Genomic DNA, 56790 nt, shown 5'->3' with positions numbered 1-56790 from the left:
GGGACGTCACCGCCGAACTGGCCTTCCTCAGCCGTGCGTTGAAGGCACCGGCTCTGCTGGACGCCGCCGACCGGCTCGCTGAACGCGCCACCGCCGAATCCTGGACACATCAGGAGTACCTGGCCGCCTGCCTGCAGCGCGAGGTCGCCGCCCGCGAGGCGCACGGCGGCGAGGGCCGCATCCGCGCGGCCCGTTTCCCCGCCCGCAAGACCCTGGAGGAGTTCGACTTCCATCACCTGCGCGGGCTGAAACGGGAGGCGGTGGCCCACCTGGGCGCCCTGGACTTCATCACCGGCAAGGAGAACGTGGTCTTCCTCGGCCCGCCCGGCACCGGCAAGACCCACCTGGCCATCGCTCTGGGCATCCGTGCCTGCCAGGCCGGACACCGCGTCGCGTTCGCCACCGCCTCGCAGTGGGTCGACCGCCTGGCCGCCGCCCACAGCACCGGCAAGCTCCAGGACGAACTGCTCCGTCTCGCACGGGTCCCGGTGCTGGTGATCGATGAGGTCGGCTACATCCCGTTCGAATCGGAAGCGGCGAACCTGTTCTTCCAGCTGATCTCGGGCCGCTACGAACGCGCGTCCGTGATCGTGACCAGCAACAAGCCGTTCGGACGCTGGGGCGAGGTCTTCGGTGACGACACCGTCGCCGCCGCCATGATCGACCGTCTCGTCCATCACGCCGATGTGCTCTCCTTGAAGGGAGACTCCTACCGGCTCAAAGACCGCGACATCGGCCGCACACCGAGCGCGGCAACCGGGTGAACAACTGCACACACGGGGTCAAAAGTCACCGACCCCAAAGGGGTCCAGGTTCAGAGACCGCCGACACCGGTCGCTGCGGTGAGCCGGTCGATGCTGCGTAGTAGGTAGTCCGCTGGTGTGGAGGGGGCCACGGCCCGTCGTGCCCGTGTGCGAACAGCTTCGCCGCTTCGTCCGGCGTCGGCTGTGAAGTACTCGTGGAGGGAGGTGTGGCTGGCCGCCCCGAAGCGGACAGCGACGTCTTGCGTTCGTGTGGCTTGAGCCCAGTACGCACTGCGCACTGCGCTAGGCCGGAGCTCTGCCTGTTCAGCCGCGGAGATGGGGGGCGATGCCGCCGTCGCGAGCCCTTCGCGCATGAGTGACCGTACGAACTGGTCGTTTGCGCGGATCTGATGCCGCGGAGGGCTTCGAAACCACAGCTCCGATGACATTTTCGTCGTTTGGATCTGTTCGTTGACCGACTGCAGGTAGACGTCGAGGCTGTGGCGATCCGGTGTCATGGATGCGTGTCCGCGGTGTCGTTCACCAGGGCCGCGTAGCCTTGAAGTAGCCGTTCGGTGATGTGGTGGCCTTCGTCTCCCAGGCTGAACCGCCTTGAGCTCAGAGCGGAGGCAAGGAGAGCGAACGCCATCGCTGTGGTCAGCGAGTCCTTGTCTCCTTCCTCTAGCCAACTCGCTGTGACCGTGAGGTCCCGGATGAACGGTGACAAGGAACGAACAGCCCACGCGTCTGCCGGTCCTGGCACGGCACTGGCTTCGGCTGCCGGTGGTGATTGGGCCAGCAGCCGGCCGAGGTCCAGCAGGAGGTTGCGGAGGGCGGCGGTGGATCCGTTGGTGGCTTCCTGTTCGGTCTGGTTGATGGCGTGGGGGGATGCCATGCACTCTGCTTCGATGACCTCGTGGATGTCTTCAGGGGACATTTCCCGAAGCCAGATCCGCGCGCGCTTGCGCCGCGTCTCCCTCATGTCGGCGAAGAAGGGCATATTGAGAGGGCCTTGCAGGTCGTACTGGAGTCTTTGCACGAGCCAGCCGACGGGAGACGCGCGAATAGCGGCGTTCTGGGACATTTGCCGTGTGCGTAGATTATTGAGTGTGACGCCTGCGCATTGACGTGAGTACCACTGGGTGAAGGATTTTCCGGTGAGCGTGTGCCGCCGGGGGTCTACCAGAAGGTCTGGTTTTGCAGAAAGTTGGTCCAAGGCTGCTTCGATGGTGGGTTTTTCGTGGTGCACGGCGGAAAGGAATTGCTCTCGTGATCCGCCGGCGACGAGGAACTGCTTGAGAGGCGTGTGGCCGGGCTCTTTGGAGCCCAGTTGTTCCTCGCTGTCATCAGTGCGGTGGAAGGCCGCCATGACAGCGCTTCGGGCCGCTCCAGTCGACGTGCGGTATCGATGGTGGACCAGTCTGCTTGCTGCGAAGATCGTATGGCATGGTGCCTCGAGATCGGTCAAGTGGACCACGAGGGGGTCAGGCGTTTCGAGGAAGTCCGCCTGGGCCATAAGTACTTCATCAACTCGGCTCTCGAACGGAAAGATGCAGGCATCTTCGTCGCTCCAGACGCTCCCGTCCGCTTCCACGAAGCACTGTCTGAAGAGCCGGTTCGTGCGGGGCAGGTAGGTCAGTCCCTGGCCTGAGGGTCCCTTCGTGCTGCCCAGGCTCCAGGTGACAACTACTTTGTACTCGTCGATGAAGGGGCTGTTGTCCAGGTGCAGGGTGTTGTCCCGGGCGACGACATCGACGGGGTAGGTGTCCTTGGCCCGCATGTCGATGATCTTTATCGGGCCGCCCAGTGCATAGGCGATGAGGACGGCGAAAAGCGGGTGTGCGACGGTGTCCCACAAGCCAGGGTTTCTCAGCAACGGTGTCGACGAGGCGATGTTCAGGTAACTGTGTAGCGTGCCGCGGCTGCCGCCTGCGCGCATCTCTGCGTCGTAGGTCTTCCGGAAGTCATCGAACTGATCTGCCGGGAGTAGTCCGGTCGTGCTGACGGCTCCCTCGCGGGCGAGCGCTCGGCTTAAGGAGCTAAGGGCTTGTGTCCCGAGGAGATTGTCCAGCGTGGCGCGGAAGCGGGTGTCCTCTGTCCGGCGCGAGAGCTGACGGTAGGAGGACGGGCTGGCCAGTCGATCGGAGGGGACGAGGGGTGTGTGACGCAGAGCCATGTGGTTGCCGTTTCACCTGGGCTCGTCTGCGCTGACGAAGCGATCGAGATCTGTGAGGACGCGATGGACCTCGGCCACCGCGCTGTCGTTCCCGACTTGGGTGTACGCATCTTCGAGCTGCTGCAGAATCGCACGAACGGAACGGGAGTTGCCGAGTGCTTCTTCGGCTCGCCATGCACGCTCTAACCAGGTGCAGCCTTTCTCGAGGTCTCCGGACTTGACCCCAGCTGTCCCCAGGACTCGCAGGGCGAGCGCGCGCCCGTACGCGTTCGCCCTTTCCTCGCACATCGCCAGGCTGCGCAGGCCCAGGTCTTCGGCCCAGGTGTAGCGTCCCAGCTCGATGAGGGCGCGTGCGGCGTCGTACAAGCCTCGTGCTTCGCGCACGGCGTTGTTGTTGCGCCGGGATTCCCTGGCGGCACGCAGCCCCCAGCGCAGGGCCTGGTGATAGGCGCCGGAGCGGAGTGAGAGTTCCGCCATGGCATGTTGGGTGGAGGCTGTCTGGCTGCTGTCTCCGCGGGCACTTTCAATGCTGAGGGCCGCCAAGAGTTGGTCCTTTGCAGAGTCGAGTCGTCCGGCGTCGGCGAGCGCCCTTCCCAGGCCGCGCCGGCAGTGAGCCTCCATCGGGTGGTCGCCAGCCATGGCTGCTTGGAGGGCGCGTTCTTGGACGTCGAGGGTTTTGGGAACGTCTTGTCGCCAGTAAAGGTAGGTATTGACGCACCAGGCAAAGCGGGTGACGAACTCGTAGTCGTGGGTGTCTGACGCTTCGTCCATCAGGCGGACCATGGACGGCGTGATGGTGCTGAACCAGGTGAGTGCCTCAGGAACGGTGAATCGGACCTCGCTGGCGATCCGTTCTGCGGTGTCTCCCAGCGCGATCGGGGACCGGTTGGGGTCGATCGCTTGGTCGGCTGCGAAGCTGAGCGCAAGGTAGGTGGTGCGAATCCGGCGGGCGATGTCGATCTGTTGTTCAGCGTTCAGTACTTGGGCGCGCGTTTCTGACAGGTACGCCCGGATGATGTCGTGCATGCGGTAGAGCCCTCGGCTGATCTCGTCGATCAGGGAGGCGAGACTCAGTGCGCGCAGGGTCCGGTCGCATCTGGATTCGTCCTGGTCGAGGACGAGGCGCAGCACGGCGCTGGAGAGCTCGGTATTGGGCAACATTGATGCTGCGTACAGGACGTACTTGGTTTCAGGGTCGAGGTCTTCGACGGACCAGGAGACGACTCTTCCGACCTCTATGCCGAGATCAGCGTCGTCGAGGAACCGTAGTGGTGTGTCTCCGGACTGGATTCCTGCGAGTGCGTCCTGGAGGTCCCATGTGGTGTGGACGGCGAGTTTGGCGGCGACGATGGCAAGCGCAAGCGGGTGTCCTTCCAGCAGTTCGACGATGCGGGTCGCGCTGTGGTTGTCCCTGCCGACGCGGATGAAGCCCACGCGTTCCGCAAGTAGTTCGATGCCTTCTTCGATGCTGAGCAGCGGCAATTTGAGGACCTGAGCCTGGTGTCGAATGATCATTTCGGGGATGGCGCGTCGACTTGTGACAATCAGACTTGAGCCCACACCGGGAACGAGTTCTCTGACATCATCGTAGGTCGACACGTTGTCAATGATCACCAGGCATTTTTTTCCTGCTGTCGCTGCGAGAAATGCATTGCCCCACCCTGTGTCGTCAGTCAAATCGGTACGGTTTACGCCAAGCGCGGCCAGGAAGGTGCGCAGTGCGTCACGGGGTTCCACCCTCGGGGCATTCGAATATGCCTGCATGTCGACGAAGAACTGCCCGTCGGGGTAATTTTCCAGCCGCGACCCCGACCAGGCGAGTGCCAGGGTGGTCTTCCCTGATCCAGCCAGACCCCACAGCACACAGCACCGGGATCCTGCAGATCCCATGGCGTCGTCCATGGCTTTCAGAAGGTGCGACCGGCCGATGACCCGGCCTACGCCACCGGGCAGCATGTGGGGCACGTCCGCGCGGTTCACCGAAGGTGACCGCTGGACATATATCGGTCCTGACGACCCAACCTGCAGCAGCTGATTCGCCGACAGGCGTTCCGCAATGTTATGCGGAACGCCTTCGTGCTCAGGGTTCACTGAGCCTTTCCTCCAGTCCTTGTCCACCGGCACGGTCCAGAGTCGCCCCTGGCAGTTCGTATCCCTGTTGCGTTATGCGTCACATCGAGACGTTACCGATATTCTGAGCCTGAATGAGTTTCTGCACATTGCTGGATGTTACGGAATTGTTGGCGCCAGCGGACATCGAAAGCCTGTGCAGATGGTCCTGGAACGTCGGGTCCTGACTCGCGTACGTGAACAGCAGGGCCTGAAGTTCACGCCTGTCATCCGCGGAGAGGGCTCCGCGTTCCGCCCGGGTCAGGACTTCCAGTTCCTGTGAAGGCTCCTGATCTTTGGAAAGGTAGCGGCGGATGAGGTCGATGAGCGCAGCGCCGGATCCTTCGGAAATCCTGGCGAGTGCAGCAGTCACAATGGCCTCTGTCACACGTCACGCTCCCTAATTGAGTTGGCAGGACCGGACAAGCCAGGGGGGCTGGCATGCTGGACGAATGTCAGTTGGGGTGTGCAGGCGTAACGACGGAAGAGGATCTTTAGGTGGCGCTTGAGACAAAGAATGCAGGTAGAGGTAACGGTACCCTCCGCCTTGGCTGTCAGAAGCACAACTCATGAGAAGAAACGATTCTTCTGGCGGCTGCCCTATCGGGGAGCCAGGGCGCTTCCAGGTTCCGGGGTCGTGCCCGAGCGCCAGTCCCCAGGCGACCTGGCTCCAGGTTCTTCACCGGCCGCGACGCGTTCGAGAAGAGCGCGCTGCCGTTCGTTAAGGGCAGACCACCTGTGCACGGGGTCCAGCCCGCACCGCGCTCCCATGCGCTGCATAGAGCCGAACGAGTGGCCCTCGGCCCGGGGCAACCGAGTATGGCAGAGTCGGCCACTACAGAGTGCCCCAGCCCCTCGGCAGTCACTCAGCGTGCCTACGACAGGGAGGGTTTCGTCTCGTCGCCGCTGATGACCTCGGCTTTTCCTGGGGAGAATCTGGGGAGTATCCGCGCCGCTGGGGAGCGCGTGGGGAGGATCGGCTACATAAAGCAGCACGAACCTGAAACACTCCGAAAGGAGCATCTGTGCAGGTCAGCGACAGGGATTGCTGCATCACCGCAGGTCAGCGCCACCCTGTGGACAACTTCACGACGTACGTCCCCAGGTCGTCGGCCTCGACGACTCCGGGGACGGAGCCGCCCGCCCGCAGCGGTGTCACATATCGGTCGGCGGTCACTTGGCGCAGCACACCGGCCACTGTAATTCAGCCGGTCGTACGACTGATCGGCATTTTCGACCGGTCCCCGCCTGGGTACCATCGCGGACACGCCGCCCGCCGCCCCCCGCATACCCGGACTGAACTGCGCAAACGGTGTCCGCGACTTCGACCACTCCGTCTCGTCTGAGGGCATCGAGGTCGACGTACAGAACCGCCGTGTCGGGTGCTCGGCCTCCAGTCGGCGGGCGAGCCGGAAGCCGAGGGTGGTCTTGCCCATCCCGCTCAGCCCGCTGAGGGCGACGACGAGGGGGCGGTCCGCCGTGCGGCCCGGAAGACGCGGGCCTGTTCGTCCTCGCGGTCGACGAAGTGCGCTATTGCCGGGGGGAGTTCGCGGGACGGGGATGGCCGTGCGCTGTTCCCCGTGGATGTGCAGGTTCTCGATGGATTCTGCCTGGACGAGGCTGCCGATGTGCACCTGTCCACCCGCGCTGTTGTGACGTGCCCCCGCCCGAGTGCGTCGCGGTGTCCGTAACGCGCGCCACTCTAGGTGGCGCCCGGTAAAGTCCCCGTGACCGCCAGCGGGTTGGGCAGGGGCAGGTACCGCGCATCCGCCCCGTCCGCCCCCGTCCACCGCAGCAGCAGATTCGTCTTGCCGGGCAGGGTCGGCGAATCGAGCAGCGCGGAGACCTCGGGGATCTCTCCGTGGCGGCTCAACTCCCGTCGTACGGCGGGCCACAGCGCGGGATCGGCCTGTGGGTACCGTTCGGCGAGGGCGCTCGCTATCTCGGTGAGGTTGTTGACGACGAGGCAGTACACGAGCCGTTCCCAGCCGGCGGCGCGCTCCACGTCGGTCAGCAGTTTCACGCCCTCGGCGTCGCGGAACAGTGCCTGGACGGGGGTGGCGGCCGGGTCGACGGCGACGACCGTGTTCTGCAGGTGGGCCTCCAGGACGACCCCGCGCCGTGCGAAGAGCTCCAGGGCGGGTGGGACCACACACCGCAGGTACGCCTCCCACCAGGCCACCGGGTCGGTGAGGTCGCCCGGCAGGCCGCCTTCGTGGGACTCGGTGAACCAGGCGGCCAGCAGCGGGGTCGTACCGGGCGCGAGGTGCTGCCGGAGGCCGTCGCGGACGAGTACGGCCAGTTCCTCGAAGGCGAAGGAGGCGGTGCGGTAGCCGCGGTCGCTGAGCCAGGCGCTCTGCGGCAGGGTGGCGGCGGCCGCGGTGACGGCCGAGTCCGTGCGGCGCAGCCCTCGCAGGTCGTGCCGCCAGAGCCGCCGGATGTCGTTGGTGATGCGCACGTCGAGGCTGAACTTCACAAACAGGTCGTCCTCCAGGTCGTCCGCGGGGACGTACAGCGTGCGGATGGCGGCCGTCGGCCAGGCGAGCCGCGCACCGCGCCCCAGGCGGAGCAGGCGGCCGTCGGCGAAGGCGTCGCGTACCTCGGGCCGGGCGCCGACGAGGTCGAGTTGCCAGGGGTGGGCGGGCAGCAGCCGGTAACCGGGCGGCGCCTCGCCGAGGGCGTCCAACACGCCGGTGTCGCCCTCCTCGACGACCGTGTCCTCGCGCACCGCGAGCAACTCCAGCGGGAAGCGGGCGTACGCCTCGGGCGCGTACGGCAGCCAGGCGGCGACCGGGCCGCCGCCGCGGGCCTTGGGCGCCGGATGGTACGGATGGCCGGTGACGAGGGACTGCTCGGAACGCAGGTAGGGGTCGTCGGGCGGGGTGGCGGCGGCGCGGGCGGTGAGCAGCGCGGCGAGGACGTCGCGGCTGTCGAGGATCTCGCCGGGGAGTTCGTCGTTGGGCACCGAAGTGAACCGCAGCAGCTCGTCCGCGGCCAGTTCGACCAGGCCGGTGTGGTCCAGGCGGCGCCAGCGGCCGTCCGCGGTGCGCAGTTCGGGCCGTACGGGACGGCGGCCGCCGCTCGTGCGCAGCAGTCGTCCGCTGGCGCGCAGCCGGAAGGCACCGGGGCCCGCGGGTTCGGCGATCTCCCTGAGGAGGCAGTTCAGGAGCGGGGCACCGGCGAGTTCGTCGGCGGTGCTGCCGATGTCGATGCCGTTGTACTGGGCGGCTGCGGAGGTTGCGGAGGTTGCGGAGGTTGCGTCCACGGAATCCATTCGTTGCGCGCTGCGGGGCACCGGCGGTACGGGGGCGGGGAACGATCAGTATGTCCACATGTCCGCCGAGTGGTCGCGCACCGCTGCGCGACGCCGTCGAAGCCCCAGCCTAGGAGCCCTTTCGTGCCACACGAGCCCGGGAGCCCCACCGCCCAGCGGCCCTCCCCCGTCCCGGCCGCCGGAGCGGAGCTGTCCGCCGCCGCCGAGCTGGAGACCGTACGTCCCGGACTGTCGGCGCCGTACGCCGCTGCGCTGCCGGGGGCCCGTGCGGCGGTGCTGACGCGGCTGTGGCGGGGCCTCGCCGTCGAGCCCCTGCCGTGGGTGGCGCGGCGCGAGCCCGGCCGGGACGGGCTGACGCTCCACCTGGCGGACGGCCGCGCGCTGCACGGGCCGCACCCCGACCCGTACGCCACCGGCGCGTACGTCACCGAGGTGGAGCTCGACGGGGTGCCGTACGACCAAGCGGCCCGGCTGATGGCGGCGCTGGACGTACCGCACGGTGCCGGTTTCGCCGCCGAACTCGACCACAGCACCGCGTCCCTGGCACTGGCGCGGGCCGCGCGGCCGGTGGGCGAGCGGGGGCGGCCCCGGGCCCTGTGGGAGTGGGAGCAGACGGTGGTGGACGGTCACCCGTATCACCCCAACTGCCGTTCCCGGCCCGGCTTCTCGGTGGCCGAGCAGCTAGCGTACGGGCCGGAGCACGGACCGGTGGTGGAGCTCGGCCTGGTGCCGGTGCGGGCGGAGGAGGCGCGGATGACGGGCGGGTGGCCCGAACATCTGCGGGACGGGGACCGGCTGCTGCTCCCGGTCCACCCGTGGCAGGTGGCCCACGTACTGAAGTCCACGGACCCCGAGCCCGGTCCGGGCATCCCGGCGCACCCCTTGATGGCCCTGCGTACCCTGGCCCCCGCCGACGGCGGCCCGCACATCAAGACCGCCCTGACCGCCCGCCTCACGTCCTCCGTGCGGGACATCTCGACGTACTCCATCACCACCGCCGCCACGGTGTCGGCCTTCCTGGAGAGCCTCGTGCCCCGGCTCGACGGGCTGCTGCACATCACGCGCACGCTGGGCGCGGCAACGGCGGACGGGCCCGACCTGGCGGCGGTGCTGCGCGAGGCGCCGGAGGCGTACGCGGGGGCGGGCGAGAGCGTGGTGCCGGTGGCGGCCCTGGCCACGACAGACCTCGCCCGGTCATCATCCTGGATGCGCGACTTCACCACCCTCACGGCAACGGTCTGCCTACGCCTGCTCGACCTGGGCGTGGCCTTGGAGGCGCACGGCCAGAACCTCCTCGTCGTCCTCTCCCCCACGGGCACCCCGCTCAGGCTGGTCTACCGCGACCTCGCCGACATCCGCATCAGCCCCCGGCGCCTCACCCGCCACGGCCTCGCCGTCCCCGCCCTGACGGGCCGCCTGATCACGGACGACCCGACCGCCCTGCGCCGCAAGCTCTTCGGCTCCCTCGTCACCGGCACCCTGGGCGCGACCTCCGGCTCATCGGCACCCCTGCGCCAGGCCCTGTCCACCGCCGCCCCCGACCTGCCGCGCACACCGGACCTGACCGCCCTGCTCGAAGAGCCCCTGCCCATCAAGGCGTTGACGACGATGCGGCTGACGCCTCAGCGGTCGGGGGACATCTGGACGACGGTGGGCAATCCGCTGCGGGACGGGCACCCGGTGTAACGGCGGTCTGGCACAGTCGGCAGCTCCGCACTCCGCCGATCCCGGGCGTGCGGTGCGGCACGAACGAACATCACCCCGATCGGCTGTCGTACACCGCCCGCGTTCACTCGGTCGTCAACTTCACCGGCCGGCAAGTCCCTTCAAGGGGCCACACCCATTGCGGAAGGCAACGCACTCCTTGTACGACGGCAGCAGCCCCTGGCGCTCCGCCTCGGCCAGAGAAGGGGCCGTCGCGTCCTTGGAGGACAGCAGTGGCTCGATGCCTGTGGGCCAGGCGATGCCCAGTTCAGGGTCGAGCGGGCTGATGCCGTGTTCGCGGTCCGGGGCGTAGCCCGAAGAGCACAGGTAGACCACGGTGGTGTCGTCTGTGAGGGCGAAGAAGGCGTGTCCGAGGCCCTCGGAAAGGTAGACGGCATGGTGGGCCTCGTCGTCCAGGCGGACGGTCTCCAGCTGTCGGTAGGTCGGGGAACCCATCCGGATATCGACGATGACGTCGAGGGCCCCCGCCCCGAGAACCCGCCCCTCCACCGTGACCGCCCCCGCCGGGATCCACCACGGCACCAGCGGCGGCGAGACGACCTGGTTCGGCCTCACCCGGGAAGTCTTCCGGCTGCTCGGAGCCGCCCCAGAGCGGATTCGGCCGACGACCAGCGCCGCCTTCGCGCGGCCCGCCCCCCGCCCCGCGTACAGCGTCCTCGGGCACGATCGCTGGCGCCAGGGGCGGATCGAACCGATCCGCCCCTGGCGCGAAGCGCTCCAAGAGGCGTTTCCGGCTCTGCTCAACGCCGAACGGCCCGGGGACAGCCGGTCTCAGCATCGGGACTCGGTTGGTGACAACAACCCGGCGAACCTGGACCCGTCCGGGACATGGCGGAGGACGTGATCCGCTCCGGGGCCCTCACCGACGGCTTCACGGTCGCGGTGCTCTACCGGGCGCGTCTGGCGGGACTGTTCGGCGGACGGCGCCCGGGGGCGTGAGCGGGAGCCGGGGGGACCTGCCGTTTTGGAGTGTGCCCCTCCGGGTCAATAGGATCCGCCGATGATCACAAGAAAACGGCTGGCGGCAGGAGTCTGCGTCCTGCTCGCCGCCCTGACGGCCGGGATCGTCGTCCCGACCGCAGCCGTCGCCGACGAGACATCGGCTCTCGCCCCCAAGGTCGACCTCGTGCTCGACGTCAGCGGCTCGATGCGAGCCCGGGACATCGACGGCCAGTCCCGGATGGCCGCGGCGAAACAGGCGTTCAACGAGGTGCTGGACGCGACGCCGGAGGAGGTCCAGCTCGGCATCCGTACGCTCGGCGCCAACTACCCCGGGGACGACCGGCAGACGGGCTGCAAGGACACCGAACAGCTCTACCCGGTCGGCCCGTTGGACCGGACGGAGGCCAAGACGGCGGTCGCGACGCTCACGCCCACCGGCTGGACCCCGATCGGTCCCGCGCTGCTGAAGGCGGCCGACGACCTGGAGGGCGGCGAGGGCTCCCGCCGCATCGTGCTGATCACCGACGGCGAGGACACCTGCGCCCCGCTGGACCCCTGCGAGGTGGCCCGCGAGATCGCGGCCAAGGGCGTCGGCCTCACCATCGACACCCTCGGACTGGTGCCGAGCACCAAGCTGCGGCAGCAGCTGAGCTGCATCGCCGAGGCGACCGGCGGCACGTACACCTCGATCGAGCACCGGGACGAACTCACCGACCGCGTCAACCAGTTGGTCGACCGGGCCGCCGACCCGGTGGTGGTCCCGCGGGCGGTGGAGGGCGCCGACGCATGCGCGCAGGCCCCGACGCTGGAGTCCGGTCTCTACACCGACCGCGAGGAGTTCGGCCAGCAGCGCTGGTACCGCGTGGACGTCCTCCCCGGCCAGGAGCTGCGCGCCTCCGTGAGCGTCGCGGCGGACCGTGCGGTCAGCCCGGACTACGGGGTGCTGCTGCGCGCGGTCACCCTGCGCGGCCGTGAGATCGTCCGCGGCGAGGCGGCGGGCACCGGCCGGACCGACGTGATCTCGACGGGTCTGCGGTATCCGAAGGCCGAGGCCGACGACGAGGAGGACGAGAACACAGCCGAGACCGTGTGCCTCCAGGTCACCAACTCCTTCTCCCCGGCCAGTGGCGTGAAGACGACCCCCGGCCTGCCTCTCGAAGTGACCGTCGACGTCGTCGACGGCGTAGACCAGGCGAGTGACGTGGCCTCGTTCGGCCTCGGCCGCGGCTGGTGGCTGGTGGGCCTCCTGGTGCTCGTCGGCTTCGTGGCCGGCGTGCTGTGGGGCTGGGTGTCCCGGTGGCGGGTAGCGGTCTGGAGGACCACCTGATGCGGAACCAACTGATGCGGATCAGAAGCGTGTCGCGCACGAAGGCCGCCCTGGCCCCGGCGCTGACGGCGGGGCTCCTGCTGTTCGGCACCGCGGCCGCGCCCGCCGTGGCCGACACCTCGCCCTCGGCGAGCCCGTCGGACGACGACGCCCCCACCGAGGCGGGTACGTCCTTCCGTACGGCGACGGAGATCGAACAGGAGCAGACGGCCACGGCCACCGCCTCCACAGGCGACTACCTGTACTGGTCGTTCCCGGCGGACGCCGGTCAGCGGCCCACCATGAAGGCGACGGTCAGACTGCCCGAGGCGGCCCAGTCCTCGTCCACCTGGCGGATCGACGTGTACGACGGACTGCGGCGCCGCCAGGCCTGCCAGTACGGGGCGCAGACGAGGACCGCCGCCCAGGGCGCGGACTCCGTGGACCTGTCCTGCACGCTGCGCACGGTGCGCGCCTGGTCGGAGCAGTGGGCCAATGACCCGCTGCCGGGTACGTACTACGTCCGGCTGACGGCCACCGGCGTCCGGGCGGCCGACCTGGGTCTGTCGGTCGGGGCCGCGGTGCGGGTCCAGTCGAAGGACATCGGCGGTTCGGCGGCGGTGGACGGCTCGCTGGCCGAGCCACTGGTGCCGGGTATCGCGATGGCCTCCGAGGACTCCGACGAAACGGAGACCTCCACCGCCGTACTGTCCTCGCTCGAACCCGACGACGGCTGGACCTCCGGCTGGTGGTCCGACCGCTGGGTGTGGACCGGCATCGGGGGCGTGCTGGCGGCCCTCGCGGGGATCGGCGGGTACGCGCTGACGCGGGGATCGGGGCGGCCCTCCCGGATGACCCCGCCGCCCGGAGTCTGACGGCGCATCAGGGGCCCGCTTGGACCGAGCCGGTTCAGCGGGCCCCTCGCCGTATGGTGAGGGGCCGTTCACGCCTCCCGCAGCTCCTTGGCGAGCGTGCCCTCCCCGAGCACCTCGACCCGCCCCTCGCGCACCGCGTCGAGCAGGGTCAGCTCCCCCCGGCTCACGGCCACACAGGTCTCCACCCCGAACGACAGCCGGGCGTCCGGCTCTTCAGGCGCGGGACCGTCCCCGTACACCGGCCCCTCCTCGGCGCCGAGCCACAGGTGGAACTCCCCTTCGTCCAGCCGCACTTCGACGAGCCCGACCCCGTCGAGCCCCCGCAGCAACGGCAGGGCGAACCAGTGCGCCCGTACGGCATCGGTGGCCCTGCGCTCGCCCAGCGCGGGCGCGCCCCACTCCCCCAGGGCCTGCAGCACGGGGAGCAGTTCCCGTCCGCGACCGGTGAGTTCGTACACGTAGGCCGCGCCGGGCGGCGGCAGCCGGCGTCGCGTGGTCAGCCCGTCCCTCTCCATGTCCTTGAGCCGCGAGGCGAGCACGTCGGTGCTGACGCCCGGCAGGTCCGCGTGCAGGTCGGTGTAGCGGCGCGGGCCGGCGAGGAGTTCGCGGACGATCAGCAGAGTCCAGCGGTCACCGACGACGTCGAGCGCCCGTGCGGCGGAACAGTACTGGTCGTAACTTCGGCGAGGTGACATGCGACGCAGTCTAGACATGTCATTGGACTTTCCAAGCAGGAACTTGGTAAAACCAAGCAACACCACGAACCGGAGGGGCGGCGCAACGCATGGAGTTCCGGCAGTCGAGCAAGCTCAGCGAGGTCTGTTACGAGATCCGCGGCCCGGTGATAGAGCACGCCAACGCGCTGGAGGAGGCGGGCCACAGTGTGCTGCGCCTCAACACCGGCAACCCCGCCCTCTTCGGCTTCGAGGCGCCCGAGGAGATCCTCCAGGACATGATCCGGATGCTCCCGCAGGCGCACGGCTATACGGACTCGCGCGGCATCCTCTCCGCCCGCCGCGCGGTCGCCCAGCGCTACCAGACCCTCGGCCTGGAGGTCGACGTCGACGACGTGTTCCTCGGCAACGGTGTCTCCGAACTCGTGTCGATGGCCGTACAGACGCTGGTGGAGGATGGCGACGAGATCCTCATCCCGGCGCCGGACTTCCCGCTCTGGACGGCGGTGACGACGCTCGCGGGCGGCAAGGCGGTCCACTACCTGTGCGACGAACAGGCCGACTGGTACCCGGACCTGGACGACATGGCGGCGAAGATCACCGACCGGACGAAGGCCGTCGTGATCATCAACCCCAACAACCCCACCGGGGCGGTGTATACGAAGGAGATCATCGAGGGCATCCTCGACCTCGCCCGCCGCCACGGCCTGATGGTCTTCGCCGACGAGATCTACGACCAGATCCTGTACGACGACGCCGTCCACCACTCGGTCGCCGCCCTCGCCCCCGACCTGGTGGTCCTCACCTTCTGCGGCCTGTCCAAGACGTACAGGGTCGCGGGCTTCCGCTCCGGCTGGCTCGTCGTCACGGGCCCGCGCCAGCACGCCAAGGACTACCTGGAGGGCCTGACCATGCTGGCCTCCATGCGGCTGTGCGCCAACGCCCCGGCCCAGTACGCCATCCAGGCCGCGCTGGGCGGCCGCCAGTCCATCCGCGAGCTCACGGCCCCCGGCGGCCGCCTCCGCGAACAGCGCGACCGCGCCTGGGAGAAGCTCAATGAGATCCCCGGGGTGTCGTGCGTGAAGCCCAAGGGCGCGCTGTACGCCTTCCCGCGCCTCGACCCCAGGGTCCACAAGATCCACGACGACGAGAAGTTCGTCCTCGACCTGTTGCTGAGGGAGAAGATCCAGGTGGTGCAGGGGACCGGGTTCAACTGGCCCACCCCCGACCACTTCCGCATCCTCACCCTCCCGCACACGGACGACCTGGACGCGGCGATCAGCCGGATCGGGCGGTTCCTGAGCGGATACCGCCAGTAGGAGCGCGGGCGGACACCGCCGGCAGGGGCAGGGGGCGGCCGGTGCGGGGAATGCCGACGCCCGTCCTCCTGTTGGCGATCATGGGTCGATCGTCGATCCTCGATCACCGACCCGAGGGCGAAAGGAAGAGTGCGGCCATGGGTGACCTCCTCCTCGTACGGCACGGAGAGACCGAGTGGTCGTCGTCCGGGCAGCACACCAGCTGGACGGACCTCCCGCTCACCGACAAGGGCCGCGGGCAGGCGCGTCAGGTCGCGCCGCTCATCGTCTCGCACCGGATCGGGGCCGCGTTCGTGAGCCCGATGAAGCGGGCGCGGGAGACCGCCGAGCTCATCGGCCTCGACGAGTTGCGGATCGACCCCGACCTGCGCGAATGGGACTACGGCGGCTACGAGGGGATCACGACCGCCGAGATCCACCGGAGCCGGCCCGACTGGTTCCTGTTCACGGACGGGGTCACGCCCGGGCCGCCCGAGCACCCCGGGGAGAGCCCGGAGGAGGTCGGGGCGCGGGCCGACCGGATGCTGGCAAAGGTGCACGCGGCGCCGGCCGACGCCGAGGGCTGTGTCGTACTGGTGGCCCACGGGCACTTCCTGCGGGTGCTGACCGCACGGTGGCTCGGGCTGCCGCCGTCGGGCGGGGCGCTCTTCCAGCTGGGGACGGGGACGGTCGGCCGGCTCAGTACGGAGCACGGGCGTCCGGTGATCGCGAGCTGGAACGTCCGGCCCTGACGGCAGGAGTCCGCGGACAGGGTCCGACGGCAAGGCCTGAGGGCACGATCCTGAGGGCATGAGCGTGCGAGCCAAGCGGGTCCGGGGAAGTGCCGGTGCGCTCCCGCACCCGCCGCGGTAGCGGCTCGGGGTGCCGCCGGTGCGTGCTCTCGGCGTACCGGACGAAGATCCTCGATGGGGTCCCGCCCGAGCGGTGCGAAGCCCGTTCGGGGGCAGGACGCGTGCCGGGCGGCTCGGGAGCGTGCCTGGACCTTCCCGGACCCGCTCAGGCCTCGGCGCAGGTCCCGATCGCTGAGCCCGACGTCAGAGCCGGTTGTCAGACCCTCCTCGTAGTCTTCGAGTGGGCTGATCGACGCCGGTCCCCGCCCGGCCGGTGCTCGTCGGCGCATGCCCGCCGGGCGACCGCTCCAGGGGAAGGGAGAGTGCCGTGACACGACCGCCGACCGCCGCGCAGCGACGGGTCATCGATGCCGCCGACCCCGTTACCGGCCGCCTGCGGGGCACGGAGGCTCAGCTCGCGGCGCTGGTGAAGCGCGGGCTCGCCTTCCGGCATCCGCGCCCGCCGCACGACCACTTCCTGACCCCGGCCGGGCATCGCATACGGGAGGCTTCCCCGGAGCCCGAGGCCGCCCCGCCACCCAGGCCCGCCCCTGCCGCCACCGGAGTGTTCACCGCACGGGTCGGCGGCGAGGAGGTCACCGAGGCCGGGCCCGCGCGCATACGTGAGGTGCACAGCGCCTGGCAGGGGCTCCTGGAGCTCCGCCGGATGACCAACCCGAACGGCGCCACGGACCGCCCGTGCGGCTGGGAGCGCACGCATCTGGTGCAGGCCGCCGCCCTCGCCCTGGAGGCGGCCGGGCACCGGCCCGCGGGCGCCGAGGGCGGTGGCTACCGGGTGCGGGCGACCCCGCAGCCGGAGGCCGTCGCCGTGCACGAACCGGACACCGAGGCCCTGCGGGCCTGCGCGGCCACGCTGGAGAAGGCGGGCTGGCAGGTCAGCGAGCACGGGGAACCGCGGACGGGGGACCGGTATCTGCTGGCCTCGCCGCGGCGGGTGTGAGGATCCGAAGGAGGGGCGGTCGAGCACCGGCCCGAAAGGGCTTACCGTACGAGGGGTTGACACGGGCCACGATCTCGTCCAGCGGATCGCACGGCCCTGACCGCCGAAGGCCGAAGAAGGGAACTTCGTGACCGAGCCGTACTCCGTCAAAGTGACCGTCCGCGGATACGAGACCGACGTCCTGGGGCACCTCAACCAGAGCGTCTATCTGCAGTACGCGGAGCACGCCCGCTGGTCGCTGCTGCAGCACACCGGCGTCAGTCCGGACGTGCTGCTGGCCAAGGGCGTGGGCCCGGTGGTGCTGGAGCAGACCATCCGGTACCGGCGGGAGCTGCGCGCGGGCGACGAGACCGAGGTGACGTGCTCCTTCGCGTGGGGCGAGGGCAAGACGTTCCGGATGGAGCAGTCGATACGCAAGTCCGACGGCACGGTGGCCGCCGAGATCACGGTGGTCGGCGGGCTCATGGACCTCAAGGCGCGCAAGCTGGTCGCGGACCCCCGCGAGTACTTCCGCGCACTCGCCTCGGATCCGGCGCTGTTCGGCCTCTGACAACCGCGGCGGCGCTCGGCGGGTACGCGGGCGGCCCCATATCTCGGCCCCGTCCAGGAGCCGTTACGCCGCCCGGGAGCCGTCAGGCGTCCACCAGCTCGGGCCGGTGTACGGCGTCGTACGCGGCGCGCGACTCGGCGATCGTCACACGGTGCCGTTCCGCCCAGCCCGTGAGCTTCAGCAGGGTCTCGTGCAACTCCTGGGCCACAGGCGTGAGTTCGTACTCGACCTTCGGCGGCACCGTCGGGTGCACGGTGCGTGTGACGAGTCCGTCGCGCTCCAGGTTGCGCAGGGTCAGCGTGAGCATGCGGCGACTGATGCCCTCGATGCTGCGCTCCAACTCGGTGAAGCGGATGGGGCCGTGGGCGGCGGCCACGATGATCAGCACGCTCCACTTGCCCGCGACCCTGTCAAGAACTTCACGGACCGGGCACGCCTGCGCGTTCACGACCTGCGAGGTAACACCGGTGTTTCCCTGGGACATTGAAGTGCCTCCTTATGCCGACCTCCATGGTCACCCACGATGTACCCCGTTACAAGTCGTGCACCTATGGAGATTGTGGAGGCCGTGGAGCCATGTCCGTGCCGGTCCGGGTCAAGTCCCGTTCGTTGTCATCCGCGTTGTCGTCCCGCCGAACGTACTCCCGCTGGGCGGCCCTCGTCGTCCTGTGCGCCGGTACGTTGATGACGATCCTGGACGGCAACATCGTCACCGTGGCCATGCCCGCGATCCAGAACGACCTCGGCTTCTCGGCGCCGGGCCTGGCGTGGGTGGTGAACGCGTACCTGATCCCCTTCGGCGGGCTGCTCCTGCTGGCCGGGCGCCTCGGTGACCTGGTGGGGCGGAAGCGGATGTTCACCGCCGGGCTGGCGGTGTTCACCGTGGCATCGGTGCTCTGCGGTGTCGCCACCGGCCAGGGGACGCTGATCGCGGCCCGGGCCCTGCAGGGGGTGGGCGGGGCGATGACCTCGGCCGTGGTGCTCGGCATGCTGGTCGCCCTCTTCCCCGAGCCGCGTGAACAGGCCCGCGCCATCGCGGTGTTCAGCGCGGTGGGCGCGGCGGGCGGGGCCCTCGGCACATTCCTCGGCGGGGCGCTGACCGAAGCCCTGAACTGGCACTGGATCTTCCTGATCAACCTGCCGATCGGACTGGTGGCCTGGCTGGCCGCGCTGAAGATCCTCACCCCGGACCAGGGCGCCGGGCTCGGCAAGGGTGCCGACTACCCGGGCGCCGCCCTGGTGACCGGCGCGCTGATGCTCACCGTGTACGCCATCGTCGGCGCCGGCGAGCGCGGGATCGGCGGAACGCTCGCCCTGGCCGTCGTGGCGCTCGCGCTCTTCGTGGCGTTCACCCTGCGCCAGGCCCGCACCGCGCGCCCCCTGCTGCGCCTCCGCCTCTTCCACTCCCGGACGCTGACCGGCGCGAACGGCGTCCAGATCCTGATGGTCGCGGGCATGTTCGGCTTCCAGTACATCGGGGCGCTCTACCTCCAACGTGTCCTGGGGTACGGCGAGTTGCTCACGGGCACGGCGTTCCTGCCCGCCCCGATCGCCATCGGTGTGCTGATGCTGGGCCTGTCCGCCCGGACCATCGCCCGCTTCGGCCCGTACCGGGTGCTGCTCGCCGGGCTCGTGCTCATCACGGTCGGCATGGCGCTGCTGAGCCGCCTGCCGGTCGAGGGTTCGTACGTCGGGGACGTCCTGCCCCCGATGCTTCTCCTCGCCGCCGGTTTCGCCGCCGCGATGCCCGCCGTGACGGGGCTGGCCATGTCGGGGGCACGGGAAGAGGACGCGGGGCTGGCGTCCGGCCTGTTCAACACCACCCAGGTGGTCGGCGGTTCGCTGGGCCTCGCCGTCCTGACCACCCTGGCGGCGAGCCGCACGGACGGCCTGCTCGACTCGGGCTCCGCCCTCGTCCCCGCCACCGCCGACGGCTACCGGCTCGCGTTCACCGTCGCCACGGGGATCGCGGCGGCGGGCCTGGGGCTGGCGGCGACGGTGCTCCGGCCGGGGCGCCGCGGAGCCTCCGCCGCAGCCCCCGCGCCGGAGCAGGCCTCGGAGAAAGCCCCGGAACAGGCTCCGGAGAAGGACCCCGCACACGCGGCGCCGAGCGCCTCCGTGTGATCCCGGTGATCCCGCGCCCACCGCGCGCGGGTCCGCACCGCACGCCCCGGGCACCCGGCACGCCCCGGGCACCCGGCACACGTCGGGCCCGGGGCCGCCGTGCAACCTCGATCGTGGCTGGTGCGTCATCCATACGGCGGCTCACGGGCCGACGGGGCGAGGGCCGGTGTGATGTCCGGCGAAAAGGAACACGGTTTCGCCGAAGGCCTGCGCAGGTTCTTCCGGCTTCCGCGAGACACACCGCGAAGCCCCGCGCCGACGGGACCCTTGCTGCCGTTCTGGCCGGCCTTCCTGATCGTGGGGGCCGGGGGTCCGGCGCTCGGCTGGGAAGCGGGTCCGCTGATGATGCTGGTCGCCGCGCAGATCGGCGTGCTCGACGGCGTGATCGAAGGCGTCCGACACCGCTGGCCGGCCGCCGTGCTCGGTCTCGCGGCCGGGTGGGCCACGATCCGGCTCACTCCTGACGGGCTGACCGGCTCCGAGGACTCCCTCCGGAGCGAGTTCGCCACCTACACCGTAGGAAGTCTGGTGGCTCTCGCGGTCTTCGCGACGGTCACCCGCCTGCCGGGGCACCGATACCCCGCCGAGAGCAGCGACCAGGCAGTACGCACCCTCACGTTCATGGCGGGTTCTCCCCCTCGTGGCTCCGAGTCCGTGCGGAGGTGACGTTTCGGCGGGTATTTCTCCCCACGGCGTTCCCCCACCCGCAGACGGAGACACCATGCCGCTCGCCCGCCGCGTCCTCCTGACCGCCCTCGCCGCCGGTTCGGCCGGAGCCGCCGTCGCCTGCACATCGGCGGGGGCGACCCCGGCGGACGCCGCGCCCGGCGGGAAGTCCGCAGCGACGGCGGCGGCCCGGCGGCTGCTCCCGCGCCACTGGCGGCAGATCACGTTCCGCACGGACGGCGGGCGCGACACGTTCCGGGTCTCGGGCCGCCCCGGCCGCGTCACCGTCACCGGCGGCACGCCGGCCACCCAACTCACCGGCCTCAACTGGTACTTGAGGCACATCGCGCACGCCGACATCAACTGGGCCGGCGAGCAGACCGCCCTCCCCCGCGACCTCCCGGGCCTCGGCGGCACCGTCACCCGCCGCGCCAACGTCCCGCACCGCTTCGCCCTCAACGACACCAACGACGGCTACACGGGCGCGTACCTGGACTGGACGTACTGGGAGCGCGAGCTCGACGTCCTGGCGCTGCACGGCTACAACGAGATCCTCGTCTACACCGGCGCCGACGCGCTCTACCACCGCGTCTTCCAGGAGTTCGGGTACGGCGACGAGGAGCTCAGGGCGTGGATTCCGGGGCCCGCGCACCAGCCGTGGTGGCTGCTGCAGAACCTGTCGGCCTTCCCCCACCCCGTCTCCCGTCAGCTCCTCGACGCGCGCGCCGCCCTCGGCCGCCGTATCACCGACCGCGTGCGCGAGCTGGGCATGACCCCTGTCCTGCCCGGCTACTTCGGGACGGTCCCGCCCGGTTTCGCCGAGCGCCGTCCGGGCGCCCGTACGATCCCGCAGGGCACATGGATGGGCTTCCCGCGCCCCGACTGGCTGGACCCGCGCACGGACCACTTCGCGCAGGTCGCCGCCGCTTTCTACCGCGTGCAGGACGAGATGTTCGGCGGCGCGTCGACCCGCTACAAGATGGACCTCCTGCACGAGGGCGGCGACCCCGGTGACGTACCGGTCGGTGACGCGGCGAAGGGCGTCGAGAGAGCGTTGCGGGAGGCGCACCCCGGTGCCGTCTGGGTGATCCTCGGCTGGCAGCGCAATCCGCCGCGGGCGATCGTCGACGCCGTCGACCAGCGGCACATGCTCGTCGTCGACGGCCTGTCCGACCGTTTCCCGACGGTGACCGACCGCGAGGCCGACTGGGGTGACACCCCGTACGCCTTCGGCTCCATCTGGAACTTCGGCGGCCACACCGCGCTCGGCGCCAACACCCCCGACTGGGCCGAGCTGTACGAGAAGTGGCGCACCAAGCCGGGCAGCACCCTGCGCGGCATCGCCCTCATGCCGGAGGCCGCGGACAACAATCCGGCCGCCTTCGCACTGTTCTCCGAACTTGCCTGGCGGGAAGGCGAGTTGGACCTGAAGCAGTGGTTCACCGAGTGGGCGCACGCCCGGTACGGTGCCCGCGACCCGCATGCCGAGGCCGCCTGGGACATCCTGCGCCGCACCGCGTACGGCACCACCCGCGCCGACCGGTGGAGCGAGGGCGCGGACGGTCTGTTCGGGGCACGCCCCGCCCTGGACGCCGTACGAGCGGGTCGCTGGTCTCCGCCGCAACTCCGGTACGACGCCGCCGCCTTCGAGCCGGCGCTCGGCGAACTGCTCCGGGTCCGGCGGGAGTTGCGCACCTCCTCCGCCTACCGCCGCGACCTCCTCGACGTGGCCCGCCAGACGCTCTCCAACCGGAGCCGCGTCCTGCTCCCCCGGATCAAGGAGGCGTACGACGACGGGGATGCCGCCCGCTTCGACGAGCTGACCGGGACCTGGCTGTCCCTGATGGACCTCCTGGACCGGCTCCTGGCCACCGACTCCCGCCATCTGCTGGGCCGTTGGGTCGCCGATGCCCGGGCGTGGGGCGCGACCGAGGCCGAGCGGGAGCGGCTCGCGTACGACAGCCTCTCCCTGCTCACCGTGTGGGGCACCCGCGAGGGCGCGGACGCCGGGCTGCGGGACTACGCCAACCGCGAGTGGGCGGGGCTGGTGGGCGGGCTGTACCGGCTGCGCTGGTCGGCGTACTTCACGGAGCTGCGGGCCGCGATGCGGGAGGGACGGCAGCCGGAGGAGATCGACTGGTTCGCCGTGGAGGACCACTGGATCCGTGATCCGGGCAGGCTCGCGACCCGGCCGGCCGGGGACACGTACACCGTCGCGGTCCAGGTGAGAGACCGGCTCCTCGCGTAAGAGCACGTGAGCAGACCGTTCCGGGACGCGCATCAGAGTGCGCGCCCCGGACCCGGCCGCCGTGGGCGCCGCTCGGGTCCACGGACACCGGCCGGGAGCCGTCCCTCCCGGCCGGAGTTCTCGGGCCGCTCAGAGCCTGTGTCATCTCCCCGGCCGGATCAGCGCACGTCTTCATGGGGGTCCCCCCGCTCGAGCGCAGCCGAGAGTGGGGGAGCGTGCGATCGCAAGGCGCCGGAAGGTCCTCGATGGGGGTGCCCCCGCGCGAGCCGAGCGAAGCCGGTTCGAGCGTGGGGGAGGAGCCACCAGGACCTTTCGGCAACGCGGCTGGGGGTCCCCCCACGCCCTTAAGGCAGTGGGGGAGTGCGTGCCAGACGGCGGGCGCCCGGCCGGGGACATGACACAGGCTCTCAGCCCCGCGCGGCGATCTCCGCCAGCCGCCGGGCCTCCTCGCGGGTGGAGCGGGCGACGGCGTCCTCGTCCACGTGCAGGAGGCAGCCGTTCTCGACGACGGGCCGGCCGCCCACGAGCGAGAGGGTGACCGGGGCGGCGGCGCCGAAGACCAGGGCGGTCACCGGGTCGGCGATGGACGCGTGGGCCAGGGTGTCCATCCTCCACAGGACCAGGTCGGCCAGCTTGCCCGGCTCCAGGGAACCGATCTGCGTGGCGCGGCCCAGGACCCGGGCGCCGCCGTAGGTGCCCAGGCGCAGCGCCTGGCGGGCGTTCAGGGCGGCCTCGCGGTGTGCCCCGAGCCGGTTGATCAGCAGCGCGTTGCGCAACTCGGTGTGGAGTTCGCCCGACTCGTTCGACGCCGTGCCGTCGACGCCGAGGCCGACCGGGACGCCGGCCGCGAGCATGTCGGGGACGCGGGCGATGCCGGCCGCGAGGCGGGCGTTGGAGGACGGGCAGTGGGCGACCCCCGTCTTCGTACGGGCGAAGGCGTCGATGTCGGAGTCGTTCATGTGGACGCAGTGCGCCATCCACACGTCCTCGCCGAGCCAGCCCGTCGACTCGAAGTAGTCGGTCGGGCCCATGCCGAACAGCTCGTGGCAGAACTTCTCCTCCTCGACCGTCTCCGAGCCGTGGGTGTGCAGCCGTACACCGAGGCGGCGGGCCAGTTCGGCGCCCTCCCGGAGCAGTTCGGTGGAGACGGAGAAGGGCGAGCAGGGGGCGACGGCGACCTGGGTCATCGCGTCGAAGGAGGTGTCGTGGTGCCGCTTGACGGTCTCCTCGGTCGCGGCGAGCGCGCCTTCGAGGGTCTCGACGGCGAAGTCCGGCGGCAGACCGCCGTCCTTCTCGCTGCGGTCCATCGAACCGCGGGCGAGGGTGAAGCGGACGCCCGTCTCGCGGGCGGCCCGGATGATGGAGCCCGACAGGTCGCCGGAGCCGTGCGGGAAGACGTAGTGGTGGTCCATCGCGGTGGTGACACCGCCGCGGGCCAGCATCGCGAGGGACCCCTGCGCGGCCGCGTACGTCATCCGCTCGTCGATGCGCGCCCAGGTCGGGTAGAGCGCGACGAGCCAGTTGAAGAGGTTGTGGTCGGTGGCGAGGCCCCGGGTGATCCACTGGTAGAAGTGGTGGTGGGTGTTGACCAGGCCGGGGGTCACGAGGTGGCCGGTGGCGTCGATGCGGCGGACCACGTTCTCCAGGCCCTCGGGGGCCCTGCCCGCGCCGAGCGACTCGATCCGGTTGTCCGCCACGATCACGTGTCCCGAGGCGTACTCGGTGTCGTCCGCGTCCACGGTCGCGATCGCGCAGTTCTCGATGACGATGCGCTGAGTCATCGTTCGTCCCCTACTTTCCGTGTACTCATCCGGGTCCGCGTCACAGGTTGGTGAGGTCCACCGGGATCTTCGCCTCGCAGCCTTCCCGCAGGACGGTGGCCTCGATCAGGCCGTACGGCCGGTCGGCGGCGAGATACACCTCGTTGTTGTTCTTCAGCTCGAACGGCCCCAGGTCCACGAGGAAGTGATGCTTGTTCGGGAGCGAGAAGCGGACCTCGTCGATCTCACCGCGGTTGTCGATGATCCGCGCGCCCATCTGGTAGAGCGTCTGCTGCAACGACAGCGAGTACGTCTCGGCGAAGGCCTGGAGCAGGTGCTTCTTCGTCTGTTCGTAGGACTCCTCCCAGTCGGGCGTCTCCCGCTGGTCGTCGGACCAGTTGAAGCGCCAGCGGGCGGAGACCTCGGTGGCCAGGACGCGGTCGTACGCCTCGGGAAGGGTCGTGTACTTGTCCTTGACGTAGCCCCCGAACTCCGAGTCGGTGGAGTTCATGACGGTGAGGTCCTTGAGGCCGGAGACCACCTCCCACGAGGAACCGTCGTAGGTGATCTGCGCGAGCCGGGTCTCCTGGCCCTTGCGGGCAAAGGAGTGCGCGCCCTCCTTGGTGTGCTCGATCCGCTCCCAGGCGTACTCCTCGACGCTGATGCGGGCCCGGTGGATCGCGGGCTGCGAGGTGACGAAGTGGCGGGCGAGGTGGATGCCGAACTGCTCGGCGGACTCGATGCCGTGCTCCTTGGCGAAGGCGTACACGGTGTTCTTGGTGGTGTCCGTCGGCAGGACGTTCGCGTTCGAGCCGGAGTAGTGGACCTCCTCCATGTCGCCGCTCAGCGACACGGAGACGTTGAGGTCCTTGATGTGGTGGGTGGCGCCGTCCCGCGTGACGCGTACGACTCGGTTCTCGGCCTTGCCGTACTGGTTCTGTCCCAGGATGGGCATGTGCTAGCTCCCTCGGTATACGGAGTAGCCGAACGGGTTGAGCAGCAGCGGTACGTGGTAATGCTCGCCCGGCACGACGGCGAACGTGATCGCCACCTCCGGGAAGAACACCCCAGGGCCGCTGTCCCGATTCGCGGGGGCGTCCTGCTGTGCATCGGCTTGCTTCTTCTCGAAGTACGCCTCGACCGCGAAGTCGAGCCGTACGTGGGTCGTCCCTTCCGGCAGGGCCGGGAGGCCCTTGCACCGGCCGTCGGCGTCGGTCGCGGAGCCGCCGAGCGCCTGCCAGTCCGCGTCGCGGCCACTGCGGGCGGCGAGGTGGACGGCGACGCCCTGGGCAGGGCGGCCGATGCTGGTGTCCAGGATGTGCGTGGACACCGAGGCCGTGGTGCTGGTGCTCATACTGGTGCGTCCTCTTCGACGAGTCGGGTCAGCCGGATGCGGTTGATCTTGCCCAGTTCGATGCGGACGATCTCCCGCTCCCGCTCCGGCGCGTTACCGATCCGTTCCCTGACCGCGTCGCGCATCTGCGCGCCGGTGCGGCCGGTGGCGCAGATCAGGAAGACGTGACCGAACCTCTCCTGGTACGCCAGGTTCAGTTCGAGCATCTCCGCCCTGAGTTCCTCGGAGGCGCCGGCCATACCGCGCTGCTCGCGGGCCGAGGCCGGGTCCCCGGGCTTCGGGCGGCCGATCGGCGGGTGCCCGGCCATCGCCTCCGCCAGGTCCGCGGCGGTCAGCTCCGCCATGGCGGCGTCACTCGCGGCGAGGAGGTCGTCGATGGTGGCGTACGGCCGCTCCGCGAGCAGCCTGCGTCCCCATTCCGCCGAGGCGCACGCCTCATGGAGCGCCGCGGCGGCCGCCCGCTCCTCCAGGACGTTGAACCGGGCGAGGCCGCCAGGGGTCGTACTCGAAGTCACGGGAGCCTCCGTGGCCGTGTCGGCCGTAGTGGCCTTGTTGCTGGACGGACTTCGGACAGCTAACGCCTTCCGACGACGACCCGTCAACAGTTTGTTGAAAATTCCGGGTGACACGGCAGGCCGGAGAACAACGAAGGCCGCCTCCCGAGGGTCGGGCGGCGGCCGGGCGATCGTAAGGGAACGGCCCTGGTCAGGACCCCTTCTCACGGTTCAGATAGTTGTAGACCGTGAAGCGGCTCACCCCGAGCGCACTCGCGACGGTCTCCACGCCATGGCGCACGGAGAAGGCGCCGCGCGCTTCGAGTACCCGTACGACCTCCTGCTTGGCCCTGCGGTCGAGGTCGGCCAGCGGTTTGCCCTTCTTGCGCTCCATGGCGACCAGGATGCGGTCCAGCGAGTCGGCGAGCTGTGGCAGGCGTACGGCGACGACGTCGGCGCCCTCCCAGGAGAGCACCACATCGTCGGGGCCGGCCTCGTCCGGCGGGAGTATGACCGCGCCCATGGCGTCGACCAGGGGCTTGACGGCCGCGACGAAGGGCTCATCCCCCGCGCCGGTCACCGGTCCGCCTCCCCGATCACGTTGACCTGGAGCGAGATCCGGGTGGCACCCGCCTCCAGAGCCTTGCGCAGCAGGGCGTCGACCGCGGTGAGCACCGCGTCGGAGCGCCCCTCGGCGGTGTTGCCGAACGGGCCGACGTCCACGGCGTCCAGATCGGCGGCCTCGACGACCTCACGGGCGACCAGCGCGTGCGGGGGCGCCTCGTCGAGGTCGAAGGGTTCGGTGGTGAACTCCACCCGCAATCGCATTATGCCCCCAACAACGGCCTGACCTGCACCCTTACCCGGCGACGGAGCCGGTTCCTCCGCCCGGCAGCGACTCTAACGGACGGAGGGCCGCTCCCGCTTCGCGCCGGGAGCCGTCACCCGGACGGCCACATGGGGTCGATATTGTGATTTACACCACAATGGGTCTAGGGTTGAAGCGCTTGGAGGTCTCCCCGGGGGTGAGCCGAGCGGCGGAACGCAACGGGGCCCCTCCAAGTGAGGGAAGTGATCCGGTTGTCCGTCGCGTGGGACGACATCGGCGGGCTTGTCGATGCCCATGAGCGTTTTCTCTCCGGTGCGCGGGTCGACTCGGACGTCCGGGACTCGGTGCTCGAGTCCTGGAGGCGTTGCCGGTCCGCGGGCGTCGAGCCGCACCGGTTGCTGGTCCCCTATGAGCCGGACCCCGCCATCGGGGACCCGCTCCTCCGCGCGGCCGAACCGGTGCTGGAGCAGCTGACCACGTCGCTCGCGAACGTGAGCATGAGCGTCGTGCTCTGCGACGGACGGGCCCGCATGGTCCAGCGGCACGGCGGCGACCGGCAGCTGCGCGCACACCTCGACGAGGTGAACTTCGCCCCCGGCTTCTGCGCCTCCGAAGCGGTCGCGGGCACCAATGGCGTGGGCACCGCACTGGCAGGACGCCGGCCCGTCTACGTCGCCGGCCGTGAGCACTTCGCCGACTGCCTGTCTCCGTTCACCTGCGCCGGAGCCCCCGTCAGAAACCCGCTCAGCGGGCGCATCGAGGCGGTCCTCGACCTGACGTGCCTGCGCGACGACGGCGACCCCGCCATGCTGCGGCTGGTGCGCGAGGCCGCCGGCGACATCGAGGCCCGGCTGCTGGAGCAGGCCGCGCAACGGGAGAGGGCGCTGCTCACCGCGTACCGGCGGGCCTTCCACGGCGCGTGGCCGCGACAGCCCGAGCACGCACCCCGGGGACTCGGGGCCGCCCACAACGGCGACACCCTCGGCCGGATCGATCTGGCGTTGCTGCGGGAGAAGGCCGAGGAACTCATCGCCTCACCGCGGCGCACCTTCGACGAAGTGGCCCTCTCCGGCGGCCGCACGGCGATCCTGCTGCGTCGCCCGGTCATGGGGGCGGCGGGCGAGACCGGCGTGGTCATCGAGGCCCGTGTCCTCGGCGGACCGCATCTGCGCCATACCGAACTCACGGCACCGGCCGCGCACGGCGAGACTCCGGCGACCACGGCGGTACGGCCCGCCGTGGCCCTGCGCGCTGTCGCACCGCCGCACTCCCCCACGACCACGGCAATCGTGCCCACCACGAACACGGCCGACGGGAACGGCACCGACTCCGGAGCCGCCCACGGCTGGCTGCTGCTCGTCGGCGAGCCCGGCGTCGGCCGACTGGCCGTACTGGCCCGCAGGCGCCTGGAGTTGCTGCACGACGCCGGTGTCCGCGTCGGGACCACCCTGGACGTCACCCGTACCGCCGAGGAACTGGCGGAGGTGACCGTGCCCCGGTTCGCCGACTTCGCAGCCGTGGACCTGCCCGACTGCGTGCTGCGCGGCGACGAGCCGGGGCCGCTCGGCGCGGGCGCCCCGCTGCGCCGGGTCGCCCTGGGCGCGGTGCACGAGAAGTCCTCGCTGTACGAGGTCGGCGACCCGGTCCGGTTCGTCCCGTCCACGCCGCAGGCCCGCAGCCTGGAGAGCGGGCAGTCGGTGCTCGAACCCGTACTGGCCGAGGCCGGCGGCTGGAGCGCCCAGGATCCGGCGCGGGTCGGGCAGGTGCTGGCGGCGGGCATCCACTCCCTGATCACGGTGCCGCTGCGAGCCCGGGGAGTGACCCTCGGTGTGGTGAGCTTCTACCGGTCCGAGCGGCCCGCCCCGTTCGAGGACGACGATCTGTCCCTGGCTCAGGAGCTGGTCGGCCGCGCGGCGATCTGCGTCGACAACGCCCGCCGCTACACCCGCGAGCACAACACCGCCCTCGCCCTGCAACGCAGCCTGCTGCCCCGCGGACGGCCCGAGCAGAGCGCCGTCGAGCTCGCCTACCGCTATCTGCCCGCGCAGGCCGAGGTGGGCGGCGACTGGTTCGACGTCATCCCGCTGTCCGGCGGCCGGGTGGCACTGGTGGTCGGCGACGTGGTCGGCCACGGTCTGCACGCCGCCGCCACCATGGGCCGGCTGCGCACCGCCGTACACAACTTCTGCTCCCTGGACCTGCCGCCGGACGAGCTTCTCACCCACCTCGACGACCTGGTCGGACGGCTCGACCGGGGCGAGGGCTGGGCGGCGGAGGCGGAGAACGACCCGGACTCCGCGATCGTCGGAGCCACCTGTCTGTACGCCGTCTACGATCCGGTGTCCCGGCGCTGCGCCCTCACCCGCGCCGGGCACCCCTCCCCCGCGGTCGTCGGACCCGACGGGAGCGTGCGCTTCGTCGATCTGCCGTCGGGGCCGCCGCTCGGGCTCGGCGGAATGCCCTTCGAGACGGTCGAGCTGGAACTGGCCGAGGGCAGCCAACTGGTGCTCTACACCAACGGACTGATCGAGGACCGGCACCGGGACATCGACCACGGCCTGGACAAGCTCCGTACCGTCCTGGCCCGCGCCGACCGGGCGCCGGAAGACACCTGCGAGGCCGTCCTCGACGCGCTGCTCCCGGCCCAGCCGAGCGACGACGTCGCTCTGCTCGTCGCCCGTACGCACGCCCTGGGGCCCGACCAGGTCGCCCAGTGGGACGTGCCCAGCGACCCGGCGGCCGTCTCCCGCTCCCGCGCCGCGGTCACCGACCAACTCGCCACCTGGGACCTCGACGAACTGGCCTTCACCACCGAACTCGTCGCCAGTGAACTGGTCACCAACGCCATCCGCCACGCGACCGGCCCGGTCCAGCTGCGGCTGGTCCGCGACCGCGCCCTCATCTGCGAGGTCGCCGATGGCAGCAGCACCTCTCCCCGGCTGCGCCGCGCCAGGAACGAGGACGAGGGCGGACGCGGCCTCTTCCTCGTCGCCCAGCTCACCGAGCGCTGGGGTACCCGCTACACCTCCAACGGCAAGATCATCTGGACCGAACAGCCACTGCCGACGGGCCCGGCGGTCTGACACGCGGCTGCGGTCCGTCCGGCCCATCCGGACGGACCGGACGGACCGGCCGACGCGAGCGACCGGGCGACGCCCCGGGGGCGGTTACGGCGCCACCTGACTGCCGCCGAGGGTCACGACCCGAAGGTCACGACGAGGCGGCCGTCCGCGGCGAAGGACCAGCGCAGGGCACCGGCGTACGAGGAACACCGGGACCCGTTCGAGCCGGACCAGAACTGGTTGGAGCTGTCCGAGTTGCCGATGATCCTGTCGTTCGTCCCGCTGCCGCTGCGGCACGAGGTGTTGTCCCGGAACACCGAGGTGCCGCCGTCGAAGTTGAAGTTGCGCTGGGCGCTGTCGATGCTGACGTTGCCCGACACCGTCATCGTGCCGAGGTTCCTGTTGTAGGTGAACCCGTGCTTGCCGTTGTCGTAGGCGATGTTGCGCCGGATGACGTGGTTGACCCCGATGTCCTCGCCGCCGAGCTTGTAGCCGTTGCGGTCACCGTTGCCGGCCTGGGAGCCGTCGCTGAGGGTGCCGTTCTCGTAGGCGAGGGAGTCCTCGATGGTCACCGCGCCGATGGGTCCGGTGTCGGTCTTGGTGTAGAGGTCCCAGCCGTCGTCGATGTTGTTGTGGGCCACGGCGTAGCGGAAGACGTTCCCGGTGCCGGAGGTGAGCTTCGCGGCGAAGCCGTCGGCGTCCTCGCCGTCGGAGTCGGCGTTGTCGTGCGACTCCGCGCTCAGAATGAGGTTGTTGGACGGCCACTGGCTGCTGGGGATGCTGGAGGACATCCGCGAGAGCTGCAGCCCGGTGTCACGGTTGAAGCGCGTCACCGTGCGCTCGAAGATGTTGTTGCTGCCGCCGACGAAGATCCCGTTGTCACCGGCGCGTTCGACGACGATGCCCTTGACGTGCCAGTACGACCCGTTGACGGCGAGCCCGCGGTTCGACGAACTCTCGCTCTGGGCCGAGAAGTTCAGCACCGGGGTCTCGCCCGGGTAGGCGGACAGTTCCGTGCGGTCGCCGGAGGTGCCGTTGTTGCCCGCCGGGATGGTGACCGTCTGCGAGTAGCGGTAGGTGCCGCCGCGCATGTAGATCGTCCCGCCGGGAGTGATACGGCTGATCGCCGAGGTGAGCGTCGTCGGGGCCGACTCCGTTCCGGCCGCGCTGTCGGTGCCGTTCGGCGCCACGTACAGCGCGGGGCCCGTCGGAGACGGGGTGTCGCCCGTCTCCACGTCGAGGTAGTCGATGTTGGGCAGGCCGGCGGAGGTGGTGGGGCTGAGCCGGATGGTGTTGCTGCCCGAGTTCACCGGCACCGTGAGCGTCTTCGTCGCCCATGTGTCCCAGGCGCCGGTGGACTCGAACGACGCCGACGCGGCGGTCGAGCCGTTCACCGTGACGTCCGCGGGCCGTGCGGCGGTGGTTCCGTTGGCGAAGCGGACCGTCAGTGTCGCGGTGCCCGAGGCGGAAGCGTTCACGGTGAACTGCGCGTAGGCGCCGACCGCGTTGGTGCCGTTGCAGAATCCGCTGCCCGAGTAGCCGGCCCAGTTGGAGTCGATGGTGCCGGTGCAGACGGTCGGGGAGCTCTCGGCCTCGTACCGGGTGGAGGCGGCCAGCGCCGTGGTGCCGGACAGTGCGACGAGCGTACCGGCCAGTAGGCCGACACACGCGATGACGGGTCTCGGTTGCATCGTTCGTCTCCAGGTGTGGTTCGTCCGACCAGGGGTTCGTGCAAGGGGCCACGGGACCGCCAGTCGGCGCGGGGAAGACCTGGCTCGGCGCCGATGGCAGCACGTATGGGCTGACCCCTTTTCTGTTGCGGCTCAAGGTGCGACGATGCGGCCGGTTCAGCCATGTGAATATGTCAGATGAACCAGGTATCGCATCCGACTGAGGGAAAGCGCTTTCTCCGGAAATTAGGCGCTCGCCGCGGGCACGTCAATAGACGTGTACTTGATCGATATTCACAGACATGAACGCCTTGAGGCGCCTGGAGTGCCCGGCCGGAGGGGGCTCAGCGCGCCGTCAGCGAACCCCGCCCCGGGCTTCGCTCCGCCCGGCTCCCCAAGTCAGCAGAGCGAACCCCAGGGCGAAGCCGAGCATCGTCCACACCCCGCGCGGCCAGAAGATGTGGCTGTCGATGAAGGACCAGCCGGCCGCGAGCAGCACCACCGCGCCGGGAAGGACCCGGACGCCGCGCCGGGGGAACAGTGCGACCGCGGTGGCCACGACGGCACAGAGGAGGGCGTACACCCCGACCTCCCCGAGCGCCTCGCCCGTGTCGTAGAGGGGGCGTTTGAGCACCGCCAGGCTCGTCCCTTCGGCGGCGTGCTCGACCGCGGTTCCGGCAGCGATACCGGCGACCGCGTCGAGCCCCGTGTAGAAGGCCGCGTAGACGAAGGCGCTCACCCAGGCGACGACGGTGGCGAAGCCCGCGAGGTCGGCCCGGGGCCGGCGCCACAGGGGCATGAGCAGGCCGATGGTGAGCAGTGGAAAGAGCGGCAGCAGCACGATGTGCAGGTGCGCCCAGTCCATGGCCGTCGATCTGGACAGTCCCCTGGGGTGCACGATGCCCGCCACGGCCAGGAGGAGGGGCGCGGCGGTGACGAGGACGGTCCTTCGAATGATGGGCACGCCGCGAGCGTAGGTGCGCGAGGCGGCCCGACACGGCCGCGTAAGCCTTTCGTAAGACGGAACGGCCGATCCCGACCGGAAACCCGCGATCCACGCACGGGCACAGCCTCCCCCCTTGACAAGGCGCGGCACCTGGCGGCAGCCTTCCATTAAGCAGAAAAGAAATTCCGCAATACGAAATATCAGGGACTACGGCCACGGAAGGGAGCGCCGGTCGCATGCCAGGTCTTGAATGGGGCACCGCCGCAGAGCAGCGCTTCAGCGTCAACCTGTCGATCCTCTTCACGGAACTCCCGCTCCTGGAGCGCCCCGCGGCAGCCCGCGCCGTCGGCTTCACCGCGGTCGAGCTGTGGTGGCCCTGGGTCGGCTCCCCCACGCCCGACCGGTCCGAGCTCGACGCCCTGAAGAGCGCGATCGAGGACGCGGGTGTTCGCCTCACGGGCCTGAACTTCTACGCCGGACAGCTCCCCGGCCCGGACCGGGGCGCCCTGTCGATCCCCGGCGAGGAGTCGGCGAGGTTCCGCGCCAACATCGACGTGGCGGCGGACTTCGCCCAGTCGCTGGGCTGCAAGGCCCTCAACGCCCTGTACGGCAACCGCGTCGACGGCGTGGCCCCGGCCGTGCAGGACGAACTCGCCCTGGAGAACCTGGTGTTGGCGGCCAGCGCCGCCGACCGCATCGGTGCCGTCCTCCTGATCGAGACCCTCAACAAGCCGGAGTCACCGCTCTACCCGCTGGTGACCGCCGAGGCCGCCATCGCGGTCGTCGACAAGGTCAACGCGGCGACCGGGCTCGGCAACGCGAAGTTCCTCATGGACCTCTACCACCTGTCCATGAACGGCGAGGACCTGCCCTCGGCCATCGAGCGGTACACCGCCAGGACCGGCCACGTCCAGATCGCCGACAACCCCGGCCGCGGCGCCCCCGGCACGGGCACGCTGCCACTGGAGGACCTCCTCGGCCGGCTGAGGAAGGCCGGTTACGAGGGCTGGGTCGGCCTGGAGTACAAGCCGGGCGACCGCCCGAGCGCCGAGACCTTCGCGTGGCTGCCCACCGACGCCCGTTAAGGGGCAACTCCCAGACGTAGCACAGCGGTTAGAGAGGCACCCTCAACATGAGCAGCACAACGCTTCCCAAGGTCGCCTGGATAGGCCTCGGCATCATGGGCTCCCCCATGTCCGAGAATCTGATCAAGGCCGGGTACGACGTCACCGGCTACACCCTGGAACAGGAGAAGCTGGACCGCCTGGCCGCCGCCGGGGGAACCGCGGCCGGTTCCCTCGCCGAGGCCGTGCGGGACGCCGACGTCGTCATCACGATGGTGCCCGCCTCTCCGCAGGTCGAGGCCGTCGCGTACGGTCCGGACGGCATCCTGGAGAACGTGAGGCCCGGCGCCCTCCTCATCGACATGTCGTCGATCACCCCGCAGACCTCCGTCGACCTGGCGAAGGCGGCCGCGGAGAAGGGCATCCGGGTCCTCGACGCCCCCGTCTCCGGCGGCGAGGCGGGCGCCGTCGAGGCCGTACTGTCCGTCATGGTCGGTGGTGAGCAGGCCGACTTCGACGCGGCGAAGCCGATCTTCGAGGCGCTCGGCAGGACCATCGTGCTGTGCGGCCCGCACGGCTCGGGCCAGACCGTGAAGGCCGCGAACCAGCTGATCGTCGCCGTGAACATCCAGGCGTGCGCCGAGGCCGTGGTCTTCCTGGAGAAGTCGGGCGTCGACCTCAAGGCAGCCCTCGACGTCCTGGGCGGCGGGCTCGCGGGCTCGACCGTACTGACGCGGAAGAAGGACAACTTCCTGAACCGCGACTTCAAGCCGGGCTTCCGTATCGATCTGCACCACAAGGACATGGGGATCGTGACGGACGCGGCCCGGACCGTGGGCGCCGCGCTGCCCGCCGGTGCCGTGGTGGCCCAGCTGGTGGCCTCCCTCCGCACCCAGGGCGACGGCGGCCTGGACCACTCGGCGCTGCTGCGGTCCGTGGAGCGCCTCTCCGGCGCCCGCCTCTGATCCGTCCGCACCCCAAAGTCCATACCCCCACCAAGACTCCGGTCCGCGGCGGCGCCGACACCTGTCCCGTCGCGCCCAGGCGCCGCCGCGGACCGGAATCCAGCAGCCCCCTGACGGGGACCGCGGCGCTGTGCGAGCCAGTGCGGTGGTGAAGGTCCCGGAGCCCCTTCTCGACGTGAGGGAAGGCGCCCCCGGTGCCGTCGTATCCGCCGCGGTCCCACCCAAACGCCCCACCTGCACGACCCGGACGCCGGGTACGGATGACAGTCCGTACCCGGCGCTCACGTGCGTACGCAATCGGACGTACGCCGTCTACGGAACCCTCAAATCAAGCTCTGAACACGGCGCAAGAGGCTTCAACTCCCCCCGGGCGCGGGCACATTCTCGGCACAGCGAGGCCCGCCGGCACGGGGGCGGCGGGCCTCGGGAGCGGGGGAACAGGGGAGAACGGGGGAACGGGGGGAACAACGGGGGACGGGAAGGTAAGAGGAAGGGAACGGGGGAACGGGGGAACCATGCGCAGCGGTGCGACGGGACTGCGGAGTTCGTGTGAGGTCGCACCGCTGCGGCATGGGTCCCGCGCCGCCGCCCCGCGCCGGTGGGGGCCGCGGCGGGTGTGTCAGACCTTCAGCGTCCTGATCGACGTGGGCGCGTGCCCCGGCTCCGTCGCGATCTCCTCGAACTCCACCACGTTGCCGATGTCGTTGGTCGTGGACATCGAGATGTTGGTGACGCGTTCGAGGATGGCCTCGACGACGACCGGGACCTGATGCTCGGCGGCGAGCTTCTTGGCCTGCTCGAAGGCGGCGCCCAGCTCGTTCGGGTCCGTCACCCGGATCGCCCCGCAGCCGAGGCCCTCGGCGACCTTGACGTGGTCGACACCGTAGACGCCCAGTTCGGGTGAGTTGATGTTCTCGAACTCCAGCTTGACCTGGAAGTCGATGTCGAACGCCCGCTGGGCCTGGCGAATCAGGCCCAGGTAGGAGTTGTTCACCAGGACATGGACGTACGGGATCCGGTGCTGGGCCCCGACAGCCAGTTCCTCGATCATGAACTGGAAGTCGTAGTCGCCGGACAGCGCGACCACTTGCGCCTCCGGGTCGGCCTTGGCGACACCGAGCGCGGCGGGGACGGTCCAGCCGAGGGGGCCCGCCTGGCCGCAGTTGATCCAGTGGCGCGGCCGGTAGACGTGCAGCATCTGGGCGCCGGCGATCTGCGAGAGGCCGATCGTGGAGACGTACCGGGTCTCGGGGCCGAAGGCCTTGTTCATCTCCTCGTACACGCGCTGCGGCTTGATCGGGATGTCGTCGAAGTGCGTACGGCGCTGGAGGCGGGCCTTCTTGTCCTGCGCGGCGGCGGCCCAGCCGGACCGGTCGGGCAGCGCGCCCGCCTCCTTCAACTCCCGTGCCGACTCGACGAAGAGCTCCAGCGCGGCCTTCGCGTCGGAGGCGATGCCGTAGTCGGGGGCGAAGATCCTGCCGATCTGGGTGGGCTCGATGTCGACGTGGACGAATGTGCGGCCGGCCGTGTAGACGTCCAGCCTGCCGGTGTGGCGGTTGGCCCAGCGGTTGCCGATGCCGAGGACGAAGTCGGACTCCAGGAAGGTCGCGTTGCCGTAGCGGTGCGAGGTCTGCAGGCCGACCATGCCGGCGTTCAGGTCGTGGTCGTCGGGCAGGACGCCCCAGCCCATGAGGGTGGGGACGACCGGGACGCCGGTCAACTCGGCGAATTCCACCAGGAGTTCACAGGCGTCGGCGTTGATGACACCGCCGCCGGCGACGATGAGGGGCCGCTCGGCCGCGTTCAGCATCCCGATCGCCTTCTCGACCTGGGCGCGGGAGGCGGCCGGCTTGTAGACGGGGAGCGGCTCGTACGTCTCCGGGTCGAACTCGATCTCGGTGAGCTGGACGTCGATCGGCAGGTCGATGAGAACGGGCCCGGGGCGGCCGGAGCGCATGAGGTGGAAGGCCTGCTGGAAGACGCCCGGGACCTGCGCGGCCTCCAGCACCGTGACGGCCATCTTCGTGACCGGCTTCGCGATGGAGGCGATGTCGACGGCCTGGAAGTCCTCCTTGTGGATCACGGCGGTGGGCGCCTGCCCGGTGATGCAGAGGATCGGGACGGAGTCACCGATGGCGGAGTAGAGCCCGGTGATCATGTCGGTGCCGGCGGGACCGGACGTACCGACACAGACGCCGATGTTGCCCGGGTGGGTCCGGGTGTACCCCTCCGCCATGTGCGAGGCGCCCTCGACATGGCGGGCGAGGGTGTGGCTGATGCCGCCGGATGCCTTGAGGGCCGCGTAGAAGGGGTTGATCGCCGCGCCCGGGACACCGAAGGCGTCGGTGACGCCCTCACGCTTGAGGATCTCGGCTGCCGCGCGGGCAGCGGTCATACGAGCCATTGAGTACTCCTGCTTCGGCTGTCGGATTCGCACTCCCGTCGCGCCCGCGTCGGAGACTTCCGCAATGTGGAAGTTATTTTCTACTATCTGGAAGAAATGTAGATGGGTGGCCCAGGACCGTCAAGGGCACGACCGTCAAGGGACGGACAGACAGGGGGTGCCAGGAGGACGATGAGGGGCATGTCCGAGAGCATCTCGGTGCGCTGTCCGGCCTGCGGGCACCGGCACCGCTACACGGCACCGTCGTACCCGTGCGTCTGCGGAGCCCCCGTGACCCCGCCGCTCGACGCCCACGGGACGCCGACAGCCGTCACCCACCGCGCCTGGGACGAGGAGTGGATCGGCGTGCGCTGCTCCGCCTGCGGGCACGAGAGCCAGTGGCCGCGCCCGGAACTGGGCTGCCCGTGCGGGACGGTGCTGTGCGTGCCCGTCGACCGGGCGGCCGGGGGCGGCGGTGGCCGCACCCCGGCGTCACGGAGCGACGCCCGCCGGACCGTGCCGATCCGCACCGCCCTCGATGCCGTCACCGCCGCCGCGCTGTATCTGCGCGGGCTCGGCCACCAGGACGTCCGCCGCGCCGGCCGGCGGACCACGGCCGGCATCGGCCTGGCCGCGCACGGCATCCTGGCCCAGGTGGACCCGACGGCGGGTCCGGCCTCGGTACGGGATGTGGAGTGCCTGTGGCTCACGGCCATGGCGGAGTCCGCCGAGTGCGTCTACTTCTCCCTATCCGGGTACGCCGACGACGCCCGCGCCCGCGCCGACGAGCTGGACGTCCCGCTGTTCGTCCTCGACCCCGCCGGGGTGCCGCAGCCGGTGAACGGGCCGGCGGCGGCGCTGGACGCCACGGGCGGCTGAAGGGGACGGCCGGCTCGTCCCCGGGAAGCCGGACGCGCCGGACCGGCCGCACCTGACGGCCGGTCCGGCGCAGCACACCGACACCGGTCGGGTTCAGAGCCTGTGTCATATCCCCGGTCGGATCAGCGCACGTCGTCATGGGGGTCCCCCCCGCTCGAGCGCAGCCGAGAGTGGAGGAGCGTGCGATCGCAAGGCGCCGGAAGGTCCTCGATGGGGGTGCCCCCGCGCGAGCCGAGCGAAGCCGGTTCGCGCGGGGGGATGAGCTACCAGGGCCTTTCGGCAACGCGGCTGGGGGTCCCCCCACGCCCTTAAGGCAATGGGGGAGTGCGTGCCAGGCGGCGGGCGCCCGGCCGGGGATATGACACAGGCTCTCAGCGCGGCGTGGCCGCGTACCGCTCCCGCAGCTCGATCTTGCGCACCTTCCCGGAGACGGTCATGGGGAAGGAGCCGAGGATCTGGAGGCGGCTCGGGACCTTGTAGTGGGCCAGTCGGCCTTCGCAGTAGCCGCGCAGTTCCTCCAGTGTGAGCGGGTCGGCCGCGTCGCGCGGGACGACGCAGGCGAGGACCTCCTCGCCGTACCGCTCGTGCGGCACCCCGACCACCTGTACGTCGGCGATCTTCGGGTGGGCGTACAGGAACTCCTCGATCTCGCGCGGGTAGATGTTCTCGCCGCCCCGGATGATCATGTCCTTGATACGGCCGACGATCTCGACGTACCCGTCCTCGCGCATGACCGCCAGGTCGCCGGTGTGCATCCACCGCCCGGCGTCGACGGCCTCGGCGGTCTTCTCCGGCTCCTCCCAGTAGCCGAGCATCACGCTGTAGCCGCGGGTGCACAACTCACCTGCCGTGCCCCGTGGTTGAGTGACTCCGCTCACCGGGTCGACGACCTTGGCCTCGATGTGCGGGAGGACGCGGCCGACCGTGCCGGTGCGGTGTTCCAGGTCGTCGTCCATCCGGGTCTGGAGGGAGACCGGGGAGGTCTCGGTCATGCCGTAGCAGATCGACACCTGCGCCATGTGCATCTCGGCGACCACCCGTTTCATCACCTCGACCGGGCAGGGCGAGCCCGCCATGATGCCGGTGCGCAGGGAGGAGAGGTCGTACGTGGCGAAGTCGGGCAGGTTCAACTCCGCGATGAACATGGTCGGTACGCCGTACAGCGACGTGCACCGCTCCTGCTGCACGGCCCGCAGTGTGGCCGCCGGTTCGAAGGACGGCGCCGGGATCACGATGCACGCGCCGTGCGAGGTGGCGCCCAGGTTGCCCATCACCATGCCGAAGCAGTGGTAGAAGGGCACGGGAAGGCACACTCGGTCCTGCTCCGTGTAGCCGACCGTACGGCCCACCCAGTAGCCGTTGTTGAGAATGTTGTGATGGGAGAGAGTGGCGCCCTTCGGGAAGCCGGTCGTGCCCGAGGTGTACTGGATGTTGACCGGGTCATCACAGCTCAACCCGGCCCCGATCTCGGCCAGTTGCTCGTACCGGACCGAGGCCGCACCCGCCGTCAAGGCGTCCCAGGACGGGTCGCCGATGTACACCGTCTCACGCAACTGCGGGCACTTGCCCCGGACTTGGCCCACCAGGGCCCGGTATTCGCTGGACTTGTGCGCGAGCGAGGCGACGAGCACCGAGATGCCTGCCTGCTTCAGCACGTACTCCAGCTCGTGTGCACGGTAGGCCGGGTTGATGTTCACCATGATCGCGCCGATCCGCGCGGTGGCGTACTGCACGAGCACCCATTCCGGGCAGTTGACCGCCCAGATCCCGACCCGCTCCCCCTTCACCACCCCCTTGGCGAGCAGCCCGAGCGCCACCTCGTCGACGGCGGCGCCGAATTCGGCGTACGTCCAACGCCGTCCGGACGGCACGTCGACGAGGGCGTCACGATCGGGGTACGTGGCGATCGCCCGGTCGAGGTTGGCACCGATGGTGTCGCCGAGGAGGGGTGTGGTGCTCGTCCCGTGGGTGTACGACAGCGCGCCGCTCAGTGAATCCACCATCAATGCATCCGTCGTCAGAGGATCCGTCATCGGTGGTCCTCCTCGCGGTACTCGTCCGCCGAGCCCACGGCCGTGGCCTCGCGCAGCTCGACCCGGCGGATCTTGCCGGACACGGTCTTCGGCAGCTCGGCGAACTCCAGGCGGCGGATGCGCTTGTACGGCGCCAGAACCGTGCGGGAGTGCTCGAAGAGCACCTTGGCGGTGTCCGGGCCGGGCTCCCAGCCCTGGGCCAGCACGACGTACGCCTTCGGGACGGCGAGCCGTAGTTCGTCCGGAGCCGGGACGACGGCGGCCTCGGCCACGGCCTCGTGTTCCAGGAGGGCGCTCTCCAGCTCGAAGGGCGACACTTTGTAGTCACTCGCCTTGAAGACGTCGTCGCTCCGCCCCACATACGTGATGTAGCCGTCTTCGTCGCGCGAACCGATGTCGCCGGTGCGGTAGTAGCCGCCCGCCATGGCCTCGGCCGTGCGGTCGGGGTCGCCGTGGTAGCCGGTCATCACACCCACCGGACGCACGGACAGGTCGAGCGCGATCTCGCCCTCCTCCGCACCCGGCACACCGGACACCGGGTCGAGGAGTACGACCTCGAAGCCGGGGCTGGGTCGTCCCATCGACCCCGTCTTCAGCTTCTGGCCGGGGCTGTTGGAGACCTGTACGGCCGTCTCGGTCTGGCCGAAGCCGTCCCGGATGGTGACGCCCCATGCGCGGCGGACCTGTTCGATGACCTCGGGGTTGAGCGGCTCCCCGGCGGCGACGGCCTCGCGGGGCGGGGTGCGCAGCTGGGTGAGGTCGGCCTGGATGAGCATGCGCCAGACGGTGGGCGGGGCGCAGAAGGTCGTGACGCCGACGCGGTCCATCTCCGCCATGAGCCGACTCGCGTCGAAGCGCGTGTAGTTGTGGATGAAGACGGTGGCCTCCGCGTTCCACGGCGCGAAGAGGTTCGACCAGGCGTGCTTGGCCCAGCCGGGCGAGGAGATGTTCAGGTGGACGTCGCCGGGCTTGAGGCCGATCCAGTACATGGTCGCCAAGTGGCCGACCGGGTACGAGGTGTGGGTGTGCTCGACCAGCTTGGGGCGGGCGGTGGTGCCCGAGGTGAAGTAGAGCATCAGCGGGTCGTCGGCGTTGGTGACGCCGTCGGGCTCGAAGTCGGCGGAGGCGGCGTACGCGTCCTCGTACAACTGCCACCCGTCCGTCGCGCCCCCGACCACGGTCCTGGTGTAACCGCCGGGCACCTCCGCGAACTTGGCCGTGTCCTCGGCCCGGACGACGACGTGCCGTACCCGGCCGCGGTCGACGCGGTCGCGCAGGTCGGCCGCACCGAGCAGCGGGGTGGCGGGGATGACGACGGCGCGCAGCTTCATCGCGGCGAGAGCCGTCTCCCACAGCTCCACCTGGTTGCCGAGCATGACGAGGATGCGGTCGTCGGCCCGGACGCCCCGCGCACGCAACCAGTTGGCGACCCTGGCCGAGCGTTCGGACATCCCGGCGAAGGAGACACGGGTCTCGGTGCCGTCCTCCTCGACGATGTGCAGGGCGGTGCGGTCGTTTCCTTGTGCGACGGCGTCGAACCAGTCGAGGGCCCAGTTGAAGTACTCCGGGCGCGGCCAGTTGAAGCCCTCGTAGGCCGCGGCGTAGTCCTCGCGGTGCGCCAGCAGGAAGTCCCGGGCTTCCCGGAACCGTGCCGTGGCGCTGCTTGTCGCCGCCATGTGTCCTCCTCGTTGCCGGACAATTGCCGGACAATTGCATGACGCTTGCCTGCCATCGTGTAATGCGTATGCGGGTCTCGCTACCCCCGAACGAGGGTGGTGTTCCGCGGCGAAGGGACGGGTGACGGGTTCGTGGCATTCGTGGCAGCAGACACGGGCGGAGCGGTGGAGATGCGGGGCGCACTGGCCCGGCTGCGGCGGGCGACGGGGCTCCCGGTCGCCTTCGGCGGTCTGGTGGAGACCGGGCGCGCACACCTGCGCATCAGCGAACTCAACGGCACGGCGACCAACTCCCTCAGGGCGCTCGCCGTCTCCTCCGGCAACGGCCTCGGCGGCAAGGCGGTCGCCCTCGCCCGCCCGTGCGCGGTGACCGACTACTCGTCCTCGCGCCAGATCAGCCACGAGTACGACGCCGCCGTCGCCGCCGAGGGGCTGCGGTCGGTCCTCGCCGTGCCCGTGGTCGTACGACGCCGGGTACGCGGCGTCCTGTACGGCGCCCTGCGCACGGCCCGGCCCCTGGGCGACCGCACGCTCGGCGCGGCCGTGCAGGCCGCCCGCGACGCGGAACAGGCCCTCGTCGTCCAGGACGAGGCCCGGAGCCTGCTGCTGGCGGCCCGTGAACCCGAGCCGGCCTCCACCACCGCCTGGGAACAGGTCCGCGAGGCCCACGGCGCACTCCGCGCCCTGGCCCCCAGAATCCTCGACCCGGCACTGCGCGCCGAACTGCTGGAGGCCTGCGGACGGCTGGCCGGAGCATCCGGGCAAGGGCACGCACATGAGGTCGACCTCACCCCACGCGAGGTCGACGTCCTCGCCTGCGTCGCCACCGGCGCCACCAACATCGCCACCGCCGAACGCCTCGGGCTCCGCCCGGAGACCGTGAAGGCCTACCTCCGCTCAGCCATGCGCAAGCTCGGGGCCCACACCCGCCTGGAGGCGGTGGTGGCGGCACGCCGGGTGGGGGTGCTGCCGTAGGGGGCGGTTCACGGCGCTCTATGGATCTTCGCCGACTTTCCAGCCCTGGTCGGCCGTCCAACCCTGGCCGGCCATCCAACCCTGGCCGGCCATCCAACCCTGGCCCGCCATCCAACCCTGGCCGGCCATCGAGCACTGGCCGGTCCTCCAGCAGTGGCTGGTCCTCCTCCAGCGCTGGCTAGTCCTCCAGCCCTGGCTGTCCCTCCAGCCCGAGCCGGGCCCAACCAGCCCGTCCGGCGCTTGAGGACGAGGCCGCCAGGCCGACAGGGGGGGGGGGGGGGGCCCCCCCCCCCCGCCCCCCCCCCCCCCCCCCCGCCCGCCCCCCCCCCCCGAGGCCGCCAGGCCGACAACCCACCCACCCACCCGCACATCCCCCACGCCCCCTCCCCCACCCGGGGGTCTGGGGGCGGAGGCCCCAACGGGGCTCCGGGGCAGCGCCCCGGGGATGGGACGGGTAGGGGCGGCGGGGGCGAGCAAAATCGGTAGGAGACGCCCTCGCCACAAGGGCCACCGCCGCGGCTGGAGGCATTGTCAGTGGTCGCCCCTACTGTGGTCGCAGTTGAAGATCCGCCACGATCAGGCACGGGCACACACGGGGGACACCATGGCGGGAACGATCATCACCGTACCGGAGCAAGCACTGCCTCCGGCCATCACACACAAACCGACACGACACTGGTTGACCGACGTCGGCCTACCGGGCGACCACGATCTGATGCGGTTCGACCGGCTCACCGAGTCCCGGCTGATCCCCGCACGGGACCTGCTCGACACGACGGACGACCCCACGGAACTCGCCCCGGCCGTCGCAGGGCTCATCGCCGTCGGCCACCTGCTCCGCGAGGGCTCCGAGGCACAGAACGTGGTCCTCGACGGAACGACGGGCCAAGTCTTCGCCCTGGAGATCGACTCACCGCAGTACGCCAGGCTCTACCCACTCGCCCCGTCACTGGAAGCACTCGCCCGCCTCCTCACCCCCGCAGACGAACTCGACTTCCTGAAGGGCGAGTTCACCGAACTCGCCGACCTCGCCGGACACACCGGGACCAAGCCGGTCGAGGAGCCCTCCGCGCCGCTGACGTCCGCCTTCACCGGGGAGGACTGGGCCGGGTGCGACTGGGACCCCGCCGAGGACCCGACCGAGTGGGGCGACGAACCCCCGGCGCTCTGGCACATCGCCGCGCTGATACCCCCGTCGTCGCCGACCGCCGGACCAGCGCCGGACCTGCGGCTCGTTCTGCCGAGGCGGCTGCTGAAGGAGGAGTCGGCCGGAGGAGGAGTCGGCGCCGGGAAGACGGTCCGGTTCGCCCCGACGGCCGCACGGGCGAGGTGCCGCACACCGAGTACGACGGCGACGCGGCGACTCCACCGAACGCCGACGTCTCCACACTGACGTTCACGGTGTGGCCGCACAGCCGCGAGGGGAGGATCAACGAGGAGCATGACCTGACCGACGGCTTCCACCACCAACTCGCCGACACCATGATCACCGTCCTGGCCTCCGTCGCCCCGGTCGCCTGCCACCCCATCGACGAGCCCCGACGACTACCGCTACTGGCCGGAGGTGTCCATGACGTGACGAGGCGGGTGGTGCGCTGTGACGGCCGACACACGGCAGTTCACAGTGGTCCACGGCGGTCGGCGGTCGGCGGTCGAGAAGTTCACCCTCCATTCACACGGAACCCGAGTGAATTTCCCCATGCCGACGGCTCTGTTATTTCCCTCACCACGACACCGTTCCGAAATTCAATGAGTCGTTGCCTAATATTGGCCCGAACACGACACTCGAGGGGAGCGGTGGCCCGTGCGACGGGACTTCACAGAGCCTGGCAGACCCCGCCCCGACCTGGTCATCGGCCGGGAGGAACTGCTCGCGGGGGCGCGTGAACAGCTCTCCCGTGGCGGGAGTGTGCTCGTGCACGGTCCCGCAGGAATCGGAAAGTCCACCCTTATCCGTGCATTGGCCGCAGAATGCGGCGAAACGGCACATACCGTGCTGCGATGCTCGGCCACCGAGTCCGAATCGCACCTGCCGTTCCTCGCGCTGGCCGACCTGCTCGGCCTCGTCGTGGACGAGGTGTCCGACCAGTTGCCCACCCCGCAGCGCACCGCGCTGGAATCGGCACTCACCGGCCGCGGCGAGTCCACCCTCCAGCGCGACGGCCTCGCCCTCCGCCTCGCCGTGCTGTCGACCCTGCGGGCGCTGGCCGCCAAGGGGCCCGTGCTCATCGTCGCCGACGACCTGCAGTGGCTGGACCCGGCGAGCACCGAGCTGCTCGGGTTCGCCGCCCGCCGGCTCGGCGAGATGCCGGTCCGCATGCTCTGCGCCGTACGCACGGATCGGGAGTCGCAAGGCCAGGAGGACCGGCATCTACGCGCGTTGCCCCCGGACATGCTGACCGTGCGCGTCAACCCGCTGTCCAAGGCTCACGTGGCCGAGCTCCTCGGGCACCGCGGCTACACGGGCCTGCCCCGTACGACCGTGCGGGACATCCACCGCACCAGCGGCGGCAACCCGCTGTTCGCGCTGGAGCTGGGCCGCGCCCTGGCCGAGAACCCGGTCCCGCCGAGTCCCGGGGAGCCCCTGCCCGTGCCGACCTCGCTGCGGGCACTGGTCCTCAGCAGGCTGGAGATGCTGTCGGCGGAGGCCCGCCGCACCCTGCTCGTGGTGAGCGCCGGCGCGCGGCCCACGCTGGCGCTGCTGCACGCGGCGGGCCGCGAGAACGCCGAGGCGGAGACCGCGCAGGCCGCCGCGCTCGGGCTGCTCGCACCGGAGCGGGAGGGTCCGGGCGTACGGTTCGCGCATCCGCTGGTGTCGGCCGCGCTGTACGCGGAGGCCGACCCCCAGGAGCGGCGCGCCGCCCATGCCGCGCTGTCCACGGCGGCCTCCGACCCCATCGAGCGGGCTCGGCATCTGGCGCTGGCCACGACCGGCACGGACCCGCGGGTCGCCGAACGGCTGGGCGAGGCGGCGGCCGTGGCCCGGGACCGGGGCGCGCCCTCGGTCGCCGCCGAGCTGGGGCTGCTCGCGGCCCGGCACACCCCGGCGGAGGCCGTGCCGGGACCGGACGACCGGCGGCTGCAGGCGGCCGAGGACTCCATGACCGCCGGGGAGACGGACCTCGCACGGGACATCGCCCGCGAGGTGCTGGGCCGGGTCACCGAGCCGGCCGACCGGGTGCGGGCCTGGATGGTGGTGATCGAATCGGCCGGGCACGCCCTGACCGAGGTCGACTCCGTCTACCCGCAGGCGCTGGAGGACGCGGGCGACGACCCCCGGCTGCTGGGCCTGGTCCACTATCAGCTCGCCTGGCGGGGGCTGATGGTGGAGGGCGACTTCGCCGTGGGCCGCGAGGAGGCCGCGCACGCCGCGCGGTTGGCCGCCCGGGCCGCCGACCGGCGCACCGAACTTTTGGCGCTGTCCTTCCAGGCGCAGGCCGAGACCCTGATGGGGCACCCGGACGCGCCCGCGACCATCAAGCGGGCGCTGAAGGAGCCGCAGGACCCCCAGCTGGCGTGCCATCACAACGGCGCCGGATACACCCGCTTCCGCTGGCTGATCATGAGCGACCAGCTCGCCGAGGCCCGGTCGACGATCACCGCGCTGCTGCGCGAGGTGCGCCGGCGCGGGATGGTCGAGAGCGAGGTGCACTTCCTGCGCAGCCTCGCCGAGACCGAGCTGCGTTCCGGGCATTGCGGCCGTGCGCTCGACCTGTCCCGGGAGAGCCTGCGCCTCGCCCGGGACAGCGGGATCGGCGAGGTGGGCTCCGCCATGCTGACCTCGCTCGCGGAGGCCTCCGGCGGCGATGTGGACCGGGCGCTCGCGCTGGCCCGGGAGGCGGTGGAGCACGCCGAGGAGGACGGCGACCTGATGTACCTCTCCCGCGCCCTGGGCGCCCTCGGGTACGCCCAGCTGGTGGCCGGGGACGCGCCTGGAACGGTCGGGTCGCTCCGGCGCGTACGGGAGTTGGAGGAGAGTCTCGGGGTCACCGATCCGGCGCGCGGGCGCTGGCACGGCGACCTCGCGGAAGCGCTGGTGCGCGTCGGCGAGCTCACGGAGGCGCAGGACGTCATCGACGCCACGCGGGAGCGCGCCCTGCGGCTGGGCCGCGAGAGCGTGCTCGCGGTCCTCGACCGGGCCGAGGCGCTGGTGCGGGCGGCCCGGGGTGAACGGGAGGCCACCGTACGGCAGTTGACGTCCGTGCAGGACCGGCTGGCCAAGCTGGGCTACGGCCTGGAGGAGGCGCGGGCCGCCTACGCCCAGGCCGGGCTGCGCGCACACCGGCCCGGAGCGACGTCGTACGACGAGGCGACGCGCCTGTTCCGGCGCTGCCGGGCCCTGCCCTGGCTCAAGCAGGTCGAGCAGGCAGCCGTCGCCCCGGCACCGCAGCAGCCCGTCGTCGCGGCGGCACCGGCCGCGCTCGCCGTCCTCGCGGCGACGGAGCGCCAGGTCGCCGAACTCGTCATGGAGGGCGCGACCAACCGCGAGATCGCCGGGCGCCTGTACATCAGCGTCAAGACGGTCGAGGCCACCCTCACGCGGGTCTACCGGAAGCTGGGGATCCGGTCGCGGGTGGACATCGTGCGGCTGGCGGCGGGACACCGTACGAACTGACCTCCCCGGGGACACTCGGGCCGTCCCCGGGGAACCAGCCTACGGTCAAACCCCCCATGAGGTCATCGAGGGTATTCCCTCCCCAACCCTCTTAGGGAGTTCCCCAATTGGGGGCTGATCGTTCCGACTCCTAGCGTGAAGGCGTGCCGCTCGCCCGGGCACACGGGGCCGCCCCAACGGTCCCGTGCACCTCCCCCCACCCGCGCGTCCCCCACCGGCAAGCCCCCCACGAAGGAGACCCCCTTGTTCGGTTTCAACCGCGCCAAGACGACCGTCGTCGCGGCCGCGGCGACCGCTGCCGCCGCCGCGGCCGCACTGCTCGGCGCACCCTCCGCCGTCGCCGCTCCTCAGCCCATCGTCGGCGGTTCGACGACCACCGCGAGCGCGTACCCGTACGTCATGCAGATCACCAACGCCTCGCAGAGCCAGTTCTGCGGCGGCACCCTCGTCGCGGCCAACAAGGTCGTCACCGCCGCCCACTGCATGGTCGGCAGAAGCACCGGCAACACCCGTGTCGTGGGCGGCCGCACCTTCCGCAACGGCACCAACGGCACCGTCAGCCAGGTCAGCCGCATCTGGATACACCCGAGCTACAACAGCTCCACCATGAGCAGCGACGTGGCCGTGCTGACCCTGTCGACGTCGATGCCGTACACCACGGCTCCGTATGTCACCGCCTCGCAGACCGGTGTATACGCGGCCGGCACCACCGCCCGCATCCTCGGCTGGGGCACCACCTCCTCCGGCGGCTCCTCCTCCAACCAACTGCGCACCGCGACCGTGCCGATCGTCTCCGACGCGTCCTGCGGCAGCTCCCGCTCCTACGGCTCCGAGTACATCGCGAGCTCCATGGTGTGCGCCGGCTACACCTCCGGCGGCGTGGACACCTGCCAGGGCGACAGCGGCGGTCCGCTGATGGTCAACGGCGTCCTGGCCGGCATCACCTCCTGGGGCTATGGCTGCGCCGACGCCCGGTACCCCGGCGTCTACACCCGCCTGACGACCTTCTCGAACACCGTGGCCGCGCAGATCGCGTCGTAGCGGTCGAAGGCACGACACCCACGGACTCCTGAGGCACCCCCTCAGGTGACTGCCAGGGGGCGTTGCGGACCTGCCACGAGCGGTCCGCAGCGCCCCCTCTCCATTCCCTCCGCATTCCCCGTATTCCCCCGGATTCCCACAGTTCCCGGCGTGCGGGCCGCCTGCTTGAATGGCCGCCTGCTTGAATGGCCTCCTCCGATGGGGGTGATGGGCATGGTGTCCGATGACCGTCTGCTGGCCTTCGCCGCGATGTCGCTGCTGGTGGTCCTGATCCCGGGCCCCAGCGTGCTGTTCGTCATCGGCCGGGCCCTCGCCCACGGCCGGCGCACCGCCGTGGCGACCGCGCTGGGCAATGTGGTCGGTTCGTATCTGCTGGTCGTGGCGGTCGCGTTCGGCATCGGTTCGCTGGTCGAGCGCTCGGTGCTGGTCTTCACGGCGGTGAAGCTCGCGGGTGCGGCCTATCTCGTCCTCCTCGGCGTCCAGGCATTCCGGCACCGTCGCGAGATGAAGGCCTCGGCGATCGAGACGGGTCGCGCGGCCCCCGCGCACGGCAGTCCCCGGACCGTCCTCGACGGCGCGCTCGTCGGCGTCACCAACCCGAAGGGCATCGTCTTCTTCGCCGCCGTACTGCCGCAGTTCGTGGATCACGCCGCGGGTCATGTGCCGCTGCAGATGCTGGTGCTGGGCCTGGTACCGATCTCCATCGGCCTGATCACGGACACGCTGTGGGGGCTGACCGCGTCCGCCGCCCGCACCTGGTTCGCCCGCTCGGACCGCCGGCTGTCGCTGATCGGCGGCGCGGGCGGCTTCACGATGATCGGGCTGGGGCTGACGGTGGCGATGACGGGGCGGGCGGACTAGGGCGGACTAGGGTCGGTTACGGGATCACGGTCCCGAAGCGGATGTCGTACGACGACTCCGGGTGCATCACCGACAGCATCCGCTCCGCCTCGGCGGTCACCTCGCCGCGCTGCGCCTTGGTGAGCCTGCCGAACGGCTCGATGACGAGTGCGCCGTCCATCAGCCGCCACACCCCGGCGAGGAAACCGTCGACGAGAAGTGGGCAGTAGACCGTGTTCACCTGCCAGGTGCGGCCCCTGTTCGCCGGGGGCACCACGCGGGTGCGATCGGCGTGGGACAGCAGCAGGTTGTCGAACTCGGGGAGGAAGCGGGGCGGCGCCGGGGTCTCCGGATCGGGGCGCGGGGCGTCCGGGAGGTCGAAGAGCTCGACGCCGTTCTCGTCCCGGAAGGTGACCAGTCGGGGGCGGAGCCGTTCGAAGACGGTGCGCATCCGGGTCAGGCCGCACCAGGTCTGCATATCCTTCACGGAGGCGGGGCCGAAGGCGGCCAGGTAGCGCAGCACCGCGGTGTCCGGGGCGACGGCGGGCTCGGCCTGGCGGCCCAGCCAGTGTTCGGCGGTGGTCAGGGACACCTGGGCGCTTCGGCCCCACAGACCGCGCGGGGTGACCTGGACGAGGGGGAGCGTGCAGCGGGCGGCGACAGCCAGGGACTGCGGGTCGGCGTCCGGCCACTCGGCGTGCAGGGCCTCGCGCAGCTGCCTCATGGTGCGCGGCTCGGTCTCGACCAGCTCGCGGGCGAGCGCGGCGAGCCGGTCCAGGTCGACGCCGCCGAGTCCCTTGCGGAAAAGGGTGAGTTCGCGTTCCCGGGCGGGCTGCACGAGCGGCCGCAGGGTGAGGCAGTCGTCGACGGTGTGCAGATGGATCGTCGAGCGCATGGTGACGATGCGCACGGCCTCGCGCCCGGACAGCAGGCCGGACAGCTCCTTGGGGGTGAAGCCGTCGAGGCGTGCGGCGAGCGCGTAGTAAGGGGGCTTCACCTCCTGGGCCTGGAGGCCGACGAGGTGCTCCACGGCGGCCTTCGCCGACAGCGGCGAGCGCCGCAGCAGCAGCTGCCGGTCGAGGGTGGCACGGTTGAGGGCGCGGGTGCCGAGCACGGGTGCCGTGTTCGAGGTGGCCGTCGTCTTCGTCATGCCGCGCACGCTAGCGTCCCTTGCGGACACGTACTGTCCGCAAGGCTCACCGCGTCCGGGCACCCTTCGCACGCTCACGACGTTTGCCCCGTATATCCTGCTCCGTGATCACACTGGTGTATGGACGACACGGGACAACACGGGACGACACGGATCGAGAGCCCGCGACGGAACGACCGCAGCGGAACGACCGCGACGGAACGAGACGGTACGACCCGGGAGGCAGCCGCGATGGCCGAACGACGCGCCCGCCAAGCCTCGAAGAGCGGCAGGAAGTCCGCCTGGCGCCGCGCCCTGACCCCTCCGACGGCGCCGGCCGCGCGACCCGCGCCACCCCGCGAGGATGCGGCGGAGCCGAAACCGACGGAGCCGCGCAGCGTGGTCCAGTCGGCCCTCTACCGGGACGGCGTCCGTATCTCCTCCCCCGCCTCGCTCGCGGACACCTTCCGCGAACTGCGCGACCGGGCGGGCGGCATGGCGTGGATCGGCCTGGCCCGCCCGACGGAGGGTGAACTGCTCTCCCTCGCCGCCGAGTTCGACCTCCACCCGCTCGCGGTCGAGGACGCCATGGAGGCCCACCAGCGTCCGAAGCTGGAGCGCTACGGCGACACCCTCTTCGTCGTCCTGCGCGCAGCCCGCTACCTCGACGCCCCCGAGGAGGTCGACTTCGGCGAGCTGCACGTCTTCGTGGGCCCCGACTTCGTGATCACGGTCCGCCATGGCGCCGCCCCGGATCTCTCGGCGGTGCGCCGCCGCATGGAGGAGACCCCGGAGCTGCTGAAACTCGGCCCCGAAGCGGTTCTCTACGCCATCCTCGACGCGGTCGTGGACGGCTACACCCCGGTCGTCGCCGGCGTCCAGAACGACATCGACGAGATCGAGACCGAGGTCTTCGGCGGCGACCCCTGGGTCTCCCGCCGCATCTACGAACTCTCCCGCGAAATGGTCGAGTTCCAGCGCGCCGCCCGCCCACTCGTCGGCATGCTGCACGGCCTGATGGCCGGCTTCGCCAAGTACGGCACGGACGAGGAACTCCAGCGGTACTTGAGGGACGTCGCCGACCACGTCACCCACACCAGCGAACGCGTCGACGGCTTCCGCCAGGCCCTCACCGACATCCTCACGGTGAACGCCACGCTGGTCACCCAGCAACAGAACGCGGAGATGCGGGCGTTGGCGGAGGCGGGGTTCGAGCAGAACGAGGAGATCAAGAAGATCTCGGCGTGGGCGGCGATCCTGTTCGCTCCGACGCTGGTCGGGACGATCTACGGCATGAACTTCGACGACATGCCGGAGCTGAGCTGGAGCTTCGGGTACCCCTTCGCCATCGCCCTGATGGCGGTCGTATGCATCAGTTTGTACGTCATCTTCAAGCGGCGGGACTGGCTCTGAGCAATCGGCGCCAGGAGTCGAGAGGAGGATGACGCCGGGGCCTTCCACGATGATCCGGTCGTAGCACCCCGGAAGTGCCGAGGTGCTACGAGTACCGTCTCAGCGCAGTCGGTCCTTGGCCTTGTAGTAGGCGCCGCCGAACGGCAGGAACCAGGCGGTGCCGTTGTAGAAGGGGACGGGGACCTTGGGGAAGCCGAGGTCGCGCAGGGGGTTGGCCTCCGGCTTGCCGTCCATCATGTCGGCTACCGCTCGGCCCATGTAGGTGGCCATCTGGACGCCGTGGCCGCAGTAGCCCATGGAGTAGTACAGGCCGTTCGCCTCGCCTGCGTGCGGGAGGCGGTCCCAGGAGAAGCCGACCATGCCGCCCCAGACGTAGTCGATCCGGACGTCGGCGAGTCGCGGGAAGATCTCCGTCATCTCCCGCTTCAGGATGTCTCCGCTCTTGATGTCGGAGGCGGGGTTGGAGGGGGCGAAGCGGGCCCGGCCGCCGAAGGCGAGCCGGTGGTCGGGGGTGAGCCGGACGTAGTGGCCGATGTTCTTGGAGTCGACCACCAGGCGGGCGTTCGGGATCAGTTCCTTGGCGCGCGCCTCACCGAGCGGCTCGGTGACGATGATGAAGCTGCCGACGTTGATCAGCCGCTTGCGGAACCACGGCATCGCCTTGTCGGTGTAGGCGTCGGTGGCCGCCATGACCTGCTTGGCGCGGACGGTGCCGTGCAGGGTCTCCACCAGGAAGCCACCGGCCGGCAGGCGGGTGAGGCCGGTGGCCGCGTTGCGTTCATGGATCTCGGCGCCGGCGCGTTCGGCGGCCTCGGCCAGGCCATGGACGTACTTGCCCACGTGCAGGCCCGCGCTGAGCGGGTCGAGCAGGGCGCCGTGGTAGTAGTCCGAGCCCAGCTCCGACCTCAGCTCGCTCCGGGTGAGGAGCTGGGTCTCGTGGCCGAAGTTCTCGGCCAGGTCGCGCTGAGTGGCCCTCATCGCCTCGAAGTGCTGGGGCTTGTAGGCGACGCCAAGGCGGCCGCAGCGGTTGAAGTCGCAGTCGATCTGCTCCTTCCGCGTCAGTACCTCGACGACATCGACGGCCTCGCGGAAGGCGTCGTACAGCTCGCGGGCGCGCTCCTGGCCGTAGCGCCTGCGGGCCTCGGCGACGCCGATGGTGAGGCCCTGGGTGCACATGCTGCCGTTGCGCCCCGAGGCGCCCGAGCCGACCTTGTCCTTCTCGACGAGGACGACCCGGGCGCCCTTGCGGGCGGCGTGGTAGGCGGTGGACAGGCCGGTGAGGCCGCCGCCGATGACCACCACGTCCGCCTCGTCGGGCAGGTCCTTTCCGGACCGGTCGGGCAGGGGCGGGGCGGTGTCGAGCCAGTAGGGGATCTGCTTCATGGCGTGCGTCCTCACATCCGTCCAGGGGTTCCTCAGCAGCCGAGCAGCGCCGGCAGGCCGGACAGGTCGGGCAGCTCGTCGTACGGCTGGTAGTCGGCGCTGCCGGGGCGGCCGAAGCGGTTGATCCACACGCGGCGCTTCAGGCCGAGATCGCGGGTCGGGATGAGGTCGTACTCCCAGCCCTGCGCGGTGTGGATGACCTGGGACGGGTCGACGTCCATGGCCTTGTACGCGTGCTCGAAGGTCTGGCGGTCCGGCTTGTACGCACCCGCCTGCTGGGCGGTGATGACGTGGTCGAACTCGACGCCGATGTTGGCGACGTTGCGCGCGATCAGCTCGTCGTCGGTGTTGGAGATGATGGCGATCTCGTACTTGGTCTTCAGAGCGCGCAGCGCCTCCGGGACCTCGGGGAAGGGGCCGAAGGTGGGGACGGCCTCGACCAGGGCGTCGCCGTCGGACTTCCGGTACTCCAGACCGTGCAGGCGCATGGCCATCTCCAGGCTGGAGTGCAGGACCTCGTGGTAGGGGCGGTAGGCCTCCAGGACGGCCTGGAAACGCATGACGCGGAAGTCGTCGAGGAACTCGTCGACGTCCAGGTTGTCCAGGTCCAGCCGGTCGGCGAGAACCTTCAGGGTGGTGGGGCCGAGCTGGAAGTCGACCAGGGTGCCGTAGGCGTCGAAGGTGACGATCTCTCGCATGGTGTTCAGCCTCGATTCTGGGTGCTGTTGAGAAAGTTGGGGGTCTCAGACGACGTGTTCGCCGGGGGTGACGATCGTGTCCAGTGCGGCAAGGTCGGCCGTGTCGGGGATCCAGTCGGCCGCCGCCGCGTTGGCGGTGACCTGTTCGGGCGTCATGGCGCCGCAGATGACCGAGCCCACGGCGGGCAGGGCGGCCAGTCCGCCCACGGCGACCTGGAGGAGCGTCAGGCCACGTTCGGCGCCGTACGCGGTGAGCGCCTCGACCCGGGCCAGAGCGGCGTCGGTCAGCCAGCCCTGCCGCCAGGACAGCCGGCTGCCGGGCGGGGGCTGCTCGCCTCGCCGGTACTTGCCGCTGAGCAGGCCGTTGGCCAGCGGGTAGTACGGCAGCAGACCGAGGCCGTGGCGCAGACAGGCCGGGATCAGGTCCTCCTCCACACTGCGGTCGAGCAGGTGGTAGCGGGCCTGGGTGGACACGAAGGCGTCCGTAAGTCCGTCGGCGGGCAGGTTGGAGCAGCCAATGTGGCCGATCTTGCCCTCGTCGACGAGTTCCCGGAGGGCGGCGAGGGTGTCCTCCAGCGGGGTGACGCCGTCCGGCTCGTGGTACTGGTACAGGTCGATCCGGTCGGTGCCGAGGCGGCGCAGCGAGCTTTCCACGGCGTACCGGATGTACGGGCGGGCACCGCGCCGGCCGTACTGGTCGGCGTCCGGGTCCATCTCCATGCCGAACTTGGTGGCGAGGACGACATCGTCGCGGTGTCCCTTGAGCGCGGCGCCGAGCAGCCGTTCGCCGTCGCCGCGCGAGCCGCCCGACTCGCCGAACCCGCCGTACATGTCGGCGGTGTCGAACAGGGTGATCCCGGCGTCCAGTGCGGCGTGGACGACGGCTTTCGTGCCGTCCTCGTCGAGGCGGGAGCCGAAGTTGTTGCCACCCACACCGACCACGGAGACGGTCGGGCCGCGTTCACCGAGCGTGCGGTATCTCATGAGCGGACTCCTGTCATGACCGGTCTCCGAATCCGATGCAGACGTTCTTGGTCTGCGTGTAGCTCGCCAGGGCTTCGAGGCCCTTCTCCCGGCCCCAGCCGCTGTGCTTGTAGCCGCCGAAGGGCAGTTCGACACCGGTGCCGACGCCGGTGGCATTGATGTAGACCTGGCCGGCCCTGATGCCTTCGGCCATGCTCAGCGCCTTGTCGATGTCGCGGGTCCAGACGTACGAGGCCAGGCCGTACGGGCTGTCGTTGGCGATGGCGAGAGCCTCGTCCGCGTCGTCGAAGTCGATGACCGTGACGACGGGACCGAAGATCTCTTCACGGGCACAGCGGGCCTCGTTGGTGAGCCCGGTCAGGACGGTCGGCTCGATGTAGTAGCCGTCGGCGAGCGCCGGGTCCGCGGGGCTTCCACCGCCGGTGCGGACGGTCGCGCCCTCTGCGCGCGCCAGGTCCAGATAGCCCTGGACCCGGTCGCGCTGCCGGGCGGCGACCAGCGGGCCGACGTCCGGGTCCTCGTGGCCGGGGCCGAGTCGCAGCGACGCGGCGTGGGCGACCAGCTTCTCCAGGAACTCCTCCGCGCCCCGCTGGAGCAGCAGCCGGGTGCCGGCCGAGCAGGTCTGGCCCGCGTTGCCGAACGCCGAGCCCGCGACGGCGGCGAGCGCCAGGTCGTGGTCGGCGTCGGCGAAGACGACCACCGGGGACTTGCCGCCGAGTTCCACCACGGAGGGGACGACGTTGGCGGCGGCGGCCTGGGCGACCTTGATGCCTGTGGGGACCGAGCCGGTGAAGGTGACCTGGTCGATGCCGGGGTGCCCGGCGAGGGCCGCGCCCGTCTCGCCGTCGCCCGGGACGACGTTCAGGACGCCGGGCGGAAGGCCGCACTCCAGCGCGATCCTGCCGATCTCCAGCGGAGTGAGCGGCGCCTCCGGGGAGGGCTTGAGCACCACCGTGCACCCTGCGGCCAGCGCCGGGGCGGAGCCCCTGGCGGTGTTCTGGAGCGGGTAGTTGAACGGGATGATCTGGCCGGACACGCCGATCGGCTCGCGGACGGTGTAGTCGATCAGACCGGGCCCGAGCGGGATGGTGGAACCGCCGAGCTTGTCGGCGACGCCCGCGTAGAACTCGAAGTAGCGGGCGGCGGCCTCGACGTCGGCCTTGGCCTGGCTCAGCGGCTTGCCCACGTCCTGGCTCTCCAGCCGGGCCAGCCGCTCACCCTGGTAGCGGATCGCCTCCGCGATGCGATACAGCACACGGCCCCGGTCGGCGGCGCGCATCCGCGCCCACTCGGGAGCGGTGAAAGCCGCTCGCGCCGCGGCCACCGCCCGGTCCACGTCCGCCGGACCGGCCAGGGCCACCTGGGCGACGGCCGTCCCGTTCGACGGGTCCAGGACGGTGAAGGTACGGCCGTCGGCGGCGGGCACCTGCTTGCCGTCGATCAGCAGCTCTGTCACCTGCGATGTGCCGGTCATGGCCGGACCTCTCCCTGCACCTCGCCGAAGATGACGACCTCGTCGCCGGGGCGGACGGTGCGGAGACGGCGTACCCAGAGCACGATGCCGTCCTGCGGGGCGCGGACCTCCTCCAGCGTGTTGCCGTAGTGGTCGACCACGTGGGCGATCAGGTCGCCTTCCTTGCAGGTCTCCCCCGGCTCGGCGTGCCCGAGGAAGAAGCCGCCGGCGGCGGAGCGGGCGAAGGTGCCGGTGACCGCCGTGTACGTGTCGCGTACTTCGGCCGGACCGTCGGTCATGCCGAGCTGCCGCAAGATGTTGCGGATGGAGTTGATGTGGAGCTCGACGTTCGAGTCCCGGTAGGTGCCGCCGCCCGCCTCGATGGTGATGGCCGGCTTGCCCGCCGCGAGGGTGGGGTGACGGACCGTGCCGCCCCACTTGCCGCCCTTCCAGATCAGCTCATGACCGGCGGCCAGACCGATACCGGTGGCCAGCTCCTCGTAGCCGCCCTGGACGATGGTCAGCGGGGCGATCTCGCCGAAGGTGCCGCCGGTGTGCAGGTCGACGAGCGCGTCGATGGCGGGGACGACCTGCTCGACGAAGGTCGCGGCCAGGCGCAGGG

The 56790-nt window shown here is 70.5% G+C and carries 46 protein-coding genes and 2 pseudogenes (1 of these 48 running past the window's edge); 23 read left to right on the top strand and 25 right to left on the bottom strand.

The window, feature by feature from the left end; translation table 11 throughout:
• Nucleotides 1–764, top strand: a 764-nt coding sequence (gene istB / locus ACWD3C_RS03570; protein WP_451139604.1) for an IS21-like element helper ATPase IstB, incomplete at its 5' end; no start/stop codon positions are given.
• A gap of 493 nt (nt 765–1257) precedes the next feature.
• Here istB and ACWD3C_RS03565 read toward each other — a convergent pair.
• The 5 genes and pseudogenes from ACWD3C_RS03565 to ACWD3C_RS03545 all read right to left on the bottom strand — a co-directional run bounded on the left by ACWD3C_RS03565 (nt 1258) and on the right by ACWD3C_RS03545 (nt 8302).
• Entirely contained in the window at nt 1258–2919 is a 1662-nt protein-coding gene (locus tag ACWD3C_RS03565; RefSeq protein ID WP_451139602.1) for a hypothetical protein, read from the bottom strand.
• A gap of 12 nt (nt 2920–2931) precedes the next feature.
• Nucleotides 2932–5010, bottom strand: a complete 2079-nt coding sequence (locus ACWD3C_RS03560; protein ID WP_451139600.1) for an NB-ARC domain-containing protein — start codon at nt 5008–5010, stop codon at nt 2932–2934.
• A 79-nt stretch (nt 5011–5089) separates the two neighbouring features.
• A complete protein-coding gene (locus tag ACWD3C_RS03555; RefSeq protein WP_451139598.1) occupies nt 5090–5416 on the bottom strand; it encodes a hypothetical protein in 327 nt (108 codons plus the stop codon).
• Between the two features lie 690 nt (nt 5417–6106).
• A pseudogene (locus tag ACWD3C_RS03550) lies at nt 6107–6217 on the bottom strand (HipA family kinase); the annotation flags it as partial.
• A gap of 513 nt (nt 6218–6730) precedes the next feature.
• The gene (locus tag ACWD3C_RS03545) at nt 6731–8302 is read right to left on the bottom strand and encodes an IucA/IucC family protein (protein ID WP_451139596.1); all 1572 of its coding nucleotides are present in this window, start codon (nt 8300–8302) and stop codon (nt 6731–6733) included.
• Between the two features lie 123 nt (nt 8303–8425).
• On the opposite strand from ACWD3C_RS03545, the gene ACWD3C_RS03540 reads away from it, so the two are divergent.
• The gene (locus tag ACWD3C_RS03540; RefSeq protein WP_451139594.1) at nt 8426–9988 is read left to right on the top strand and encodes an IucA/IucC family protein; all 1563 of its coding nucleotides are present in this window, start codon (nt 8426–8428) and stop codon (nt 9986–9988) included.
• A gap of 120 nt (nt 9989–10108) precedes the next feature.
• On the opposite strand, the gene ACWD3C_RS03535 is transcribed toward ACWD3C_RS03540, so the two are convergent.
• Nucleotides 10109–10537, bottom strand: coding sequence for a dTDP-4-dehydrorhamnose 3,5-epimerase family protein (locus tag ACWD3C_RS03535; RefSeq protein WP_451139629.1), 429 nt, complete (start codon nt 10535–10537; stop codon nt 10109–10111).
• On the opposite strand from ACWD3C_RS03535, the pseudogene ACWD3C_RS03530 reads away from it, so the two are divergent.
• The 3 genes and pseudogenes from ACWD3C_RS03530 to ACWD3C_RS03520 form a co-directional block, all read left to right on the top strand.
• Nucleotides 10521–10871 (top strand): annotated as a pseudogene (locus ACWD3C_RS03530) (sugar nucleotide-binding protein); the annotation flags it as partial. The gene ACWD3C_RS03535 and the pseudogene ACWD3C_RS03530 overlap by 17 nt on opposite strands.
• 156 nt (nt 10872–11027) lie before the next feature.
• Complete coding sequence (locus ACWD3C_RS03525; protein WP_451139593.1) at nt 11028–12296, top strand: VWA domain-containing protein; 1269 nt, start codon at nt 11028–11030, stop codon at nt 12294–12296.
• Nucleotides 12296–13150: a hypothetical protein gene (locus tag ACWD3C_RS03520; protein WP_451139592.1), complete on the top strand. Its 855-nt coding sequence runs from the start codon at nt 12296–12298 to the stop codon at nt 13148–13150. The genes ACWD3C_RS03525 and ACWD3C_RS03520 overlap by 1 nt, the downstream gene beginning before the upstream one ends.
• A gap of 68 nt (nt 13151–13218) precedes the next feature.
• On the opposite strand, the gene ACWD3C_RS03515 is transcribed toward ACWD3C_RS03520, so the two are convergent.
• Complete coding sequence (locus ACWD3C_RS03515) at nt 13219–13845, bottom strand: winged helix-turn-helix transcriptional regulator (RefSeq protein WP_451139590.1); 627 nt, start codon at nt 13843–13845, stop codon at nt 13219–13221.
• A gap of 89 nt (nt 13846–13934) precedes the next feature.
• Here ACWD3C_RS03515 and ACWD3C_RS03510 point away from each other — a divergent pair, with 89 nt between their 5' ends.
• From ACWD3C_RS03510 to ACWD3C_RS03495, 4 genes are all read left to right on the top strand, one after another.
• On the top strand, nt 13935–15143 hold the full coding sequence (locus ACWD3C_RS03510) for a pyridoxal phosphate-dependent aminotransferase (RefSeq protein ID WP_451139588.1): 1209 nt from the start codon (nt 13935–13937) through the stop codon (nt 15141–15143).
• Nucleotides 15144–15280: 137 nt separating this feature from the next.
• Nucleotides 15281–15874 (top strand): histidine phosphatase family protein, encoded by a 594-nt coding sequence (locus ACWD3C_RS03505; protein ID WP_451139586.1) that lies wholly within the window; start codon nt 15281–15283, stop codon nt 15872–15874.
• A 427-nt stretch (nt 15875–16301) separates the two neighbouring features.
• Nucleotides 16302–16934 carry a hypothetical protein gene (locus tag ACWD3C_RS03500; protein WP_451139584.1) on the top strand — a complete coding sequence of 211 codons (633 nt, stop codon included), beginning with the start codon at nt 16302–16304 and terminating at the stop codon, nt 16932–16934.
• A 127-nt stretch (nt 16935–17061) separates the two neighbouring features.
• Nucleotides 17062–17484: an acyl-CoA thioesterase gene (locus ACWD3C_RS03495; protein WP_451139582.1), complete on the top strand. Its 423-nt coding sequence runs from the start codon at nt 17062–17064 to the stop codon at nt 17482–17484.
• Between the two features lie 82 nt (nt 17485–17566).
• Here ACWD3C_RS03495 and ACWD3C_RS03490 read toward each other — a convergent pair whose 3' ends face one another.
• Nucleotides 17567–17968 carry a winged helix-turn-helix transcriptional regulator gene (locus ACWD3C_RS03490; RefSeq protein ID WP_451139580.1) on the bottom strand — a complete coding sequence of 134 codons (402 nt, stop codon included), beginning with the start codon at nt 17966–17968 and terminating at the stop codon, nt 17567–17569.
• 200 nt (nt 17969–18168) lie between these two features.
• Between ACWD3C_RS03490 and ACWD3C_RS03485 the strand changes: the two genes are divergently transcribed.
• The 3 genes from ACWD3C_RS03485 (at nt 18169) to ACWD3C_RS03475 (ending at nt 22522) form a co-directional block, all read left to right on the top strand.
• Entirely contained in the window at nt 18169–19608 is a 1440-nt protein-coding gene (locus ACWD3C_RS03485) for an MFS transporter (protein ID WP_451139627.1), read from the top strand.
• A 171-nt stretch (nt 19609–19779) separates the two neighbouring features.
• Nucleotides 19780–20274 carry a hypothetical protein gene (locus ACWD3C_RS03480; RefSeq protein WP_451139578.1) on the top strand — a complete coding sequence of 165 codons (495 nt, stop codon included), beginning with the start codon at nt 19780–19782 and terminating at the stop codon, nt 20272–20274.
• A 55-nt stretch (nt 20275–20329) separates the two neighbouring features.
• Nucleotides 20330–22522, top strand: coding sequence for an alpha-N-acetylglucosaminidase (locus ACWD3C_RS03475; RefSeq protein WP_451139576.1), 2193 nt, complete (start codon nt 20330–20332; stop codon nt 22520–22522).
• A 407-nt stretch (nt 22523–22929) separates the two neighbouring features.
• Here ACWD3C_RS03475 and ACWD3C_RS03470 read toward each other — a convergent pair whose 3' ends face one another.
• The 6 genes from ACWD3C_RS03470 to ACWD3C_RS03445 all read right to left on the bottom strand — a co-directional run bounded on the left by ACWD3C_RS03470 (nt 22930) and on the right by ACWD3C_RS03445 (nt 26958).
• Complete coding sequence (locus ACWD3C_RS03470) at nt 22930–24303, bottom strand: 8-oxoguanine deaminase (RefSeq protein ID WP_451139574.1); 1374 nt, start codon at nt 24301–24303, stop codon at nt 22930–22932.
• Between the two features lie 40 nt (nt 24304–24343).
• Nucleotides 24344–25237: a factor-independent urate hydroxylase gene (gene pucL, locus ACWD3C_RS03465; RefSeq protein ID WP_451139572.1), complete on the bottom strand. Its 894-nt coding sequence runs from the start codon at nt 25235–25237 to the stop codon at nt 24344–24346.
• A 3-nt stretch (nt 25238–25240) separates the two neighbouring features.
• Nucleotides 25241–25636 (bottom strand): hydroxyisourate hydrolase, encoded by a 396-nt coding sequence (uraH, locus tag ACWD3C_RS03460; RefSeq protein ID WP_451139570.1) that lies wholly within the window; start codon nt 25634–25636, stop codon nt 25241–25243.
• Complete coding sequence (gene uraD / locus ACWD3C_RS03455) at nt 25633–26151, bottom strand: 2-oxo-4-hydroxy-4-carboxy-5-ureidoimidazoline decarboxylase (protein ID WP_451139568.1); 519 nt, start codon at nt 26149–26151, stop codon at nt 25633–25635. The genes uraH and uraD overlap by 4 nt, the downstream gene beginning before the upstream one ends.
• 190 nt (nt 26152–26341) lie before the next feature.
• Nucleotides 26342–26710, bottom strand: a complete 369-nt coding sequence (locus ACWD3C_RS03450; protein ID WP_451139566.1) for a helix-turn-helix domain-containing protein — start codon at nt 26708–26710, stop codon at nt 26342–26344.
• Nucleotides 26707–26958, bottom strand: coding sequence for a hypothetical protein (locus tag ACWD3C_RS03445; protein ID WP_451139564.1), 252 nt, complete (start codon nt 26956–26958; stop codon nt 26707–26709). Before ACWD3C_RS03445 ends, ACWD3C_RS03450 begins: the two co-directional genes overlap by 4 nt.
• Before the next feature lie 243 nt (nt 26959–27201).
• Between ACWD3C_RS03445 and ACWD3C_RS03440 the strand changes: the two genes are divergently transcribed.
• Entirely contained in the window at nt 27202–30042 is a 2841-nt protein-coding gene (locus ACWD3C_RS03440; protein ID WP_451139625.1) for a SpoIIE family protein phosphatase, read from the top strand.
• Between the two features lie 113 nt (nt 30043–30155).
• Here the strand turns inward: ACWD3C_RS03440 and ACWD3C_RS03435 are convergent, their stop codons facing one another.
• Nucleotides 30156–31712, bottom strand: coding sequence for a carbohydrate-binding protein (locus ACWD3C_RS03435; protein ID WP_451139562.1), 1557 nt, complete (start codon nt 31710–31712; stop codon nt 30156–30158).
• A gap of 334 nt (nt 31713–32046) precedes the next feature.
• Nucleotides 32047–32655 (bottom strand): hypothetical protein, encoded by a 609-nt coding sequence (locus ACWD3C_RS03430; RefSeq protein WP_451139560.1) that lies wholly within the window; start codon nt 32653–32655, stop codon nt 32047–32049.
• Between the two features lie 218 nt (nt 32656–32873).
• On the opposite strand from ACWD3C_RS03430, the gene ACWD3C_RS03425 reads away from it, so the two are divergent.
• A complete protein-coding gene (locus tag ACWD3C_RS03425; protein ID WP_451139558.1) occupies nt 32874–33722 on the top strand; it encodes a TIM barrel protein in 849 nt (282 codons plus the stop codon).
• A 47-nt stretch (nt 33723–33769) separates the two neighbouring features.
• The gene (locus ACWD3C_RS03420; protein WP_451139556.1) at nt 33770–34666 is read left to right on the top strand and encodes a 2-hydroxy-3-oxopropionate reductase; all 897 of its coding nucleotides are present in this window, start codon (nt 33770–33772) and stop codon (nt 34664–34666) included.
• A 619-nt stretch (nt 34667–35285) separates the two neighbouring features.
• Here ACWD3C_RS03420 and gcl read toward each other — a convergent pair.
• Nucleotides 35286–37070: a glyoxylate carboligase gene (gcl, locus tag ACWD3C_RS03415; protein WP_451139554.1), complete on the bottom strand. Its 1785-nt coding sequence runs from the start codon at nt 37068–37070 to the stop codon at nt 35286–35288.
• A 171-nt stretch (nt 37071–37241) separates the two neighbouring features.
• Between gcl and ACWD3C_RS03410 the strand changes: the two genes are divergently transcribed.
• Nucleotides 37242–37928, top strand: coding sequence for a hypothetical protein (locus ACWD3C_RS03410; RefSeq protein WP_451139552.1), 687 nt, complete (start codon nt 37242–37244; stop codon nt 37926–37928).
• Nucleotides 37929–38299: 371 nt separating this feature from the next.
• Here the strand turns inward: ACWD3C_RS03410 and ACWD3C_RS03405 are convergent, their stop codons facing one another.
• Nucleotides 38300–39931, bottom strand: a complete 1632-nt coding sequence (locus ACWD3C_RS03405; protein ID WP_451139623.1) for an AMP-binding protein — start codon at nt 39929–39931, stop codon at nt 38300–38302.
• Nucleotides 39932–39957: 26 nt separating this feature from the next.
• Nucleotides 39958–41637, bottom strand: coding sequence for an AMP-binding protein (locus tag ACWD3C_RS03400; RefSeq protein WP_451139550.1), 1680 nt, complete (start codon nt 41635–41637; stop codon nt 39958–39960).
• 141 nt (nt 41638–41778) lie between these two features.
• Here ACWD3C_RS03400 and ACWD3C_RS03395 point away from each other — a divergent pair, with 141 nt between their 5' ends.
• The 6 genes from ACWD3C_RS03395 to ACWD3C_RS03370 all read left to right on the top strand — a co-directional run bounded on the left by ACWD3C_RS03395 (nt 41779) and on the right by ACWD3C_RS03370 (nt 49129).
• The gene (locus ACWD3C_RS03395; RefSeq protein WP_451139548.1) at nt 41779–42612 is read left to right on the top strand and encodes a helix-turn-helix transcriptional regulator; all 834 of its coding nucleotides are present in this window, start codon (nt 41779–41781) and stop codon (nt 42610–42612) included.
• A 445-nt stretch (nt 42613–43057) separates the two neighbouring features.
• A complete protein-coding gene (locus tag ACWD3C_RS03390) occupies nt 43058–44005 on the top strand; it encodes an SUKH-4 family immunity protein (RefSeq protein ID WP_451139546.1) in 948 nt (315 codons plus the stop codon).
• Complete coding sequence (locus ACWD3C_RS03385; protein WP_451139544.1) at nt 43942–44499, top strand: hypothetical protein; 558 nt, start codon at nt 43942–43944, stop codon at nt 44497–44499. Before ACWD3C_RS03390 ends, ACWD3C_RS03385 begins: the two co-directional genes overlap by 64 nt.
• On the top strand, nt 44417–47227 hold the full coding sequence (locus tag ACWD3C_RS03380) for a helix-turn-helix transcriptional regulator (protein ID WP_451139542.1): 2811 nt from the start codon (nt 44417–44419) through the stop codon (nt 47225–47227). The genes ACWD3C_RS03385 and ACWD3C_RS03380 overlap by 83 nt, the downstream gene beginning before the upstream one ends.
• Nucleotides 47228–47470: 243 nt before the next feature.
• The gene (locus ACWD3C_RS03375; protein ID WP_451139540.1) at nt 47471–48268 is read left to right on the top strand and encodes a S1 family serine peptidase; all 798 of its coding nucleotides are present in this window, start codon (nt 47471–47473) and stop codon (nt 48266–48268) included.
• Between the two features lie 213 nt (nt 48269–48481).
• Nucleotides 48482–49129, top strand: a complete 648-nt coding sequence (locus tag ACWD3C_RS03370) for a LysE family translocator (RefSeq protein WP_451139538.1) — start codon at nt 48482–48484, stop codon at nt 49127–49129.
• Nucleotides 49130–49145: 16 nt separating this feature from the next.
• On the opposite strand, the gene ACWD3C_RS03365 is transcribed toward ACWD3C_RS03370, so the two are convergent.
• Entirely contained in the window at nt 49146–50258 is a 1113-nt protein-coding gene (locus ACWD3C_RS03365; protein WP_451139536.1) for a winged helix DNA-binding domain-containing protein, read from the bottom strand.
• A 231-nt stretch (nt 50259–50489) separates the two neighbouring features.
• On the opposite strand from ACWD3C_RS03365, the gene ACWD3C_RS03360 reads away from it, so the two are divergent.
• Nucleotides 50490–51650, top strand: coding sequence for a magnesium and cobalt transport protein CorA (locus ACWD3C_RS03360; RefSeq protein WP_451139534.1), 1161 nt, complete (start codon nt 50490–50492; stop codon nt 51648–51650).
• A 99-nt stretch (nt 51651–51749) separates the two neighbouring features.
• On the opposite strand, the gene ACWD3C_RS03355 is transcribed toward ACWD3C_RS03360, so the two are convergent.
• The 5 genes in view from ACWD3C_RS03355 to ACWD3C_RS03335 are tightly spaced (at most 45 nt apart) and all read right to left on the bottom strand, a layout consistent with a single transcriptional unit that may run on beyond the window.
• Nucleotides 51750–53033 (bottom strand): NAD(P)/FAD-dependent oxidoreductase, encoded by a 1284-nt coding sequence (locus ACWD3C_RS03355; protein WP_451139532.1) that lies wholly within the window; start codon nt 53031–53033, stop codon nt 51750–51752.
• Between the two features lie 32 nt (nt 53034–53065).
• Nucleotides 53066–53731 carry a haloacid dehalogenase type II gene (locus tag ACWD3C_RS03350; protein WP_451139530.1) on the bottom strand — a complete coding sequence of 222 codons (666 nt, stop codon included), beginning with the start codon at nt 53729–53731 and terminating at the stop codon, nt 53066–53068.
• A 45-nt stretch (nt 53732–53776) separates the two neighbouring features.
• Complete coding sequence (locus ACWD3C_RS03345; RefSeq protein WP_451139528.1) at nt 53777–54715, bottom strand: aldo/keto reductase; 939 nt, start codon at nt 54713–54715, stop codon at nt 53777–53779.
• Nucleotides 54716–54728: 13 nt separating this feature from the next.
• On the bottom strand, nt 54729–56189 hold the full coding sequence (locus ACWD3C_RS03340; RefSeq protein WP_451139526.1) for an aldehyde dehydrogenase family protein: 1461 nt from the start codon (nt 56187–56189) through the stop codon (nt 54729–54731).
• Nucleotides 56186–56790, bottom strand: partial view of a succinylglutamate desuccinylase/aspartoacylase family protein gene (locus tag ACWD3C_RS03335; RefSeq protein WP_451139524.1) — the 3' portion only. Its footprint extends 349 nt past the window's final position; only the last 605 of its 954 coding nucleotides appear in the window; its start codon lies off the right edge, out of view; the stop codon is at nt 56186–56188. Before ACWD3C_RS03335 ends, ACWD3C_RS03340 begins: the two co-directional genes overlap by 4 nt.

The sequence above is a fragment of the Streptomyces sp. NPDC002845 genome (assembly GCF_053591955.1).
Note: the sequence above shows the minus strand (reverse complement) of the source record. Positions and strands in the feature narration are given on the sequence as shown.

Bases quoted from the DNA above. Each gene is read 5' to 3' on its own strand.
- ACWD3C_RS03400 (WP_451139550.1), bottom strand. From the start codon at position 41,637: ATGGCGGCGACAAGCAGCGCCACGGCACGGTTCCGGGAAGCCCGGGAC.
- ACWD3C_RS03370 (WP_451139538.1), top strand. From the start codon at position 48,482: ATGGTGTCCGATGACCGTCTGCTGGCCTTCGCCGCGATGTCGCTGCTG.
- ACWD3C_RS03405 (WP_451139623.1), bottom strand. From the start codon at position 39,931: ATGGTGGATTCACTGAGCGGCGCGCTGTCGTACACCCACGGGACGAGC.
- gcl (WP_451139554.1), bottom strand. From the start codon at position 37,070: ATGGCTCGTATGACCGCTGCCCGCGCGGCAGCCGAGATCCTCAAGCGT.
- ACWD3C_RS03510 (WP_451139588.1), top strand. From the start codon at position 13,935: ATGGAGTTCCGGCAGTCGAGCAAGCTCAGCGAGGTCTGTTACGAGATC.
- ACWD3C_RS03525 (WP_451139593.1), top strand. From the start codon at position 11,028: ATGATCACAAGAAAACGGCTGGCGGCAGGAGTCTGCGTCCTGCTCGCC.
- ACWD3C_RS03520 (WP_451139592.1), top strand. From the start codon at position 12,296: ATGCGGAACCAACTGATGCGGATCAGAAGCGTGTCGCGCACGAAGGCC.
- ACWD3C_RS03390 (WP_451139546.1), top strand. From the start codon at position 43,058: ATGGGACGGGTAGGGGCGGCGGGGGCGAGCAAAATCGGTAGGAGACGC.
- ACWD3C_RS03340 (WP_451139526.1), bottom strand. From the start codon at position 56,189: ATGACCGGCACATCGCAGGTGACAGAGCTGCTGATCGACGGCAAGCAG.
- ACWD3C_RS03365 (WP_451139536.1), bottom strand. From the start codon at position 50,258: ATGACGAAGACGACGGCCACCTCGAACACGGCACCCGTGCTCGGCACC.
- ACWD3C_RS03355 (WP_451139532.1), bottom strand. From the start codon at position 53,033: ATGAAGCAGATCCCCTACTGGCTCGACACCGCCCCGCCCCTGCCCGAC.
- ACWD3C_RS03435 (WP_451139562.1), bottom strand. From the start codon at position 31,712: ATGCAACCGAGACCCGTCATCGCGTGTGTCGGCCTACTGGCCGGTACG.
- ACWD3C_RS03490 (WP_451139580.1), bottom strand. From the start codon at position 17,968: ATGTCCCAGGGAAACACCGGTGTTACCTCGCAGGTCGTGAACGCGCAG.
- ACWD3C_RS03445 (WP_451139564.1), bottom strand. From the start codon at position 26,958: ATGCGATTGCGGGTGGAGTTCACCACCGAACCCTTCGACCTCGACGAG.
- ACWD3C_RS03345 (WP_451139528.1), bottom strand. From the start codon at position 54,715: ATGAGATACCGCACGCTCGGTGAACGCGGCCCGACCGTCTCCGTGGTC.
- ACWD3C_RS03480 (WP_451139578.1), top strand. From the start codon at position 19,780: ATGTCCGGCGAAAAGGAACACGGTTTCGCCGAAGGCCTGCGCAGGTTC.
- ACWD3C_RS03485 (WP_451139627.1), top strand. From the start codon at position 18,169: ATGACGATCCTGGACGGCAACATCGTCACCGTGGCCATGCCCGCGATC.
- ACWD3C_RS03475 (WP_451139576.1), top strand. From the start codon at position 20,330: ATGCCGCTCGCCCGCCGCGTCCTCCTGACCGCCCTCGCCGCCGGTTCG.
- ACWD3C_RS03350 (WP_451139530.1), bottom strand. From the start codon at position 53,731: ATGCGAGAGATCGTCACCTTCGACGCCTACGGCACCCTGGTCGACTTC.
- ACWD3C_RS03565 (WP_451139602.1), bottom strand. From the start codon at position 2,919: ATGGCTCTGCGTCACACACCCCTCGTCCCCTCCGATCGACTGGCCAGC.
- ACWD3C_RS03360 (WP_451139534.1), top strand. From the start codon at position 50,490: ATGGCCGAACGACGCGCCCGCCAAGCCTCGAAGAGCGGCAGGAAGTCC.
- ACWD3C_RS03545 (WP_451139596.1), bottom strand. From the start codon at position 8,302: ATGGATTCCGTGGACGCAACCTCCGCAACCTCCGCAACCTCCGCAGCC.
- ACWD3C_RS03420 (WP_451139556.1), top strand. From the start codon at position 33,770: ATGAGCAGCACAACGCTTCCCAAGGTCGCCTGGATAGGCCTCGGCATC.
- pucL (WP_451139572.1), bottom strand. From the start codon at position 25,237: ATGCCCATCCTGGGACAGAACCAGTACGGCAAGGCCGAGAACCGAGTC.
- ACWD3C_RS03515 (WP_451139590.1), bottom strand. From the start codon at position 13,845: ATGTCACCTCGCCGAAGTTACGACCAGTACTGTTCCGCCGCACGGGCG.
- ACWD3C_RS03505 (WP_451139586.1), top strand. From the start codon at position 15,281: ATGGGTGACCTCCTCCTCGTACGGCACGGAGAGACCGAGTGGTCGTCG.
- ACWD3C_RS03410 (WP_451139552.1), top strand. From the start codon at position 37,242: ATGAGGGGCATGTCCGAGAGCATCTCGGTGCGCTGTCCGGCCTGCGGG.
- ACWD3C_RS03425 (WP_451139558.1), top strand. From the start codon at position 32,874: ATGCCAGGTCTTGAATGGGGCACCGCCGCAGAGCAGCGCTTCAGCGTC.
- ACWD3C_RS03470 (WP_451139574.1), bottom strand. From the start codon at position 24,303: ATGACTCAGCGCATCGTCATCGAGAACTGCGCGATCGCGACCGTGGAC.
- uraH (WP_451139570.1), bottom strand. From the start codon at position 25,636: ATGAGCACCAGCACCACGGCCTCGGTGTCCACGCACATCCTGGACACC.